Raw genomic sequence first — 57,671 nt, forward strand, 5'->3', positions numbered from 1 at the left:
GACTTGCATGTATTAGGCACGCCGCCAGCGTTCGTCCTGAGCCAAGATCAAACTCTCAATAAAGTTGACTTATGCTCACTTCTATAAGCTAGCATGTTTCATGTTTAAATTCATACTGGTTGTTTTGTTCAGTTTTCAAAGTTCAATGTGTCGTGTGAAGCGACAAATAAATTATAGCAAAGCGTTTTTTATTTGTCAACATCTTTTTTAACTCGTTTAGCGAGTCAACTTTTACTATGATACAGACTATCGAATGGAATGTCAACACTTTTTTCATTTTTTATTATGCACACTTTTATTTCATTTATTCATACTTTAACGCACACTGTCTAAAAGCGATAGTCTCTTGTGGGCTAGACATTCTCCCGTTCTATTGATGATGAGTGTTGGCATAAGCTCCGACAAAACACTACGCTTTCACCCTCTGGGTACAAGTGCAACATCTACTCAAGCAAAGAACGCTCTCATAGTGTTTTCTATGCTGCATGGTACGGCTTCAGCTAATTTTTATGAAGTGATCTTCTTCATAAAAATTAGCTGAAGCTCGTACTGTTCCCGCAAGAGTCTTCGTGTTTTGTCTCCGCTATATGTTGCTTCTACTTTTTGTGAGTGAGAACATGTTAAAATCACTTCACAGGTAGGGTGTTGCTATTTATATGCGATATGTTTTTCCTTCCGCTTAACACATCCGATCTCCGTGTTCAACGGACATAGAACCTTCGTTGTTTTCTCTCAAACATCAGAACGTGTAAATCTAGCGAAGGCAGAATACGGAGACTCCTATGGGAACAGCGCGAGCTGAAAATCCACTTTTCAACCGCTCTTGTTGAAAAGTTAGTTGAAGCCGTGCCCATGGAAAGCGTAGTATTCTGACGTAGCGATAAGATATCCACTAGCCATCAATCAGAATGAGTGAGCGCATTTCGTTGAGTAACTAACATGAGCCACCACTCACTCTCGCTTTTAGACTTCGTATATTCAATCGTTTTTTTCTTATTATATTTCTATAGAAAGAAACCCTGCTTCATATAGAAACAGGGCTAGTGTTCTTCTTATTTAGTTAGCAACAATATTTACAAGCTTACCTGGTACAACAATTACTTTACGAACTGTCTTACCTTCAATTCTTTCTTTAATTGTATCTAACTCTAATGCTTGCTGTTCAATTTCTTCTTTTGATGCATTTTTATCTACCATCATTTTTGCTCTAACTTTACCTAGTATTTGAATCACAATTTCTACTTCGTTTTCAACTAATTTAGATTCGTCGAAGGTTGGCCACTGTGCATACGCTAGCGTTTCATCATTTCCTAGCAGTTGCCATAACTCTTCCATCAAGTGTGGTGCAACTGGTGAAAGTAATTTTACAAATCCTTCTGCATATGTTCTCGGAATTTCATTTACTTTATATGCTTCATTAATAAATACCATCATTTGTGATATACCTGTATTAAATCGAAGGTCTTCAAAGTTCTGTGTTACTACTTTAACCATCTCATGGTACACTTTCTCCAATTCATCAGATCGTTCTGCATCAGTAATTTTTTCATTAAGCTGATTATCATCTGTTGTGAACAAACGCCATACACGATCTAAGAATCTTCTAGAACCATCTAAACCATTTGTACTCCAAGCAACAGATGCATCTAATGGTCCCATGAACATTTCATATAATCTTAGTGTATCCGCTCCGTGCGTTTCAATGATTTCATCTGGATTAACAACATTACCTTTTGATTTACTCATCTTCTCATTGTTTTCTCCTAGAATCATCCCTTGATTATACAATTTCATAAACGGTTCTTTTGTTGGTACAACACCAATATCATACAAGAACTTATGCCAGAAACGAGCATAAAGCAAGTGTAACACTGCGTGCTCTGCACCACCAATATATACATCGATTGGCAACCATTCTTTCAATGTATCAAAATCGGCTAACTTCTCTGAGTTGTTAGGATCAATATAACGCAAGAAGTACCAACAGCTACCTGCCCATTGTGGCATTGTATTGGTCTCTCGACGACCTTTCATTCCAGTTACAGGGTCTATTACGTTTACCCAATCATCAATATTTGCAAGCGGAGACTCACCAGTACCAGATGGTTTGATTTCATTTGTCTTAGGAAGGACTATTGGTAATTCTTCCTCTGGGGCAGCAGTCGTTGAACCATCTTCCCAATGAATAACCGGAATAGGTTCACCCCAATAACGTTGACGACTAAACAACCAATCTCTAAGTCGATACGTTACTTTTCGTTCTCCCACTTTATTTTCTTCTAACCAATCAACTGCTTTTGTGATTGCTTCTTCTTTATTTAGTCCATTCAAGAACCCAGAATTAATATGTGGACCGTCTCCAGTGAAGGCTTCTTCTTCAATATTTCCACCTTCTAATACAGGCGTAATCTCTAAGTCAAATTGTCGAGCAAACTCATAGTCTCGCTCATCATGTGCAGGTACTGCCATAATCGCACCTGAACCATATGTCATTAACACGTAATCCGCTACCCAAATCGGAAGTTTCTTTCCATTAATCGGATTAACTGCATATGCTCCAGTAAATACACCTGTTTTATCTTTTGCTAAATCTGTACGTTCCAGATCACTTTTCGTTTTTACTTTATCCAAGTAATCTGTCACACTTTGTGCTTGCTCTGTTGTTACAATTTGGTCTACTAATGGGTGCTCTGGTGCCAGCACTGCATAAGTAGCTCCAAACAATGTATCTGGTCTCGTAGTGAAAACAGTAAATGACTCATCATGTCCATCTACTTGGAAGTTTACTTCTGCCCCTTCTGAACGACCAATCCAATTACGCTGCATATCTTTAATACTTTCCGGCCAATCTAATTCATCTAAATCTTCCAATAAACGATCTGCATATGCCGTGATTTTTAACATCCATTGCTTCATAGGTTTTCTTTCAACCGGATGACCACCACGTTCACTCTTTCCATCAATTACTTCTTCGTTAGCTAGAACTGTTCCTAATGCTGGGCACCAGTTAACAGGCACTTCGTCTACATAAGCTAATCCTTTTTCATATAATTTCAAGAAAATCCATTGTGTCCACTTATAATAGTTCGGATCTGTTGTGTTTACCTCACGATCCCAATCATAAGAAAAGCCTAATTCTTGAATTTGTCGACGGAATGTATTGATATTTTTTTCCGTAAATTCAGCTGGATCATTACCAGTGTCCAATGCATATTGTTCTGCCGGAAGTCCAAATGCATCCCATCCAATTGGATGTAGCACTTCGTATCCTTGCATTCGTTTCATTCTCGATAAAATATCTGTTGCTGTATACCCCTCTGGGTGACCGACGTGTAGGCCAGCACCTGACGGATAAGGAAACATATCTAACGCATAGAATTTATCCTTACTAGACTTAGTATCTGTTGCAAATGTTTTATTTTCAACCCAAAAGTTTCGCCATTTTTTCTCAATATTTTTATGATCAAATGCCATAATTACATCCTCCTTCAAACAAAAAACAAATATCGAATATATGTTCTTGAACACAAAAAAATCTCCCTAATCCCAAAATGGGACGAGAGAGATTCCCGCGGTACCACCCAACGTTAGTGGGAAATAATCACTACTTCCACACTCACTTGACTCCTTAACGCGGATAACGACAAAAGCTACTTTATTCCGTTCACCTTTGTAACATCTGAGGCGAGTTCATAATAAGTTTAGCGATGACTTGCAGCTACCGTCACCTCTCTTAGCCTAAGCCTATTACTACTATTCCTCTTCATCGTCATATATTTAATATTTACTATTCGTATTATGTTATACTTTCTGATAGTTTATAGAAATGTCTGAAATTTGTCAAGAACCGTTCTTGGAAGAACCAAAAACGGTCTATACTATGCTCTTTGTTTTTCTTTATCTTTTTTTATTTGTTTACTTCTTAATTGTCCACAAGCAGCATCAATGTCTGTTCCATGTTCAACACGAACACCACATTTAATACCATTCTCTAATAACACTTGATAAAAATCTAGAATCGCTTGTTTCTCACTTCGATCATATTGATTGTGTTCATCTACTGGATTATATGGAATTAAATTCACATAGGACAGATGACGTTTGTCTTTTAACAAGGATACTAATTGTTTTGCTTCCTCTTTATGGTCATTCACACCTTTTAACAAAATGTATTCAAAGGTGATTCTTCGATTTGTTTTCTCTAAATAATAATCAATTGCTGGCATTAGTTTTTCTAACGGGAAAGCTTTATTAATTTTCATTATCTGTGTACGCAATTCATTGTTTGGTGCGTGTAAGGAAAGTGCCAAGTTCACTTGCAAATCTTCATCAGCGAAATCATAAATACGTTTCGCAAGACCACTTGTTGAAACAGTAATATGACGAGCACCAATAGAAAGGCCTTGTTGATTATTAACAATTCTCAAGAAATCCATTGTATTATCATAGTTATCAAAAGGTTCACCTATCCCCATAACAACAATATGACTTACACGCTCTTCTTTCCCTCTAGTATCGAGGTGTTTTTGCACATTGACAATCTGTTCAACAATTTCCCCAGCTGCAAGATCTCGATTTTTTCTTAACAAACCACTTGCACAGAAAGAACAACCGATATTACATCCGACCTGTGTTGTCACACAAACAGAGTATCCATAATTAAATTTCATTAGAACTGTTTCAATCAAATTACCATCCGATAATTTAAATAGAAATTTAATGGTACCATCTTTCGATTCTTGTTTTATTTCTTGTTCAAGTGTACCTAAATGAAAGTTTTCTTCTAATACTAGCTGACAATCTTTATTTAAATTGTACATTTCTTCAAATGTATCAACTCTCTTCTTATATAACCAATCCCAAACTTGTTTAGCTCGGAATTTCTTTTGGCCATGCTCGACTAACCACGTTTGCAACTGTTCAAATGTCATTGAATAGATGGAGCTTTTCAACCTAAATCCCTCATTTCCGTAATTGCTCTTTATTCCATCATAACATCATACTAAATATCTTTGACAATAACAAGTTCTTTTGCCTTCGTTATTTCTACATTTACTAATATTATAACCTGTTCACTTTAATGTGAAACAAATTCTCTGTTACCTACTATTTTTCACTCATCATATAGTCTATAAAAAGCATTTATTCCATACGATAGAGAACACCAAAAAAACTATTTTCCTATCGGTTTGTATACGTTGCCACACCTGACGAAACAACAATGAAAACGGATTACTTTTATATTTTTTTGAATTTTTTTTGAACATTGACTTGCATTGTTGATATTTACTTGCTATAATGACATTAGCTATTTTGTTCGATGACACCTTCAAGTATCGTAACGTAAAGTTTTCGTTTTGGGGCAAGAGCAAGAATAGTAATACAATTGTGTGAACAGTTCACACTAGGAGGAAAAGAATTATGGTACAAGGTACAGTAAAATGGTTTAACGCAGACAAAGGTTTTGGATTTATCGAAGTAGAAGGACAAGACGATGTATTCGTACACTTCTCTGCTATCCAAGGCGAAGGCTTTAAAACACTTGAAGAAGGCCAAAGCGTAACTTTCGATATCGAAGAAGGTAACCGTGGACCACAAGCAGCTAACGTAGTAAAAAACTAATTTAGCGCTTCTAAAAAAACACCTATGCTCTTAGCATAGGTGTTTTTTATACATTAAATATCATTAAATTAGCTCTCTTAAGACATTTACGTGATTGTATTTTTCATCTTTTGCTGCATATATCAAGCTAATATGAGACTTATATTTCTCGTTATAAAGTTGCAATTGTGCCAAAGCTTCTTTTTTCTCCAAATCCAGCTCTAATTCTTCTATATATAATTCCCGAAAACGGTCAAACTTCATTGGATCATGAGCAAACCATTTTCTTAGTGTTGGAGATGGCCCTATTTCCTTTAACCAGACATCAATTTGTGCCCTTTCTTTTGAAATCCCCCGAGGCCAAAGACGGTCCACCAAAATACGAAAACCATCTTCCTTCTGCACATCTTCATACACGCGTTTTATTTGCATACATTTATCCCCACCTATAAGCAGAATAGTAGACCGATTGTCATTTTTTAGCGTATCATTTCTTACAGGTCGAGTAAACAAGGAGTGATCATATGGGAAATGTATTTTCCAATGTTAAGTATTCAATTTTAGATTTAGCACCTATTTTACATGAACATGATGCAACATTATCTTTTCAAAATAGCGCAGATTTAGCACAGCATGTTGAAAAATTAGGCTATTACCGTTATTGGTTAGCAGAACACCATAATATGCCTGGTATTGCTAGTTCTGCTACTTCTGTTGTTATTAATCATATTGCTAGTCATACAGAGACAATTCGTGTCGGCGCCGGTGGAATCATGTTGCCAAATCATGCACCATTAGTCATCGCTGAACAGTTTGGTACACTTGATGCCTTACATCCAGGCAGAATTGATTTAGGGTTGGGACGCGCACCTGGTAGTAACCAAGCTACAGCAGTTGCATTAAGAAGAACATTAAACTCCAGCCCAGAAGACTTTCCTAATCAAGTAGAAGAATTAGAGTCTTATTTCAATGGTACGGAAAAAGTACAAGCTGTTCCTGGTCTTGGAGCAAATGTACCAATTTGGTTGCTCGGTTCTAGTGATTTCAGCGCTAAACTTGCAGCAGAAAAAGGATTACCATTTTCATTTGCAAGCCACTTTTCACCTGATTATACGTTACCTGCATTACGTCTTTATCGAGAAAGGTTCAAACCATCTAACACACTTGAAAAACCACACGTAATGGTCGGTGTTAATATTTACGCAGCAGAAACAACCGAAAAAGCAAAATGGTTAGCAACTTCACAGCAACAACAATTTTTATCTATGATACGAGGTGAACCATCTCAATTAATGCCTCCAATAGATGACATCGATGAAGTATGGTCTATTTACGAAAAGGCATCTGTTGAAAAATCAGTCAACAGTAAAACAACGATTATCGGCGATAAAGATGTAGTAAGAGAAAAATTAGCAGCATTTATCGAAGAAACAAATGCAGATGAAGTGATTATTAATTCACAAATTTACGATCACGAGGAAAGAAAAAATTCTTATCAAATTATCTCTGATATTGTGCATAACTAACCAGAAGACTCCTCCTATTTTACTAGGAGGAGTCTTCTTTTGTTTTTCATCTTTAAACATTATCTACAAGTTTAACATAATTCCAGTAATTCTTTGTTCTCCTATTCGATTCCTCCATAAATCACATTTCTAATTCTCGGTTGATGATAAAACTCAAAATTAGGAAACATCTGTTGCATATACACGGCAGATAGCTGTTCTTTCTGATCGATGAATACATATGTGCCAGCTAAGCCTGACCAGCCAAATTCACCGAGCGAACTGTTGCTGCCACCCTTTGTTTGATCAATCATCACTCTCACACCTAATCCGTAACCATACCCATTTTCATATCCCCATCCCAATTCCGGAAGTAATTCCGTTGGCAAATGATTTTGTGCCATTAATTGAATGGTATGCCTACTCAAAATCGTTGTCTGCTCAATCGTTCCACCTAAAGCTAATGAATGAGCAAATTTTTGATAATCAGATAATGTTGAATGAAGACCCGCTCCACCGCTCTCAAAGGGAAACATCGGTTCATGCTTACTATTCACTCTATCATTTTTCACTAAGTCCCCTGTTTCCATCCGGTCATACAATGTTGCAACGCGATGTTTTTTAGCTGTAGGTACTTGGAAAAAAGTATCGTGCATTCCTAAGGGATCAAAAATATTTGCTGCTAAATACTCACCGAATGTCATACCGCTTACTTGTTCAATAACAGCTCCTAATACATCATGACTAACTCCATATTTGTAATGGTTACCTGGATGGAATTCCAACGGATTTTGCGCTAATGCTTTTGTAAACAATCGTAATTTCGTTGTATCACTTGGTTCCTCCATATCACGAACCGCTTCCATCACTTGATTTGTCAATCTCTCTACTTCAGTTGTATCCCCACCATAAGTAAGTCCCGATGTCATCGTAAATAAATCTTTTATCACAATATCTCGTTTAGCTTTTACTAATTTCCCATCCTCTAACACTTGCATATCGCTAAATTCTGGTAAGTAAGTTGCTAATGGATCGGTTAATAATATTTTTCCTCGCTCCACTAACTGTAGTGTGGCCACACATGTAATCACTTTCGACATCGAATAAATTCTGTATATCGTTTTAGCATTGATCGACTTACCTTTAGAAATATCCGCTAGTCCTAAATAATTTTCATAGATTGATTGTTTGTCTTGCTGTACAGATAACGCAACCCCAGCTGGTCCATTATCAACAAAGGATTGCAGTAAATCATCTAAACGTTTTTTTAACATTCAATCACTCCTTTTTTGTTATCGCTTTCTTTATTGTATCATATTCTTTTTATTCGCTACATATTTGCAATTTTTTTGTTACAATATAGAAAACCCATCCAGAAATGGGCGTAATAGAAATCACTATACAAAAAGGAAGGGAAATGATGGAAACCAAACAAACAAAGCGCCCTCTTGTACTTGTAGCACTTGTATTATCCATGTTTATGGCTGCAGTCGAGGGGACTATTGTAGCAACAGCCATGCCTAATATCGTCGCTGACTTAGGTGGATTCTCTTTATACAGCTGGGTATTTTCAAGTTTTCTACTAATGCAAGCGGTGACCACAATGATTTATGGTAAACTTGCTGATTTATTTGGTAGAAAACCTATTTTTATTATTGGAGTTATTATTTTTCTAACCGGATCTATTCTTTGTGGTTTTGCTACTAACATGGGGCTACTAATAATCTTTCGACTCATTCAAGGGCTTGGTGCGGGAGCTATTCAACCTATTGTAACGACTATCGTCGGAGATATGTATACAGTAAAAGAAAGAGCAAAAGTACAAGGCTATCTAGCTAGTGTTTGGGGCGTGTCCTCTGTTATTGGTCCATTACTAGGTGGAGTCATGGTTCAATATATTAATTGGGCTTGGATCTTTTGGATGAATATCCCACTCGGTATATTAGGCTTAATTGGTGTCATTTTCTACTTTCATGAAAGCGTGGATACAGAGAAAAAGACAATTGATTACCTTGGATCCAGCTTATTTTTTATCGCTATCTCTTGTCTTATTATTGTATTTGTCCAAGCAGGAACTAATTGGGCTTGGTTATCAGTGGAAACACTCACTTTCTCGTTCATTTTTATTATTGGAATGATATATTTCTTATGGCATGAAAGTAAAATAAGCACGCCTATGATGCCTCTGTATTTGTGGAGAAATAAATTGATCGTTATCGCTAATATTGCTACATTTCTTTCTGGTGTCATTATTCTTGGTCTATCTAGCTTTTTACCAACTTATGTGCAAGGTGTAATGGGAGAATCGGCAATTGTTGCAGGATTTACTTTAAGCACCTTGTCTATCGGCTGGCCGATATCCGCCACGCTCGCAGGACACCTTGTCTTACGAATTGGCTTTCGTGCAACTGCTTTTGCTGGTGGTTTCGCGTTATTTCTCGGGACATTTTTATTCTTTTTATTAGATGCAGATAAAGGACCAATCTATGCTGGAATTAGTTCATTTATTGTCGGTATTGGAATGGGGCTTTCTTCTACCACATTTATTGTTGCGATTCAAAATGCTGTCTCTTGGCATGAACGTGGTGTTGCAACATCTTTAAATATGTTTATGCGCATCATCGGCAGTGCTGTTGGAACAGCTTTTCTCGGTGGATTATTAAATATCCAGTTAGATCATTTTTACGAACAAAAAGGAACAGACATTGCCGTTCAAAGTACGGATGTTTTGTTAGACGAGGGAATGCGACAAACAATTCCTACTGAAGTTTTAGCCACAATGAAAGATGGACTAACCTATGCATTACATACAGTAAACACCGGATTATTCCTAATTGGAACATTAACATTTATACTATTATGGTTTTTCCCTAAAGTGACAATAAAGAAGCAAGATTAGCTGATCATCAAAATATTTTGTGATAACAAGGCTCTATTCATACAAGATTAGTATAGCTCTCACACATCTATTGTTCTATATACTCTATATGTGTGAAAGCAAATATATTATGTAACCCCTTTCTTTGTTTGTGTTATACTAATAATAGGAGGTGTTCACCATGAGATTGAGTAATTTTATTTTACACAATGATATTTTATTAATTCACGCTACTATTAATAATTACGATTATATCTTCACAGTAAAGTGGGCAACCGTATCTGATAAAATGGGCGGGGAATGGGAATTGAAATCATATATTAATAATTCTACGGGAAAAAAAGATTTATCAGAGAATGTCTTACAACAATTTTTAGATCAGATTAATCCGCAGTGGGACTGGAAATCGGATCAAGAGCAATTAGATCAAGCACTAGAACAAGATGGTATCTCCTAAAATGACTCGAGAATATAAATATAGACAGAGTACTCCACAAAACAGCTGTATTCTGTCTATCTTGATTTATTTATCACGGTGCATGAACCCCCACTTCAAGATTCGAGTAAAAACGAGGAAGCTGACTACCTGATAAGTTTCGCTAACAGTCAGTGGGAGTCAAAAACTCCCACTGATTGAAGTCTCACTTTATAGATAAGCTGCAGTCGACTCTTTATACCAATTAATTCGCTCGTTAAGTCTGACAACTTCACCAATGACAATTAATGATGGATTGCTTACCTCATGTAGTCTGTTAATGATTGTCCCTAGATTTGCTACGATAGTCTTCTGCTTTGGTAATGTACCCCAATGTATAATAGAGACTGGTGTTTCTTCGCTCAGTCCAGCCTTCATTAACTTTTCTGCAATAATAGGAAATTTTCTAATCCCCATATAAAAACATAATGTATCTGCACCACCTGCGATATGACGCCATTGTTCGTCTGTCTTCTCTTCAGCATATGCCCCATTAATAAAGCTAACAGACCCACTTACTTGACGGTGTGTTAGGGGAATACCTGCATATGCCGCAGCACTAATGCCAGATGTAATACCTGGTACGACTTCATAAGTTATCTCGTTTTCTTCTAAAACAAGAGCTTCCTCACCACCACGACCAAATATAAATGGATCTCCTCCTTTTAGCCTTGTAACGACTTTGTCTTCTTGGGCATATTGAACAAGTTGCTCATTTATACTTTCCTGAATCGTGCCATGCTTACGTGGTTCTTTCCCACAAAAAATTAATTGTGCACCTGCTTTCGCATAATCCAATAGGGTGCTATTAACCAATCTATCATACAAAATAACATCCGCTTCTTCTATCGCGCGCATACCTTTTACGGTAATTAATTCTGCGTCACCTGGTCCGGCCCCAACTAAGTACACTTTCCCCATCTTGACCCCATCCTTCTACACAATTCTATTGTTTTCTCCATGAAATCTCTTTTTCTCTTAATAAAGCTTTTTTTGGTTTTTCACGATATCTAACTAAAATAAATGTCGCAACAATTGCTAGCGTTAATAATATCACTTGCTCAAACCTCTGGTGTACAACCATTTCCGTTAAAGCAAAAGCTATCACTAAAGAAACAATTGGTGATGTTACCCACACTTTAGCAATTTGATGAATAATTTTCTGTTTCCAAACATTCTTCCAATTATTACTCGCGTTAATTCCGACAATTGCCGAGGTTGTTACTTGTGTCATGGGAATAGGTATTCCTAATAATGATGCACCTAATACCAATCCACCTGTTGCACCTGATATAACTATACCATTTCCAATACTTAACGATGTGATTTTTTTGGCATTTGTCTCTAATACTCTCCCACCAAAAAAGATACTTCCAATTGCAACGACAAGTGCCATTAGCGGTAAACCTAGTCCCATTGATAAAATATCCGCTCCAACAAGTGGTCCTAAGGCATTAGCTACATTATTCATTCCTGCTGCAATTGCTTCTATTATACCAGTGATTAATAATAGAAAGGTTAACACTTTTAACGGCGGACGATATGTCATCTTCTTTTGTACTTTTTTACGTATCTTTTCAAAAATTAACGTAATCAAAAAAGCTACTACAGGTATGATTAACCAAAAAGATATAATAAAAAGCACCGTCTGCACATTCAACTGTTGGAAACTTAAGCCAACTCCTACTATCGCTCCAACAGTCACTTCGCTTGTTGATAAAGGGATACCTATATAGTTGGTGATTAATAAAGTGAAACCTGCAACGAGTAAAATAATACACGCAACATGTATATCAAATATTTGTTCCGGAATAATACCTTTCCCTAACGTATTTGTTACATGCTGGCCACCAAGTACTGCCCCTGCAAGTGCACCTAGTCCTGCAATAATTAGTGCATATTTCTTTCGTTTAATAACTTTCGTACCATACGTTATACTCATACTAGCCGCAGACCCACTTGCTCCTATATTAAAAGCAAAAAGACAAGCTGCTAAAATGGCTATTACCACTAACATGTATACACCAACCTTCTCCTTTGATCTCCTTTTCCGCTTTCAACTCTTATATTCCAATAAGAAAACTCGGATTAATATTTAAAAAAATATACACGTTTATATTTGCTCCTAATACGACTAAATATTTTACATAAATATAAGCGATAATCGATTGATTGTCAATAGATACCAAATATATATTTTTTCAAAAAATTCTTGTAATTATTTCCTCTATGTTATATGATAACCATATCGAATTTTTAAATGAATAGAATCTTATCAAGAGAGGTGTAGGGACTGGCCCGATGACACCTCAGCAACCAGCAATTACATTGTATGGTGCTAACTCCAGAAGGTATTTTACCGAAGATAAGAGAAAACAACCTTAATCACAAGGAGGTCTTCTACTTATCGAAGACCTCTTTTTTTATTTTTACTTTCGAAAGGATGAATGATTAATGAAACATATGGAAACAACCCTCGCCCAAATAGGTAACCGAAAAGATGCACATACTGGAGCTGTGGAGGCACCTGTTTATTTCTCTACAGCATATCAGCACCCATCCCTTGGAAGCTCTACTGGATATGATTATACACGAACAGCTAATCCAACTCGTGAAATTGTGGAAGAAGCAATCGCCACATTAGAACATGGAACAAAAGGATTTGCCTGTTCATCCGGTATGGCTGCTATTCAATTAGTTTTCTCTTTATTCCGTCAAGGGGATGAAATTGTTATTACAGAAGACATTTACGGCGGAAGTTATCGCTTGTTCCAACACTTTTACGAATCCTATAATATAAAACCAGTATATGCAGTTCCTGAGCAAATGGAGCAACATATTAACGAAAATACGAAAGCAATTTTTATTGAAACACCCACAAATCCACTATTATTAGAAATTGATATTGCACAAGTAGCGGCACTTGCTAAAAAACATGGATTATTACTAATCGTCGACAACACGTTTTATACACCTTACTTACAGCAACCATTAACAGAAGGAGCGGATATTGTTATTCATTCTGCAACAAAGTATTTAGGTGGACATAATGACGTACTAGCAGGACTTGTTGTTGCAAAAGGCGATGAGTTAAGTGAACGTTTAACCCATTTACATAACGCTATGGGTGCTGTTTTATCGCCTATGGATACTATGCTGTTAATAAGAGGGATGAAGACATTATCTCTAAGGCTAGAAAAACAACAAGAAAATGCTCAGCAATTAGCGACTTTCCTAGAGCAATTACCGCAAGTAGAAAAAGTTTTATACCCTGGCAAAGGTGGGATGATCAGTTTTTGTGTGACTGATAGTGCTTTGGTCGCTCCATTTTTAGCACAATTAAATGTAATCTCATTCGCGGAAAGTCTTGGCGGAGTAGAAAGTTTTATTACGTATCCTACAACCCAAACACATGCAGATATTCCAGAAGAAGAAAGGGAACGTCGAGGTATTAGTGATAAGCTGCTACGGTTTTCCGTTGGGGTCGAGCATATTGAAGATTTGAAACACGATATTAAACAAGCATTAGGAGGAGAACAAGCATGACACGCTCAAATGAAACAACTCTCGCACACGGTGGTAACCATCAAGGTTATACAGAAAAGCATACTGGTGCTGTAAATCCACCAATCTATGTATCTTCTACCTATCACCAGCAACAATTAAATCAATTTGGTGATTATGATTATAGCCGTTCCGGTAATCCAACTCGTGATCAATTAGAAGCAGCGATTGCGAAGCTTGAAAACGGAATAGCCGGTTTTGCCTTTTCTTCAGGAATGGCAGCTATCTCATCTGCACTATTATTGCTTAAGTCTGGTGATCATATCGTAATTACTAAAGATGTCTATGGGGGGACTTTTCGATTTGTGACACAATTATTAACACAATTCTCCATAGAGCATACGTTTGTCGATATGACACAGCAAGAAGAGATTGAAAAAGCAATTCAACCTAATACGAAAGTCATTTACATGGAGACTCCAGCAAATCCATTACTACAAATTACAGATATTGAACAAGTCGTTCAATTAGCAAAAGAACACGGTTGTTTAACGTTTCTCGATAATACATTTATGACACCTTTACACCAACAACCATTAGACCTTGGTGTAGATATTGTCCTACATAGCGCAACAAAATTTTTATCTGGTCATAGCGATATTGTTGCAGGACTAGCTGTTACAAAAAAAGAAGACCTAGCTACAAAATTGAAATTTGTCCAAAATACATATGGGGCTATTCTAGGTGCGAAAGATTGCTATCAATTATTACAAGGAATGAAAACGTTGGAGCCCAGATTTTCCAAAAGTGCTGCAACCGCTGAACAATTAGCTGCATTCTTTGATTCACATGACCAAATCGAACAAGTCTATTATCCTGGACTAGCAAGCCACCCTGGTGCAGAAATTCATGCTAAGCAATCTACAAGCTCTGGCGCCGTATTATCTTTTAAACTAAAAGAAACGGTAGATGCCAAACAATTTGTGGAAAAATTATCGATACCAGTATTTGCTGTTAGTTTAGGCGCTGTGGAATCCATTCTCTCCCACCCTGCTACGATGTCCCATGCAGCAATGCCTTCAACAGAACGAGAGGCACGAGGGATTAGTGATAGACTATTCCGACTATCTGTTGGTATCGAAAACGAAGAAGATTTACTACAAGATTTCCAACAAGCACTATCAAAATAACAGGAAGTTAGCGTCCTTGTATTTACTCAAGACTGGAAGTAGGAATGTTGCGGACTCATACACCGTGCTTTGTTTAGCGTGACCTTTATTTGGTGATTTTAGGAATGAAGGTCACCTATTTTTGTGATTATCAAAAAAATGAAACGAATCATAATTTTTTGACAGATATAATTCCAAGTTGTACCATAAACATGGTAATGTAGCTATTCTAGTAAAGGGGGATTAGTTTTTCTGTAAAAGGGAAAACGAACTACATATGACAGAGACATGGTATTTCATAGACACTGGGAAACAAACACCTGCTTACAACATGGCAGTCGATGAATGTTTATTAAATTGGCATAGCGAAGGAAAGATACCACCAACTATTCGCTTTTATGAATGGGAACCAGCTGGATTATCTGTCGGCTATTTTCAAAAAACGACAAATAAAATTGATTTGGATGCTGTACGCCGTAATGGTTATGGACTTGTCCGCAGGCTAACTGGAGGTCGCGCTGTATTGCATGACAAAGAACTAACATACAGTATTGTTGTTTCAGAAGAACATGCTAAAATGCCTAGTTCGATTAAAGAAGCGTACCTCGTTCTTTCTAAAGGACTGTTAGAAGGTTATCAAACGCTAGGCATTGACGCATCCTTCGCCATTCCAGAAGGTAAGCTAGAAACAACACAGTCTGCTGTTTGCTTTGAAGAGCCTTCATGGTATGAGCTTGTTGTCGATAATAAAAAGGCAGCTGGTAGTGCTCAGACGAGAAAAAAAGGGGTTATCTTACAGCATGGCTCGATTCCTTTAACCGTAGATGATAACCAACTTTACGATTTGTTTATCTATCGAAATGAAAAGGTTAAGGAGAGAGCTCGTAAAAGCTTTAAAGATAAAGCTATTTCGATTGAGGAAGCAGCTAACAGAACCGTTACGATGGCTGAGACAAAGCGTGCATTCAAAGAAGGATTTGCAAAAGGGTTAAACATTGAATTGCAGGAACTGACGTTTTCTCAGGAACAAGAACAAGAAGTTATTGCGTTAATGAAAAGCAAATATTTACAAGATGAATGGAATTTATCTAGATAGGAGCGAATACATAATGGCAAAAGAACAAGAACACCTAAGAAAACCTGAATGGCTAAAAATCAAAATCAATACAAACAAATCGTATAACCGACTTAAACATTTAATGCGAGATAAGCGTTTAAACACTGTCTGCGAGGAAGCAAAATGTCCGAATATTCATGAATGTTGGAGTGAACGAAAAACTGCAACCTTTATGATTCTCGGCGATACTTGTACTAGAGGCTGTCGATTCTGTGCCGTTAAAACAGGACTACCTAATGAACTAGATTGGGGCGAGCCGAAACGAGTAGCCGAATCTGTTGAAATCATGGGGTTAAAACATGTAGTTGTTACAGCTGTTGCTCGTGATGATTTAAATGATGGTGGTGCTGCTGTCTTTGCAGAAACAGTAAGACAAATTCGCGAAAGAGTTCCTGGCTGTACTATTGAAATATTACCTTCAGATATGAAAGGTGATTATGAAAGTCTCCATACGTTAATGGATAGCGCTCCAGATATTTTTAATCATAATATTGAAACAGTGAGAAGATTAACGAAAAAAGTTCGCGCAATCGCTATGTATGATCGCTCACTTGAACTATTGCGCCGAGTAAAAGAAATTGCCCCTGATACACCGACAAAATCAAGTATTATGGTTGGACTTGGTGAAACAAAAGAAGAGATCATCGAAGCAATGGATGACTTGCGCGCAAATAATGTAGATATTATAACGATCGGACAATATTTACAACCAACGAAAAAACACTTAAAAGTAGAGCGCTACTATCATCCTGATGAGTTTGATGAATTAAAACAAATAGCATTATCCAAAGGGTTTAAACACTGTGAAGCAGGTCCATTAGTTCGATCCTCTTATCATGCTGATGAACAAGTAAATCAAACTGCTGCGCAACGTCGTATTCAATACATGAAAGGCTATGAAGAAACAAGTGGCGAAGTGCTTAAAACTTCCCCTTTTAATTAACAATAAGGGAGACAAAAAATGAGCGATTTCAAAGCACTCTTTTTAGATATTGACGGCACTATTTTACGAAGGGATCATTCGATTCAAGATACAACTATTACCGCTGTGAAACAAGCACAGCAACAAGGGATAGAAGTTTTTCTAGCAACAGGTCGACCACTCCATGAAATCGAGAGAATCGCTCATACGTTAGGAATCGACTCTTTGATTGGATACAATGGCGCTTAAGCTACGTACAATAATCAGGTGCTAGTAGATGAACCAATATCAGAAGATGTGATTGATCATTTTTTGGGTGTTGCTCAGACTCATGAACACGAAATAATCCTTTATACCAATAAACTGAATCTAGTCACGTCTACTTCTAAGCAAGTAGTAAAGGATTTTATTGATTATTTTGATTTAAAGGATTATCAACCATTCGACGAAAAATATCGTGAGCAAATTCTAGGGGTGACCTTGATGAATCTTCATCAAGCAAATGCCCCTTCTCTCTATCATTTTGAACGAGAAAATATGTACTTATCCCAAGTAAACGTTCAAGGTCTAACACATTGCTATGACATGATTAGAGAAAATGTGAACAAAGGACAAGCAATCAAAAAAGTACTAGATGTATTGGATATTCCTGCTGAATCTGCTATTGCTTTTGGTGATGGTATGAACGATAAGCAAATGCTCCAATTTGTCGGTGAAAGCTTTGCGATGGGTAATGCTACTCCAGCGTTATTTCCATACGCTAAACATCGCACAACCTCTGTAGATGAATCTGGTATCTATAACGGCCTACAGAAACTTGGAATTATCAAGTAAGAATTCCATTTACTTTAATATGAATCACTTTGACACAAAAAAACCAGCTTCATTTAGAAGTTGGTTTTTTTGCGTTTCGTGAAAACAGACACCTTAAATGGATAGGGGAGCAACAAGCTATCATACATATAAGCAGGATAAAAGTGGACTAATTTGTCAAGCTTACATGTATTACATTAATTAATGAACTTTCCACATTCACTAATTAATAGGTTACATACAATATATCAGAGGGATTTATACCTCACACCTACTTTGTTAGCATTTTTAACAAAGTATTTTCAACAGCCTGTTCAAGTACCAATAGCGTCTGTATCCCCCATCACGTAGCACCTTCTTTTATCGTCAATCGTGAAGAGATGTCATATATGATAAACGCCTATTTTTCACTAAATTGGTCATTTACCCTAACTTATCTGATGAATACACATACATTGTATAGTGATAATACACAAGGAGGTTGATAGGAATGAGCTGTTACGGAGGCTACAACCCATGCTACGGTTATGGTAATGGATATGGTTACGGCGGTGGTTATGGAAATGGAAGTGGATTCGCTTTAATCGTTGTACTTTTCATTTTGTTAATTATCGTTGGTGCATCTTTTTATTGCTAATTAAGAATTCTTTGCTACAAACAATGGGGATATCCCCATTGTTTGTTAGCATAATGAATGTTTATCACGGAGTAAACATCTGTAATATCCCCACTTTCAGCATCGAGTGAAAACAAAGAAAATAAGTGGGGGATAAACAGACGCTAACGCCCTGATAAGTTTCGCTAACAATCTGTGGGAGTTCACTTATTGAAGTCTCACTTTATAAAGACGGTTCATTTAACATTCTTACATGATAAATACCACCTGCAACTTTATTTTTCTCTGCTTGGAAAGTAATCGTTATATATTCTTTACCTTCTATAACAGAGGCTGGAACCGGATATGTTTTTGTATATAATTCCCCAATATTCGGCTTATTAAAGTGTTCTTTCGCCAATACGTAATCATCGATTTTAATCTCAAATTCACGCTTCATCTTTTTACCATCTACTTCTAAAATAAAATCACTTTTGTTAAATGTAATAGCAACATACATTTCTTTTGTCGGATCGACTTTTAGCTGATAACTGAAATAACCGCCATCTCGTGCATCACGCCAACCACTGTGTACGTCATTACTATATCCAGAGTAAGAATTTTTTGATCGAAATTGATGATCTACTTCTGGCTGCTGTTCATGAGGCGTCACTTCATCGACAATTATTTTTTGTTGATGTGCTTTTCGTTTTCTTTCGCTGTCACCAAAATCATTAAATTCTTGTTCAGACATAATATCCCAATAGATCGTATAACGTTCATGATGAAGATCATAAAATGGTTTTAGCAGCATTTGTTTGTTACCTGGGTGACCTATTGCTGTCGTTTCAAACAGTAACTGCTCCTCATCTTTTACTGTTATCCATTCATGTAGTGGTCTATCTGTCACTAATGTAGGCACATCTATTAGTGGATGATTATTTAGTGACTGATGATCATCGACAATATCTGTTTCAGGGAAATTCTCTCTACCTAATGCACCAGCAAGTACTATTGGTCCATACATGATTACTTGTTTCTTTTTGTCATCTTTCGCATAGTATCGATGTAAATCTAACGGTAGTTGAACACTTATTTGATCGCCATTTTTTAATGGTGATTGAATAATAAGATAACCATTCTCCTCTATTGTATGGACTTGTTTACCATTCACTTGGACTACCGATTCCTCACTCAACCAATTCGGTTTTCTTATTGCTATTTCTTTCACTTCATCATCTATCTTTTCCATCGTAATGGTTGCATTTGCTTTATACGGAAAACTTGTCTCCTGTCTTACTATCAGAGAGTCATTATGATCAGACGCTTTAGCCGGTATGAATAAATGTACATACAATCTATCGGCAATTCGTTCGAAAATTCTTTGATTATATCTTGCTGGATTCTCCATACCTGTTCCTGTACAACACCAAAATGAATGATCACATGAATGATATACTTTAAAATGACCTGGTTCAGAAGACACAAAATATGTTTTCATTCCTGAATCAGGGTCTTGTGAAGCAAGAATATGATTATATAAAGCTCGTTCATAATAATCATAGTAACGAGATGACTCTTCCCATCGGAAAAGAATTTCTGTTAGCTTCAGCATATTATATGTGTTACAAGTTTCTGTCGTTAATATCCCTAACTCTTCTGCATTTTCTGGACCAAAATGCTCACGAATACTATTTCCACCGATTGCATATGTTCGAGTATAAACGACTTGATTCCAAAAATACGTAGCAATTTGTTTATACTTTTCTTTCTTCGTCACATTATACAATTTTGCTACACCTATTACCTTTGGAATTTGTGTATTGGCATGCTTCCCTTCTAGGCTATCTTGGTTATTCGCTAACGGTTCTAATACCACTTCATGGAAAAATAGTTCTGCTAGTTCTAAGTGGCGTTCATCTTTAGTAATCAAATAAAGCTCTGCAAACACATCATTCATGCCACCATGTTCACAAATCAACATTCGTTGAATTTGTTCGTTTGTTAAATTTTTTAATCCGTTATATGCCCAATCAGCCAATTTCTCAACAATCTTTAAGGCTAATTTTGAAGCTGTGATCTTATATACATCAATTAAACCAGCATATATTTTATGTAAGGAATACCATGGTACCCATGATCCACCTAAACTAAAGTTATCTACTTCAAATTCGCCAGAAAAAACTCTGTCAAAGCAATCGCGTGAGAATCCAGCAACAAAACCATACTGATCATATGACTGCACTTCCATTAACTCTGTTAACGCATAATCTATTTTGTCCATTAATGCTTTGTCACCTGTAGCGTCATACATTGTAGCCGCAGCGGATAACCAATGCCCAATTGAATGACCAGCAATACCTGTTCGTTCCCAACCACCATAACGTTCTTTTTTCGCTTTCTTGCCGCATCCCTCATAGCATGGTGCCATTAAGCGATCAATATCTAAATAAAGTAAGTATTCCTTACCTTTTTCTTGGGATTTCTTAAACATTCCATCTAATAAAGTAACCTGTTCCATCTCGAACACCCCCTAAACTATTTACACTTTTATTATGAACGATGTTGTAAGCGTTGTACATTCACTATTAGTGAAAATACATATCTTTTTTTTAGAAATTTGCTATAATTAATGTAAACCCTTTCTAATCGGAGTGATCATTTTGAAGCATCCTGTTATTCTTACAAGTAGTTCCTTCCCACTTATTCATGAAATGGGATTTATGACTGATAATAACGGAATAGAGAAACACCCTGAGCGGATTATGCCTGATATTAATGTGTTTGTTTATTGCTTGAAAGGCTATTTACATGTAATAGAAGATGATCAAAACTATCATCTAAAAGAAGGATCCTATCTTTTTCTTAGGAAAAATGTACATCATTGGGGGGAACATTTTTACCAACCAGGTTCTAAGTGGTTTTTTATTCATTTTTTTAGTCAGGACATATCTACTGAAAAAGATGAGTATAATACATACGGTAAGACATCTCTTGTACATGCTGATGCATATGATAAGAAACTTACATTACCGAAATATGGCGAGGTGGCTCATCATGACTACACGAAGCTTCAGTTGCAACAAATACTAGAAGTATTTGAGTCTTCCCACCCTACAAGCTCCATTCTAGCTAGTATGCAAACACACCAATTCTTCCTAGAATTATATGTAGAAAAACTTGAAAACTATGCAAATATGAAAACAAATCGAATGGTAACAAAACTAATTCATTTTATGGATAAAGAAGATAACCATAAGTTAACCAGTAATGAGATTTCAGAGGAGATGGGGATGAATTATGCATACCTATCTACAATATTTAAGCAGCAAACCGGCAAAACGATTACGCAATATCGCAATGAACAAATCGTAGAAAAAGCGATTCATTTTTTTCGTAATCAAAATTATAACGTTTCAGAAGTAAGTGATAAATTAGGCTTCTCTAATCCATTCTATTTCAGTAGAGTATTCAAAAAAGTGACAGGTTTGTCTCCTTCAGACTATTTAAAACGAATATACCGAGGAAAAAGGTAATAAATGATACTTCACTAGCAGGAGTAAACACTGCTCCATGTTGGCTAGCAGCAGAATGCTAAGACACCTAGCCTATATAAAGATCTCGTTTTAGACTACAAAAAAGAGGCGTTGCACAATCTGCTGATCGTGCAACACCCTTTTTGTTTTACTTCCCTTTTGTTCCTTGGCCTTTACTATGAAGAGAGAAAAGGTTTGTGTCGATAGAGAATTGAATCGACTGGCGTTCTCTTTCTCGTTTTAATGCTAATTGTATAAGCTGATCTGTTAATTGTTCGAAGTCTTTTCCGCTTGGTTCCCACAAATAGAAAGATAACGAACCAGGAATCGTATTAATTTCGTTAACAAATACGTCACCTTCAGGATTTAATAAAAAGTCAATTCGTGAAACACCACTTGCATTTAATAAACGGAATGTTCGCTCCGCCAATTCTTTCACTTTTTCCGTTTGTTCCTCATTAATATTAGCAGGTATAATACGGTTAACACTTTCCATCCCTTTTGTATCGCCTGTTTTACCACCGCTTTGATATTTATCTGCATAAGACAAAATCTCGTCCGTTGATAATACTTGCTCACAAACAGAGCTTTCTACTTCTTCATAATCACCTATTACGGAGCAATTTATTTCTGTCAAATCTGTTACCATTTTTTCAATAACAACTTTGAAACTATACGAAATCGCTAGTTCAATCGCTTCTTCTAACTCCGCTTCATTAGCAGCCTTTGAAATTCCGACACTTGAACCAAGGTTTGCTGGCTTCACGATTACTGGATAACCAACTTTTTCAGCTAGTTGCTTAATTTCCTCTTGATTATCATGCCATTGGTTGGAATAAAACCATTGATAATCAACAATTGGCACACCAGAATCTCGTAAAATTTGTTTCATCATTACCTTATCCATACCTGATGCCGACGAAGCAACATCACAACCAACGTATGGAAGACCTAACAATTCTAAATAACCTTGTAAGGATCCATCTTCACCATTAGTACCATGAATGACAGGGAACACAACATCAATAGTTGTAATCACACCTTTAGAGAAAAGAGAGCGTTCTTTTTTCTTTAAGACGATGTTTCCTTCGCTTTCTTGCTCTAATACTACCTTATCAGCATCTTTAAAGAGTTGATCCAAGTTTTTATAATTATCGATATTTGTTAATACATCACCTGTATACCACTCTTTTGTTTTACTTATATAAATGGGTACTGGATCATATTTTGCTCGATCAATAGCATTAAATGCCTGAAGTGCTGAGATAACAGACACTTCATGTTCTACAGATACACCACCAAAAATTACGGCTACTTTTGTTTTCACAGAGTATTCCTCCCAATCAATTACTCATTATATGTGTCAGGTAAATCATTTTCCAATAGAATAATAGCATCTTGACGGTTCAATGCTTGAATTTGTGATATCGCATGATTTAGATCTTTCGCGATAAACAATTGTTCTTCTGGATAGCCTTTCCCGCGAAGTCCATCTTGAATAGGTTTTGTTTGTTTTTCTCCCACAACAATGACATAGTCACATGCATCTGCGGCATATTCACCAAACGCCTTATTATATTGATATTCCTTGTCACCTAATTCTACCATACCTGGTGTCACAAGGACTTTATAACCCTCCATAGAAGAAAGCACTTCTAAAGCCATTCTTGAACCAGTTGGGTTAGAGTTAAAACTATCATCAATGACCGTTAAATTGCCAAACCCTTTTTTAATTTCCATTCGGTGCTTAACTGCTTGAATCTTCTTCACACCTTGCTGTACTTTTGAAAGTGGTACACCCATTTCCCATGCTACACTAATCGCAGCCAAGATATTATAGACATTATGTTTTCCTAATAATTTCGTTTCAAAGTCTGCATCTAGTGTACCTTGTTTATTCGTCACTCTAAATGTTGTCCCTTTATTATGGAAACGAATATCTGAAGCTACATAATCTGCTTCTGTATCATCAATGGCAAAATAAACTTTACGACACGGATTTTTCGGTGTATAAGACATGATGTTTTTGTCATCACGGTTAAGAAAAGCTATACCATCTGCTGGTAATGTTTCCACAATTTCAAATTTTGTCTTTTGAATATTTTCAATTGTTTTAAATGTTTCTAAATGTTGTTCACCAATCGCTGTTAAAATCGCGTATTTATGACTAACTAATTCACAAATTTCTTGAATGTTACCTGGTTCTTTTGCTCCCATCTCAGCAATAAATACATCATGGTACGGTTTTAATGAATTACGAATTGTAATTGTCACACCAATTTTTGTATTAAAACTGTTTGGTGTCTTTAATGTATTGAAATGGGAAGATAGAATAGTATCTAAAATAAACTTCGTACTTGTCTTACCAAAACTACCAGTTATCCCAATTGTGTCTGTGTTTGTAGCACTATCAATAATGCGTTTAGCATCCTTATAATAGTGTTCTTTAATTCCACTCTCGATCGGTCTATTAATGAAGTTCGCCAACAAGACAATCGCATAGGTAAAGATAGATCCTCCAACAATAACTAACGCAGCGAACGCTAATGGGTAGTCATTCCAAATAAAGTGTAAGCTTGTAGCTAATAGGAATAAGTAAATAATCGTAACTGTTACAATTAATCGTTTCACACGTGCAGTAACAACAAGTTTCTTCTTCTCTTGCTTATTTCTCGGAATGAACAGCCCTAATAATAAAATGACAAATATGAGCCAATTCCAATTTAGAAATAGAAGGAAAGCTAAAACAAGTGCTACCCATTCATGGATAGGTACAGCCTTCATCCAATGCTCTGTCACCCATCTCCATAGTCGATTATTAAAATAACTGTTTAACTGTAGCATATGGATCGCTTGTTTCACACGGTAAAAAGCATATACCATCCATAGTACACTAACAATTGAAAATATTATTTGCATCATCAAACTGCTCCTTTATCTTCTTCTAAAAAAGTATCTGCTATAACAGCAACTCTGCGCTTCTGTTCTAAAAAGACATAATGTCCAGCATTCTCAATTACCGCTAAACCAGCATTAGGGATTAACTTTTCCATTATTTTCGCATCAGAAACAGGTGTTGCTGTATCGTTTGCACCCCAAATTAATAAAGTAGGTGCTTTTATATTTGGCATATGGTGTTGCAAATCCTCATTTACCACTTTACTTAATGTTTGCTGCATCACTCTAGATGCATTCTGATAATCAGAAGAACCTGCTTTTCCACGGTATTTCGCCATAATATCATCTTTGTATTTATTGATAATTGGTAAGCTTAAAAGCTTCTTCAATGTTTTGTACGTATAAACTTTCACATAATAATCTACTTTACGCTTTGGCTTCACTCCAGCACTACCAATTAGGATAATTTTATGTACATTGTCCTGGTGCCTATCAGCATATTTAAGTGAAACTCTTCCACCAAACGAATGTCCAACCAAAATCGGGTTATCGATATTTAACTTTACTAAAAATTGCTCAAAAAAGTCTGTATATTGCCCTACATCCCAAGCCTCTGGTGGTTCATCACTCTGACCAAATCCGGGAAAATCGAGCGAAGTAACTTGAAAATGCTCACTTAAACGATTTTGCAAGTCTTCAAATAAATCGAGGCTCGTTCCCCAACCATGAAGCATAACGATAGGACGACCCTCACCGGTTTGTTGATAATGAATTTTTAATTGATCTATTTCTATAAACACGAATGAACGCTCCCTTATTAGTCTCAGCTTATATCTTTCGTACATTATTATCATTTATATGACGCTCAAAAAAATTTAGAAAGAAAAATTTCACACCCTTAATAATATCACAAAAATTGAAAGAGGGATAGACTTTATACACCTGTCTATCCCTCTTACGGTTTATCTACTTATTGTTTTCTCGACTGTTCTTCTTCCGTTATTCCAGCCATATAAGAGTTAAGCACTTGCTGATACGTCTCTTCTATTCCTTGCTCATAGTCCTTATCCACAGTATTTCTACTTTCTACATTACTCGTTTTTTTCTTTTGCTCCATCCAATCACCTCAAATATAGCTTGAGCTGAATTGATTTTTGTATGCAAATCAATTTATTTTCTACCTCGTTCATCTTTAAATGTCGTTAATTGCTGTAATTCATGATGACACTTCTTGTCTTCGTACATTAACGAATCTGCTTGATGTAATAACTGATCCAATGTTTTACCATCATCCGGGTAAAAGCTTAATCCAATACTGGCAGTTAGTGTAACTTTCGTTTTATTTATCAAAATAGGCTGATGAATCATTTCTAACAATTGCTCGCATAATTGTTGTATGTCCCGCTCTTCCGCCACCGCAACAAACTCATCACCAGCAAGTCGGTAAAATGTTACCCTCTTATTTTGCTCAAACCTGATTAACCTCTTGGCAAAAACTTTTAATAACAAGTCTCCACCACTATGCCCAAGTGTATCATTCACCTGCTTGAACTTGTCTAAATCAATAAAGATTATAACAAATTTTTCATCCGAGTCAGCATTAGTTAGACGTTTACGAACATCTGTGTGAAAAGAATAACGATTTGGTAACTCTGTCAGCCCATCGTAATGAGCTAGTCGATACAATTTTGATTCTGATTCGATTAACTGACTTGTTCTTGCAGTCAAAAGTTCATTTTTCTTTTTCGCATCTGTAAACATCGTTTGTAATTGCCTAGCTACCTGTTCAATGTTTTTCCCAAGCATTGAAAACTCTACAATGGGCGTTGCATTCCAATAGAAACCTTCCTGACGTTTCATCTTTTCTGGTAAATCACTTGTCAACCTTGTTAATCGTTCCAACGAGCTGGATAGAACACGGTTCACAATGATAGCGAAGATTAATGCGAGAACTAGCATAAGTAAAGCGAACATACAGTAATCTCGAATATTTTTCATTACACCCATTACATCCTCTGCAATGGGATAAACCACATAGGTTCGATTATTTAAAAAGGTAGTTTCTCCAACATAATAACCACGATACCAACTTGCTAGCCTATCGTCCGTTGAACTCAGAAAAATATAATTGTTCGGATTAACTTCCTTTACATATTGATTAGTGACCAAGAAAGGAACAATCTTATGTTCTACTTGTCCATCCGTATCAAACCATATTTGATCATCTTCGTCCAATATTACCATACGCTGATGTAATGAACTTACCGTATCATCCAAAACAGCGGAAGCTTCCACTTTTTCTGCTTCACTACTATGCGATAATAGTTCCATTTCTTTTAATTGCAAGTATTCTTCTACTTGCTGAAACTGTGTATAGTAGCCTTGATAAATATTATCTTCCCCTGCTTTCGCATCCAATCCAATAATAACCATTAACGGCAGCACCGCAGAGAAGACTAGAAGGTGTGAAATTACCTGACCAAAATGCAAGCGTGGCTGATTCCAGAACCATTTTTGCAACTTAGGAAAAAATGGTAAATATTCAAAACACATATCTGCAATTAGAGCTGAAAACAACGTCCCAAGTATTACTTTAATAAGTACAAAGCTACTAAGAATTCTTAAATTCTCTGTAAGATCAACCCAAAAGAAGCTAATCAAATAATAAACAAAAAAGAGAATAAAGCTATATACAAAGCTCCACTTAAACAAAGTTTTGCCCTTCTTCTCGTATAAGAATCCCATAAATAATACAGCTAAGGTATTTATAAATACTAAAACACTCTCAATGTGTACTATATATACAAATGCGTTAACACTTATTGTTAACAACAATGCAAATTTCAAACCGAATTGCCTTATAGATACTAAATATAGTATTTGAGCAAAACCAAAAGTTATGCTAAAAACAATTGGTATCGAAAAAATATGCAGTAATGTAGTAAAAATGAAAAATAGTAGAAAGAACCACATTTTAATTTTTTTGTTACGCATATTTTTAACTCCTCATCCATAAATTCTGTCGCTAGTGAAAAGAGACCGAGATAAAAGAGTAATTAAATAGGAAAACTTTGAACATTCAAGCATGATGACAAATATCGCTTATTGTTGTTCGGATTTCATTCTTCCTAATTAATTAAGTCCCGGCCTCTATCATTTACATGCAAATAAAAGACCTATACATCCCCAAAGTATAAGTCTCCTGTTACGACATTATTCAAAAAACCTAGCAATCTATCTATGGTCATCCTAGTTAGAACGGTCGTTTTGCATTTTATCTGAACATAATTGAATTATATGTAATGTAGTACATTTATATCATATAATTTTAGCATAACTTTCCTAAAATATAAATCCCTTTTCCCACCTTTTAAGTTTTACACGTAGATACCCTCAAACTAAAACCATTATCTATACATAGCTTCTACAGAACTAAAATAGTAGAAAAACGCGGACATTTAATGGTATGATGACAATTGAAACTCATAGAATAAGGCTGTTCAGACGTTTATCCCATACTTAACTTTTTATTCTAACTCGAAACTTGAAGTAGGGAGTCTACGTTTACATGGTGATGAAAGATTTAGAGAACTATTTCATTTACATAGGAGGTTTTAAAGAATGATGAAAGAAATTCAAGCAACTGAATTAGCAGATAAGTTAAAAAACGGTGAAAACATTGCTATTATTGATGTTCGAGAAGATGATGAAGTAGCAGAAGGAATGATTCCAGGAGCTAAGCATATTCGCTTAGGTGAAATACCTGATCGATTAGAGGAATTTGATCGCAATGAACATTACTATATTGTTTGTCGTTCTGGTGCAAGAAGTGGACGAGCTACTGAATTTTTAGAAGGAAATGGCATTGAAGCAACTAATATGGTTGGCGGTATGCTTGCTTGGGAAGACGAAATCGAAACACCAAGTGATAAATAAAAAAAGACATTAACCAGCAAGATAGTATCCACAATAAAAAGGATTGCCTGCACACTTAGATACCTAATTGTGCAGACAATCCTTTTTTATGTCATTTTCGTAGTCTAAAAACGAGAGTAGATGTTGCTCCCTGTTGGATACTCCGTGAAATGCGCTCACTCATTCTACTTCTAGTGAGTGGTAGGAAAGAACTACGTCAGAATACTCCACTTTCACCCTCGGGGTGAAAGCGTAGTGTTTTGTCGGAGCTTATGCCAACAGTCATCATCAATAGAATGGAAGAAAGTCTAGCCCCCAAGAGACTCTCGTTTTTAGACAGTGTAAGAATGTTTATTTTCTTCAACGGTTCTTTTTTTATTATTTTACGATTAAAACAGGGCATTCTACTCGTTTTGCTAGTTTATGACTAACACTTCCGAGTATCATCGTTTGTAGTTGATTCAATCCACGGCTACCTACTACGAGAATATCATATTCATTTCGGTTAGCAAATTCTACAATAGCAGGTCCTGGTTCACCGTGAACTACGTGTGTTTCATATTCAAGCCCAGCCGCTTCCAATACGTCTATTACGGGCTGGATTCTTTCTTGTCTTACTTTTTTTACTTCATATTTATCTACACCATGTAAAACATTTTCCTTTGATGTTTTACTATCAACTACATAAACAACATCAATTGTACCTTGGTCGATTTGAGCTATTTTCACTGCATGAGATGCTGCTCTAATAGAATGATCTGACCCATCTGCTGCCAGTAAAATCTTTTGGTACATCTCGCCACCCCATTTTGTCCGATTTAATGGTCTGATGCCTTAGATAAGCCGCCAATTTTATTCTTCAATTGATTACTTTCGGGATTCATACCTTTATATGTTACTTTAACATTATTTTGCTCGAATTTCGACTCAATTTTGTCTAAAGCACCAATTGCAGAATCATCCCAAAGGTGTGCCATTGTTAAATCAATTTCTACTTCTTCTAATTGTTCCGTAAAATCAAATTTTGCCACTAGGTCGTTAACAGATGCGAAGAAAATCTGCCCTTCCACTTTGTAAACTTTCTTCTTATCTTTTACTTCCACTTTCTCCGTAACATCCACTTTAGAAATTTTAGCAGCAAAGAAAATTGCACTTAGAAGTACACCTGTTAACACACCAATTGATAAGTTATGTGTGATAACTACTGTTACAACGGTTACTACCATTACGAGTGCATCTGTTCTAGGGATTTTCAACAAATTCTTGACAGATCCCCAATCAAATGTACTGATGGACACCATGATCATTACCCCTGCAAGGGCAGCTAGTGGAATCTTATCTACTACATTCCCTAATACTACAATTAAAAACATTAAGAAGGCACCTGCTACCAATGTAGATAATCGACCTCTACCACCTGATTTTACATTAATAACAGATTGTCCAATCATCGCACATCCTGCCATTCCACCAAAGAAACCAGCAACAATATTAGCAATACCTTGACCACGGCTTTCTCTATTTTTATCACTTTCTGTATCGGTCATATCATCGATGATATTAGAAGTTAATAAAGACTCTAACAAACCAACAAGTGCTAATGATAAAGAATACGGGAAGATAATCGTTAATGTCTCCCAAGTAAATGGGATATCCGGAATTAAAAAGGATGGTAAATCAGAACTTAAATTTCCTAAACTACCTACTGAACGAATGTCAAACCCGAAGAACACAACGATAATTGTAACAACAATTATTGCAACTAATGTAGACGGTACAGCTTTTGTTATCATAGGGAAAATATAAATAATTGCTAGTGTTAAGGCGACTAAAGCATACATTACCCAACTTTCACCCTTAAAATGATCGAACTGTGCGGTAAAGATGAGAATAGCTAGTGCGTTAACAAACCCTATCATGACAGAACGTGGCACGAACTTGATAACAACTGCTAGTTTAAATACTCCAAATAATATTTGTAGTACCCCTGTTAAGATAGTAGCGGCAAGTAAATACTGTAAACCGTGTTCCGCAACTAATGTTACCATTAACAAAGCCATTGCTCCGGTTGCTGCAGAAATCATTCCAGGTCTGCCCCCTACAAAAGCAATCACCATTGCAATACAAAAGGATGCATACAACCCTACCATCGGATCAACACCTGCAATAATCGAAAAGGCTATTGCCTCCGGTATTAACGCAAGGGCTACTACTATTCCGGCTAGAATGTCTCCTTTAACATTTCCAAACCATTCTTTTTTTAATCTTTCTATGTCCATAAGACACCTCTTTCTTCTATAAATAGTTCTCTGATTCCCTCAGAGATAATCCGAAATGAACAAAATGTATCATATCACATTTCACAAAACAGACAAAATTATAGGTAAGCGGAAACATATAGATAATACTTTAATATTCTACTTTATACTCACTCACTCTATCATTTTTAAACATAGAAGAAATATGTACAAAAAACGAACATGAAAGCAGACTTCCTATCGCAAACTTCCATGTTCAACTAGTATTCCTTATTATTTACTTTTTTATCACGTTGCTAACGCCCTAATAAGTTTTATTACTAATCAGCGGAAGTTAAAATTCCTCTCACTTTATGAAAATAAGTTCTGCCATGTTTCTGGTCCAACAATCCCATCGACTTGTAAATGATGACGACTCTGATAGTCTCTTACTTTCCTTTTTGTTTCAGGTCCAAAAATGCCGTCTACTTTGGCACCTACTCTTCGCTGAATAATACGAACGGTGCTTCCTCTACTACCTGCCCTTATAATTCCTGGGTAGCTAGCTACTAATGCTGTTTGCTGATTCAACCTTTTTCTTGTAATCGGTCCAACGATTCCGTCTACTGCTATTTGTTCAGAGCGTTGAAAGCTCTTTACCGCTGACTCTGTTTCTTGACCAAACTTGCCATCCGCACCGAATCGTGGTAATGAAAAGCCTAATTTCATTAGCTCTCTCTGCAAGTTCGCTACTGAATCACCATTTTTTCCATCCTGTAACGTACTACTCGATTCAAACTGGTTTATATATGCAATAGGTTCAACCGTTGATAATTGCGTATTTGCGCGATATCCATATGGCGGTGATGTTTCTACATTGTTCCTCACTTCAAAATGCAAATGCGAACCAGTCACTTGACCAGTACTTCCTTGATAACCGATCACTTGATGTTGGTTAACTGTCTGACCTCTTGTTACCGTAACGGAGTCAAGATGGGCATACAATTGTGCTCGATTTTTCCGGTCTCGCATTAATACTACATTGCCATAACCACCTAAGCCTGTACCACTTCTACCCATACCCGCATAAATCACTGTTCCAGATGTAAAAGCGTTAATTTCTGCACGATGTGATTTTACTAAGTCAACGCCGGCATGAAATGCTCTTGTACCTCTAATCGGATGAACCCTATATCCATATGGACTTGTTATCCGATAACCGCGGAATTCTGCCATTTATTATCCCTCCTTATAACTCTTCTTCCCTATTGAATGTTTGTTTGACAATTTGATGACTAAATACAGCCATACCTGTCGCAATAACACCATCTGCAATCGCTCGAACATTCCAACCATAGACATTACATGCTGCTAGGACACCAACGACTAATAAAATCCATATTATCAGCCAATCAGGAATAAATGGTGTTCTTTTACACGCATACCCAATAAACCAGAGCGCTGGAACCATGAAATAATAATCTTCTGTGATGAAATATAAGAACTCACCTATCATCACGAACACCTCCTCTGATTTTTTCCTATGAGTCACTAAGCAGCTGTTCATTCCATTCGAACATTGCATAATAAGGGACTCATATTACTATATGCATCCTCCTTCCTAGTCGTATTGGCATTCGCCATAGGCTATTCTTTTTTCATCAGTAATCAAATTATTTCCTCATTTTATCACGGTGCATGAGTCCGTAAGCCCCCCCACTTCAAGGTTCAAGTGAAAACAAAGAAGCGAAGATAGGGGATAAACGGACGCTAACGCCCTGATAAGTTTCGCTAACAATCAGCGGGAGTAAAAAACTCCCACTGATTGAAGTCTCACTTTATAATCAACGATATTACAAAAAAGGTGTCAGCTATAACCGAGTTTTGGCGTTAAGAGATCAGACTTATTGATTAAGGCACTAACTTTCATTGATTGAATTCTCCCTTAACTAGATAGAAAAATCCGAACAATTAACTTGAGCAAGCTTATCTCACCTGCCAAGTTAATTTGTTCGGATTCCACTTTCTTCCTTTAATTTTATTATGCCTCAATTGGATTAGCGATCGTTTGTGTTTCTTTTCTATTTGCCTGCTTTCTATCCTTCAATGGCTTTTTATATTTTTTTATTGTGAATCCTGTCATACCATAAATGATGCTGATAATTGGGGTAATTAATGCCAAGAAACAAAATGGTAAATACGTACCTGCTGATACACCAAGCGCTGCAGTAACGTACAGTCCTGCCCCTGTCCATGGAATAAGTGGTGCACTTTGCGTTCCGGCATCTTCCAACACACGAGATAAATTCTCAGGTTTTACGTTTAACCTTTCAAATATTGGTCTCATTAATGTACCGCTCATCACATTTGCAAAGTAAACAGAACCACCAATTGCAAGTGTGATATAACTCACAATAATAGTAACGAATGTCAACATGCCCGTACTTTTGATCTTAGAGGCAAAAGAAGCAACTAACACTTCTAGAGCACCTGATTCAGCTAACATTCCTCCTAGTCCAAGTGCAAACAAGAATAGTGCTACCAAACCTAGCATACTTGTTACGCCACCACGTTGAAGTAAATCATCAACCATCCCTATTCCAGATTCGAACTGATATCCATTATATAATGTTGAAATCACATCAGTAATGGTAATACCTTGATACAATACTGCTATAATTCCGCCAGTCATCGCAGCAAGAAAGATCGATGGAATCGCCGGCTTTTTCATTACAAGTAATGTGATTAGAATAGCAATAGGTATCAATGAAATGATACCTATATGGAATGTTGTATCCAAATAGGTTGTTAACTGACTTACTGTTCCTTCATTAATAACAGAAACTTCATAGTTAAGTCCGATTACAGTGAAGATAATAGCAGTAATGAGGTAAGATGGTACAGTTGTCCATAGCATATGCTTAATATGTGTAAACAACTCCGTACCTGAAACGGTAGCTGTTAAATTCGTTGTATCAGATAGCGGTGATAATTTGTCTCCAAAGAAGGCGCCACTAATGATAGCACCAGCTGTTAAACCAACAGGGATTCCTAACGAGGTACCAACCCCCATCATCGCAACACCTGCTGTTCCAACAGCTCCCCAAGAAGTACCCGTAGCAACCGCTACAAGTGAACAGAACAATAATGTCGTTACAAGGAAAAATTGAGGTGAAACTGTTTCGATACCATAATAAATCAAAGTTGGTACTGTCCCTGCTGCAATCCATGCACCAATTAAAACACCGACGGTTAAAACAATCAGCCCAGGCTGTAACGCCTTACTCATTGACCTGATCATCGACTTTTCAACTTGCTTATATGATAAACCTAATCCCATCATAAAAGGAATCATCGCAAGCATACTAATAAACATCAGAATTTGAATGGGTGCATCAAATGCTAAAATTCCAATCGAAATAGTAGCCACTGCAGTCATGAACATACATAAAGCATAATAAAATGCTGGTTTTTTCATTGTTGTATTACTCCTATCCTTATCGGTGTCCAACCAATCACTCCTTAATATACACTTTATAAAGTGAGACTTCGATCAGTGGGAGTTAGCGTCCGTTTTCCCACTTAGATCCGTGTTACAACTCGGACGTTGAAGTAGGGGTTTTGGCGGACGTTTACACCATGATAAACGTAATATTCTTAATTACGTTTCAATAAAATGATACTATACTTTAGTATTTTTACAAAATCGACTGTGCATGAATATACTTGCACGTATGATAATGAATTAATATTGTAAGCGATTAATGAGATAAAAATCATGGATATGCACGAATATAATCGAAAATGCTACAAATTCGGTAAGTTAGTAGAGGGAATATATATTAAAAATGAAAATGCTATTCAATTAAAACAAGATTCGTCCATAATAAAAAATCTAATTACCATATAAAGTGAGACTTCAATCAGTGGGGGTTTTACGGACCTACGCACCGTGATAAACTCTACGATACTATCATCCATTTTTTTCATCTATCCTTTTCATCATTTTCTAATATTAGAAACTTTCTACAATCACTGTAACTACTTTACTCACTACTAGATTCACTAAAGCAAATTACTTTCTTTCCTTTATACTTTTATGTAAGAATAAAAAGAGGGATAAGAGAGGTGTTAATAATGAAAATTGAAATATGGTCAGATTTTGTATGCCCATTTTGCTATATTGGTAAAACTAGATTAGAACAGGCAATTGAACGTTTCCCAGAGAAATTAGATGTTGATATAGAATATAAAAGTTTTGAACTCGACCCAAACGCACCAAAATATTCAGGTGTAAGCATTAATGAGTCATTAGCTAAAAAGTATAATATGTCAATCGAGCAAGCTAAAGCAGCGAATGAACAAATCGGTGAGCAAGCTAAAGCAGTTGGCTTAGACTTCGTTTTTGACACAATGAAGCCTGGTAACACATTTGATGCGCATCGTATTAGTAAATATGCTGCCACAGTAGGACGCGAAGCTGAATTTGTTAACACGATGTTGTACAACTATTTCACGTTATCTAAAGATGTAAGTGACAAAGATACATTACTTGCCATTACAAATGAACTTGGCTTTGACCAGGAAAAAGTTCAAGCTATCTTAAATGATGAGACTATTCACGCAGACTTAGTTAGACAAGATGAGGCAGAAGCTCAACAATTAGGCATTACAGGTGTGCCGTTTTTTGTTATCAATAAAAAATACGCTATTTCAGGAGCTCAACCTATCGAAACATTTATGCAAGCATTAGAAAAAGTTGCCGAAGAAGAAAACAATCAGTTGCAACACTTAAACTTCGAACAAGGAAGTTTTTGTGACGGAGATAATTGTAATTAAGCAACGAGAAAGAGGAACCGGACTTGTCCAGTTCCTTCTTTTTTATAGGGGCAAAACTCACTTCCATTGCTGCAAGCTCCAAATTAGTTTCTTTGTCACTACTTGAATATTGAATATTAAAGTAGGAGGATTTCCTATTCATCTACCGCATTCAATGCCGCACATTAGCGGATATACTCTCCACCTGGATACAATGTAACCGAATATGCTCTTTTACTTTGTGGTGCCGTCCTTCCAGATGACGGCACTGAAAGATCAACTTGTTCACTCGCATAAACATAAGCAGAACTTTGATCATATACAATAATTTGATTTTCCCCTGTCCCAACCAAATCACCAAAGACAACATAGCCATCTTGAGGAAAGGTTGTTACGACATTGTTGTAACCATCATAGATTGTTGGGTAGACATTCCCCCCTCTTCGGTAGGCTAATATGTAATCCAACTCATTGTTCCCCCAGTTACTTAGTGTATCAATAACGGTAAGCCATCCTGCTGTTTTTCTGTTTTCCTTCCACACTTCATTACCATTCGCATCTAACAAAAAGATGCTGTCTCTACCATCCGCATGACTTGTTCCACGTATAATTCTGTCTAACCCAGCAATTTGTAAGCCAGTTAAATCCTCTCGAAAGTTACCTAAACAAATATGCTGTGACTCAATCGATCCGTCATATCTCCATATTTCGCTCCCTTGCCAATCATATAACACCGTTACACTTCCACCTATGACAATTTGTGGCTCTTTAGCTTCTAGTTGTACTTTTCCGATCCAAATACAATCTGCATGTTCGTCTAGGCCTTGACAGGACCATAATAATTGACCATCCGCACTCAGAAAATCGTACCCTGCCATTATTTCATCTTTCCCATCACCATTAAAATCGAACACCCATGGAAAATGACCTATATTACCTTTATGTGTCCATAGTAATTCCCATTCCTTGTTCATTACCCACATTTGCTCATATCGGTCTTTTAAAATAATATCTTGAGGGAAGATATTGCCTGATACATTAGCAATGACAATGCAGTCATGTGCATGCTTATTAGGTAAAGCGAATTTCTTTTTCACTTCACCTGTTTTACCATTTATAATATAAAAGAACTTATCCATTACACAAAGTACTTCATTATTACCATCACCGTCGATATCATAAATCTGAACTGGATAATCACTACCTGGCCCACCCGGCTGCTCACTTGGCGTGCCTAGCTGCCAGAGTAATTCACCATCCAAATTGAATGCTGTCATCGCTTCAACTTGATGTGGTTCATATCGATCATCAATCCCACCGTTGGGTTGTACCATTAGTAGATCTATCCTACCATCCCCAGTCAAATCACCAAGAAACATCTTACAGTTTTCTCCAGACTTTCTGAGGTCTAGTTGCTTTACGAGAATCGGTTCTACATAATTTGTTGATATCTTCATCCTTTAGACACCCCTTGTTTTAAGCTTCTGTTTCTTGCAATTGACTTTGCCTTATCTCTAATCTACGGAACGTACGATACGTAATATACATAATGACTAAACTTGTCAAACTAGCTCCTAAGAAAAAGATAAATACAGGTAGGTGAAAGTATAAATAATATAATGTTAAACAAGCGGCAATTAAATATAACGTTCTAATGGGCGAATAAATAGCTAACAGCATCGCATTTTTAAAATAGGTGAACAATTTATTCTCATAATGAACATACATAGGGAAGATATAAATGACCGTAATCCCATAAACAATCAATGCAATGATTAACAACACTTTACTTACTTGTTGTAACCACAAGCTATCTAGCTGTAAAAATTGAAAGTTGATATATAGCATATAACCTATCAATAATAGGATCAGACTTAAACCATTGGCACGAACAAATTCCTTTTTATATGTTTGCCAAAACACTTGAAATGTCTTAATCCCATCATTCCCCATCGACCATTTTCTAAAGACCGTAAACATAGCAACCGTACTTGGCCCTATCCCAAAAATGATGCATCCTAAAAATGTAAAACAAATCCAAAGGAAATTAACATATAATAATAGAAAAATCGTTTCACCAAAATAATAAAATTTACTAAGAAAGCCGTCACCTAGCATTACTACCCACCACTTTCTATAACTATTTTTTAATGGCATGTTTAACGGTTAAATTAGCGTAAGCTGCAACCATTGGCGCCATCTGTCTAAACCCAATTTTCCCATCAGCTAATACTGCCCCATAGCTAGTTCCAGTATCCATCCAATCTAAAATGGGTAAATCATTAATGAAAAATTGCACATATTCTTCATATTTAACTAACTTTAGATGATAGGGTGATATAGCATCACTGGCAGGAGGCAGCGGGTCTGCTGCCTGTGTCACCAAGTGAAATCCATGACTTTTTCTCAAATTACAGGTGCGGAATGCACGTTCATCAGGATGTTTATGTCGGAAATAAGATAAATGTAGAGCATTAATTGCACCAGAATGATATTCAGGATAATAGCCCGTTCGCTGTGGCAATGACGGATTAAATAAGTCTTCTCCCTTTCTACCTTTAGCAGCAAAGAAGAACATACATAATCCTGGTTCGTTCAACGGGTAAAAATCCCACTCTATCATTACTCTATCCGGTATATCTACCGGGCACCAGAGCAGCCAATGTGCATGGTCACCATGTTGCTCTGGGTCCAACTTATTCTCTAGCAACAATTTATCCTCCCATGTTTTAGTGTTCACTTCTCCCTCTCTAACCCAATCTTTAACCGCATCTTCACCAGTTAACTTATTTTCATATATCATATCGCCTGCTTCAAAAGTTACTTTACTCATTCACGAAACCTCCTACATCATTCTTATCCTTTTACAGATCCTAACATAACGCCTTTAGCAAAATGCTTTTGTAAAAATGGATAGAATAATAATATTGGTACTGTTGCAACGACAATAACAGCTAATTTAATCGATTCTTCTGGTGGTTCATGCAACTGTGCTTCCTGCAAATCACCGAGTCCCATATTCGCAACCATTACTAATTGCTGTAACAACAATTGAATAGGCCATTTCGTCGTATCTGTTAAATAAAGTAGTGCTTGGAAAAAATCATTCCAATAGAATACAGCGTAAAACAATGTAAACGTTGCGATAACTGGTTTAGATAAAGGAAGCATGACACGCCAAAAGGTTTGGAACTCTGTACACCCATCCATTTTTGATGCATCCTCCAACTCTTTCGGAAGCTCTTGAAAGAAAGTCTTCACAATAATCAAATTAAATGGATTAATCGCAACTGGTAAGATTAAAGCCCAGATGGAATCAAGTAATCCTAAGTTTTTGACAAGTAAATAAGTTGGAATCATTCCTCCACCGAACAACATCGAAAACAAGACAAGGTTTAAAATCAAATTACGTCCTACCATTGTTTTTCTTGATAGTGGGTATGCCATTGTCAATGTTAATAGCATACTAACGGTTGTACCTAATACGGTAATCAGCACTGAAACACCTAAACTTCGTATTACTGCATTTGTCGAAAAAATATAATCATATGCTGCCGTTGTAAATTCATACGGTATGATAAAAAAAGATCTCGTAGCAAGCTCTGACTCTGTCGCAAATGAACCAGCGATAATATATAAAAATGGCACAACGGTAATTAAGGCAACAATTGCTAAAAATATATGGTTGAATACATCAAATACTCTACCTGGACCAGTATTATGCATGCGGTGCATAAATTATCCCTCCTCGTTTATCACATTAGAATAATCCACCTTGCCCTAGTTTCTTCGCTAAACGATCTGCACCAACAATAAGTACTATACCTACTATCGATTTAAACAATCCGACTGCCGTACTGTAACTAAATGCTCCTTCCGTAATACCGACAAAATAGACGTACGTATCGAATACATCTGCCACACTACGATTGAGCGAATTGGACATTAAATAGATTTGCTGGAAGCCTGTATCAAGAAAGTTCCCTAATCTTAAGATTAATAAAATAACAATCGTACTACGTATCGCAGGTAAAGTTACATGCCACAACCTCCGAAAACGTCCGGCCCCATCAACAATAGCAGCCTCATATTGCTCTTGGTCTACACTTGCTAGTGCTGCAAGGAAGATAACCGTCCCCCAACCTGTTTCTTTCCAAATAATCTGCCCCATTATCATCGGTCGAAACCATTCAGGACTTGATAGGAAATTAATCTCAGTACCAATAATTTTTGCTAAGATATCGTTGACTACCCCACCACTCGTCGTTAAGAATACGTAACTAATACTCGCAATAATTACCCATGACATAAAATGTGGGACGTAAACAAATGTTTGAAGCGCTCGCTTGTATATGCTAATTCTAATCTCATTCAAAAGCAGCGCTAAAATAATCGGAGCAGGAAAGAAAAAAATCAAATCATATAAGGCTAAAATAAACGTATTTCGTAATAAACGTAGAAAATCGGGATTACTAAAGAAATATTGAAAATGTTCAAATCCAACCCAATTACTCTCAAGCACTCCTAAAAAAGGTGAATAATCTTGAAAAGCAATTATAATCCCCCACATTGGAACATACTTAAAGATGATAAAAAAGAGCAATCCTGGGAGTAACATTAAATACAACCATTTTTCTTTCATCATTTGGTTCCATTTACTTTTCTTCTTATTATTTTCCTTTAGTTCCACTTCATTACTTTGTACGTGTTCCATCTAATCCCCCCCTTAGGACACATTTAGTTACTTCAACTAAAACAGCAGATGTTTAGTTACATATTTTAGTTGAAGCAAGGATGAGACATTTTACAAAAAGGAAGAGGGGAAACACATACGGTTTCCCAATCTTCCATGGAAATGATATCTCAGCCTTGAGCATTATTCTTGTGCTTCTTGGTGCAACTGATTAATTTCTTCCAGGTATTCTTCCCCACCTGAACTCCGCCAAAGTTCCACCGCTTCCTCAAGTCCACTTTCATCAATTTGGCCGACAATGTACTGTATACGGGCATCTTCTATGATTGTATCTAGCTGCTGACCACGTCTCGCATAAACATCTGAGATATATGCTTCAGCAGGATTTGGTACAACAATTTCTTCATTTTCGACCATTAACTGATTCTCTAATTCTCGCAAAGGATCACCAGCTGGAGATAAACTTTTCGCTTCAGGGATATACATAAGCAATTGATTTAATCCATCCAATTCAGATAACAATCCAGGATTATCATCTGTAAAGTTAACTAGCTCGCCATCCTCTACATCATAATGCTCACCTTCAATACCGTTCTCAGCTAATATTTGTGCTTCTTCATCATTTAACTTATCAAGAAAATCTAATACTTCTTTTAATTCATCTTCATCTTTTACAGATGTTTTAGAAATCGCAAGCATACCATTGTAACCAGTTGTTGGTAAATTAAGTAGCCCATATGGTCCTTCGACTGCTTTGATAACTGTAATCGGCTCCTCATTATCAGGGTCAGCTTCGATAATCTTATCTTGAATACGGTGTCCTTCATCAAGTACGTTAACTTGAACACCGGCCTCTCCAGCAATAACAGGGTCAGACCATTGTGCCGTATCCATTACTGCAAAATCTTCATTTACTAAACCTTCATCATATAATTTTTTAAAGAAATTCAATGCATCCAAATAGTTATCATCTAAGAAAGATGGATATAATTCGCCATTTTCATCTTCTCCCCAACCATTTGGCACACCAAACCACGTTTGCATAACATCCCATGGTCCTTCATATTTAGATACAACGATCCCATACGTATCATCTGCTCCGCTACCATTTGGATCATCTTCTTTAAATGCTTTTAACATATCGTAAAATTCGTCAATAGTCGTTGGTTCTTCTAATCCTAGATTCTCTAACCAATCTTTACGGATAATCACACCATTTCGCCCTAAATCACGCGAACGGTAAATACCATAGACTTCTCCATTAATCGAACTATTATTTAAAATAATTTCATTTGCCTGACTAAGATTTGGGTAATCATCTAGATACGGACCTAATTCCCAAAAAGCGCCATCTTCTACCGCACTAATAAAACTAGGTGTTCTACCTGGTATCATCATGACATGTGGTAAATCCCCTGAAGATAACGTAATATTGAATCGGTCATCTAAATTACTATTAGGTGCCCACTCAATATTGAGATCTTTATTTGTGTAATCTTCTAATGCTTGCCAAACAGGACTGTCTTTCGTTGGTGGATCTGTTGTAAATGTTGGTGCAAAAACACGTAATGACATTCGCTCTCCATCACTTGAATCTCCTTCCGTTTCACCTACATCTTCATTACTTGCCGAATCATTATTGTTGCTACATGCTGCTAGAATCATTGCCGTTAATAAAAATAGTGCCATCAAATAGAACCGAAAACTTTTCCTTTTCATTTTGCCCCTCCTTCATATTCACTATCAAATTAACTACATTTCTGACACGTAACAACTACATCTGTGCCATTGAACTAAATATAAAACGCTTACATTTTTATCGCAATATTCAATTTTTGTCACCGAATAATCATCTGTTATGAATCCCATCAACTCACTATTTCAGGTGATTTAATTAATACTTTTTTTCCTCTTAACACTTTTTTGCAACCCTTGACTAGGCGGATAATCTTGCAATAATTCCAGACATACGATCATATTCAATGCCCATTGCGAAATAGTGTTAGTCGTCACCCAAGGTATTTCTTTTAACGCTTTCCAGCTGGTAACTGTTTGCTCTTTAATTGGTAATGGCGTGAAACTATAGGAATCATCAAGGAGTAATTCCCACGTTTTTTCTGCTAATGTTCTGTCCCTTCTTTTATTCGCTGCATAAGCAACCATTGCTGCTGAAAACATCGGCCAAGAAAATAGTCCATCATGAAGTTTGCCATTCGTTTTTTTCTGTTTTTCTTCGTTTGTCAGTACGTAATACGCACCAAATTCTGCTATCATTTCTTTCCATTCTTGATCATCTAAGAGATCGGCTAGCTCCATCCAAACTTGAGGCGCTCCAAATGCAATAATCATATGGTAGCCACCATGGTTCCCATCTCCCATATGGTGTAAGCGAGACGTTTTCGGATCATAACCATAAGTTGGACCTGATAATAATCGGTATGGCATCTGTTTTAAATCTTCTATTCCTGCCTGTATTTTTGTTAAATATTGGACATCCTCTGTCCGTTCCCATTCACATAACCAATTGGAGCTAAAACTAGCCCAATCTGGCCCTACTCTTGTATGTGTTGGATACTGATCATTTGGATAAAATTCTCGCATCGGATCTAAACGTACCGTTGCTTCATCCACATCTTTCACATCCGTTAATAATTCTCCTGTTCGTTCATCTGCCGTTAAATAGTAATACCATTTGTGCAAGCTTGCCATACTGATACGCGCTTCCTTACATCCACACCCCCAATGGATGACATTATGTCGAGAACCTAACCCTTCATATTCACCTAAATGATACACATCTACTTCACTCGTGTGCCTTGTCATTGCTTCAGCCATGGTAAATACGTCTCGATCACCGGTTCTGAAAAACATGTACCATAACCAAATATTCGGAGCCAGCTCTGTGTTCTGCCATGCATAGCCACCTACATCATAACGCCATTGATGTCGAACCTCATCATACGTATGCATCACATCACCATAGTGCCAAAACCCATACCATTTGCGCTGTTCTATTTCCTGTTGATAAAACGTGAAGGCTTTTTGTAATTGTTCTTCGACAAATGAAGCAAATCCTGTTGTATGGTCTGGTAAACTCCAAAGACCAGCCGCTTTTGTCTCATAATAATATGCTGGATCACAGATTAAACGCAGCGCATTTTGCCAATCATTTGCTTTTTCGTGTAGTTCTTCTGTAGATGGTGTCTCCCCGTAAAAAGACAAAAACAGTTCATTCGTATTCGCAATACCAACTGGTGTTGCTCTCATTTCAGGAAATCCCTCATACGCACTCATAACGTGTGTATCATTACTATAATGTCTTAAATCCATCGCTTCAGCATCTGGTGACCAAAGCCAAATAGTGAGCGTTGATTTCTCCTTATTCAAATCATTTACTTCTAATGAACTCGGAAACTTTTGCCAAAAATTTTTCTGGCCAATTGCGATACCACCTGTTATTCCGCCTGCATATAACAATCCATTAGAGCGCTCACCATGTAATACTTCTATCCAAGCATTATCTCGCTCTCGCCTTTTAACTATTTTGTAATGATCAGCACTATCTTGTACTAATTTAACATGATTCCATGTTGCATTGTCTTCAACATGTTTCTTTAACGTTGGCTGTGTATCCAAATCTACAATCTCATGGTGGATTTGTTTTGCATACATTCCGTTCGCATTATGATACCTTCTCGTTAGTAGCAATTGCCCCGGCTCACTATACACACCTTGCTCACCTGCTAATTGAACATGTCGATTCCATGCCTCACCCGTAAAACTTGTAGCTACTTTCCAGCCAACACCTTTTATAAAAAACTGATTCGGATCGTTATCATGAATAAGCGTATGAACGACTTTCACCTCAGCTAAATCAGCATACATATACACTCTAACGATAAATGGTAGAAAACGCGCACCTTCCTTCGTATAATGAGCACCTTCTACTTTCACGACAGTACGGATAGGTCCTTTATTTTCTATTTCCACTTGTTCTATCTTCCCAGTTGCTTTTGTTTGTTGAATAGTAGTTACCTCTTCTCCGTCTTTTCGTTCTTCAATAATTGTTTCTAAACGTGATTGATATGTTTGACTTTTTTGTTGTACAGTAAGTATTGCTTCTCCTTGCTTTGCAATCGCACAAGTGATCCTGTCATTGCTAAGCTCTATATGGGAGCCTGATTCATAAATGTCTAAGTCAGTTTGTTGTGTGCTTGATGGTTGTTCTGTAGAAAGGGTTAAGTGCTCTTCTTGATATAAATTTGCCGAATGTGCTGTCCATTTCACACTGCCATCTGGCCAATAAGCAAGTGGCCACGTCTGCAAAGGGATAAACTTTTGCTCTCGACTAACAAGTGATAGGACTTGATTTTTGTTCAGCTTACCTTTTGGCCACGGGACACCCCATGTAATATTTGTTTTGTCTGACAGCTGATTACTTAACCAATTGAGCTTTACTTTCATGTTATCTATCTCCTTTTTCAATCTAAAAATGTTACAACATAAAGCGAAACTTATTAGGGAGTTAGCGCCCTTTTATTCCCCACTTGGCTTCTTTGTGTTAACTCGAATTTTGAAGCGAGCTATTACGGACTCATGCACCGTGATAAACAATCAAGTTAAAAATCCGAACATGACTTTTACTTAGCATTGCTTGACTATGTTGTGTCAACTTGTTCGGATCCGTCGTTCTATTATTCAATTAAATGGTACAGCCTACTCTAGAATTAGCTGGAGTTCTCTAGCTATTATTTTAGCAATCTCATTGGCACCTTTTTCCGTAAAATGCGTGTAATCATCTACATTCGCAGAAATCATATAGTAATTGGTAGCTTCATCAATGCCAACTGCTGTTAAATGAGCAATCGAATGCCTCATTAAATCAATCACTATACAATCCTCTTCTTCTCCGACTTCTTTCATTGCATTACAATAATCACCGAAGTCAGCTAAAAATTCTCCTGACACATAATGTAAACGTGCAACAGGTGTCAATAGTATAGGTGTAGCTTGATTAGCTCTAGCAACTGCAAGATATTGTTTTAAATAGCCCTTATAATCTTGATAAGCTTCCGTATATCTTTCTGGTTTTTCCTTTGTCGAATCATTATGCCCCATTTGGATAAGCAGATAATCTCCCTCTTGCAATTCTTTCTCTATTTCTATTAGTCTACCCTCTTCAATAAATGTTCTGGAGCTCCTACCACCTATCGCATGATTGTACACCTCGCAATCATCTAAATAATTTCCGAGAAATTGTCCCCATCCAGCCTGTGGTGCTTGATCTTTCTCATAATGTTGACAGGTTGAATCACTAGCTAAAAATAGTCTTGGCATTTTATCCACCCTTTACTTTTAATTTTCTCTTTTGTACCATACATATTTTTACTGGCCCAATTAAACCAGACGGTAACAACTGTTTATCCATCGTATTAGCACTATTATTGGTAACACGAATAATGATCGTGTTCTTTCCTTGTCTTAACGAAGCGCTAGTAAATCTCACTTGATAAGGGGCCCACATTTTTAATTTGGATTCGCTTTCGTTAAGTGAAACTTCTGCTATTTGATGAACTTCCCCTAGATCAATAGTTACTTCCTCCACATCTTTTCCTTGATAATCAAAGGTGAACACATAACTAATCGTTCCGGAAAAGTATTGTAATGATTGAACTTCACTCCAATCATAAAGCTCCTCTTCCTTCCAATAGAGCGACCCGTCATCGACCGGCTGTAATACAGGGATGGTTTCCTCTACTTTCACCTCTTGTATGTTACCTTCTGCCTCTATCTCTGTACCTTTAGGTTGGCACACCCATATAATAGATTCACGATATGGTAACGTCAGCAAATATTCTCCTGTTTCATTTTGCACGACAGGTTTACGAGATCCTGTCCACGGATTCCATTCCTCTAGTTGACATTCGTCCATAATAGATACATTTGTTTGGCAAGACTCTTCTCCTTCATTCGTGAATAAATAAAAAAACGTATTCTCTTTTTTCACTTTAGAGACACGAATATTTTTCTGTTCATTCGAAAACCGTATAGAACGATGAAGTGAAAATTGTGCTGCTATAGCATTATGATTAGTAGGTGATAAATAAATAGCATCAAGCTCCTTTATCGAAGGTTGATTCGTTGTTATCACATATACTTTCCCACCATTTTCAATAAACAATGATAATTGCTCTTTCACTCTCTCATCAAATTGAGTTATATCTAACTCATCGATTACAACTATTTGATATGATTGTTGTCCTACTCGCAAACTATTCCCTAATATATGGACATTACCTTCGACAAATAGTGCTTCGTGGACATAATTAAATTCCAACTGATGCTCATAAAAATATTGAGCCATCTTCCATGGTAATTGATTGTTTAGCGCAATAACGGCTACGTCGGCTTGATTAACACTATTTGTCATTAACCAGCTCAATCTTTTGATATAGGTGCTAAAATAATGATAATAAGGCCACCATACGTTATGTGGTCCAACATCTGGCGGACGTTCATGACTCCTTTCTTTTCCATCAATAGAATAATAGAATGCATGAGGGCAGAATAAATTCACTCCTCTAACTGCCAACCAATCCGTATACCATTTCATGTCTGCAGCAGATAAATTCCATGTATTATCCACACCACATACACCTAAATACTCATTAATATTACGACGTCTACCGTAATGTCTAGCCGCATCTGCTCCACATTTGCCTGCGGTAGAATGCTCACCTGTAATACCTTTATTATCTTCAGGCGCTACCCATCGCCAAACAACATCTTGGCCAGGTAAAGTAAAAGGCTTTAACAAGCCAATATCATCACTTTTCGCTGGGTGACCTGTTAGATAAAGATTATTCTCTTCACACCATTTGGCAATCGGATGATAGTAAGCCTCCAACATCTGCTGATTAACTGCCTCTTCATATAGCTGGCGAATCATCAATGTCTTTTCACCAATATCGATAAATAAACCTAGTAAGTCCTCTTCTTCAAGACCTGCTTGATATAATGCTTGCTCAAAATGATTAGTCCAAGCTATTCCTCCAGGTTTAGCATTTCTGCCGATTATATCTGGCTCATCGGTAAACATAGCGAAGACTGTATTACCAAAAAACTTGCCAATCACTTCTCGATATCGTTCATGTGTAAGCTCGATAAATGTTTGGACTGCATCCGGATTCAGTAAATCTGCTGAACGCGGAGCATCTTTCTCCCCATCATCTTGACCTGTATGAATGCCACGAATGGTACCATATGTGTATTTTTCGACTAGCATGATTAAACGACAGTTTTCCATCGTATCATCATTTGTTTGTGCTAGTTGTTCTTTTGAGATTTTTACTACTTGTTCGTCATATGAGAGTTCTGTTATCTTTAATGGAAGGATTCTATTGATCTTTCCTTCACCTTCTTCTACTATATAAATAGCTACTAGTCGATCATCCGTTTCCAATCTCATCTGTACATCTTCATCTAACCGGCTACATTCCGTATGATATAGCGCTCTACTAGCATACTGTTTATTTTTTGCTACTACTTTTCCATTTGCTGCACCTGATGGGTACATTGCTTCATCATACAAAATAACGCGCATACCTCGATTAGCAGCTTCTTCTACCGCAAATCGAACATACTCCATAAATGGTTCCGATAAATAGGATGTCTCCTTTGGAATTCCCATTCTTGGATGTAAGACAAATCCTTCAACACCTTGCTCTTGAAAGGAAGCTATTTGTTCTTTTAACTTCATCTTATCAAGATTATCATTCCAAAACCAAAACGGTATTGGGGAAAATTCCGAACCTGGATTAATAAATTGTTGAAATACATCACCCATGATTGATTCCTCCTATGAACTATGTTTCGTTTTACGATATTGACTTGGAGGCACACCTACATGCTTTTTAAAAATACGATTAAAATAGCTATGCCTGTAACCTACTTCCTCTGAAATTTCATTAATCTTCTTATTTGTTTGTAACAATAATTCTTTTGCTTTATCAATTCGAATCGTCGTTAAGTAGTCAATAAAATTCACACCATGAAACTTTTTAAATGCTTTACTTAATGTATATGGCGTAACATCTACATATTCAGCACAACTCTCAAGCGATATATCCTCCATATAGTATTGGTCGATATATTGTACAACTTGATCAACAAATACTTTCATCTCCATATTCATATGATCTTCTAAATACATAATATACGGCTCAATTACTTGAGAAATTAGCCATTTTATTACCCATTCAGGCTCACGCAATTGTGAAAGCTCCGCATACATATTCCTACCTTTGTATAATACAACTGGATCGACACCTGAAAGTAACACTTCATGCTGAATCGTACTATACAGCTGCATCATTCCTGATTGAACACTTACCTCTTTCGTACTACTGGCTAAAAGTTGATCAAAAAAATCTCTAAGTAATTGTTCAGACTCACTTATTTTCCCTCTCCTTAGACTTTGAACGATTTCCTTCTCTGTTTCAAACGGATAAAATGTTCGAATGCCGTTCACTTCACTCTCCGCTTCATGCAACATAAGAATTTGATTTTGATTGTGAAAATCTCTATATCTCCTTGCTCTAGCTATTTCTTCAAACAAAGCATATATATCCTTTATTCTAGGTGTTGTTGAACTGATTGTAACGGTAACATAGCTCGCTAATACTTGATTAATAGCTACCGTAATGTCTTCTGCTAATTGACGCAGAAGATGAGATAAATCATCTAATTTATTCGGCACAATTAAGAAAATAGTTGCTGTTAAGTCATATTGATTAAGTACCGTATGTTGGTCGACATATTTCTTCGCCAAATCATCTGCAATATTAGCCATCGCAAAAGCCTTTAAACTATCATCTTGGTACGCTCTTTCATTGTCATCACTTCCCGTGATTTGCACATCTAACAAAACAAATGAGTGATTATCTATTTTCCAGCGATAACTTTCCATTCTTTTCTTCAATGCACCCTCATCAAAATCATATAAAAAACCTTTCGTTAATTGGATTAAAAAATTTTGCCTAATCTGTGGTAATTGATAGGTCATTCTTTTTTCCAATTGCTTACTCTCTGTTGTTAATGAATCAATGCGATCACGAATCTGCTTAAACTCATCTTTTTTCATTTTTGACGATTCATTGTTTTCTGTAAAACTACTCGTTAGTTTACGAACGGGTGTATATAACCGGTTAGAAGCAAACATCGTAAGTAAAAAAGCAAGACCAAATACTGTTAAACTGGCGATTAAAATTACTTTTGATATCGTAATAATTGGTGAAGTAATAGCTGATATAGGGGCTGCTGAAATATATGTCCATGTTGATCCTACGCGATTTAATGTACCATACGAAACAGAATACGTTTTATTGTCCCAATCCATTTGAAAGGCACGCTCTGCATTTTCTTGATTGGTAAATTTGGATAGTAATTGGTGACTAAATGAATTTTCTGCTGTTCTTTCTGTAGTAAGAATTAACTCATTTGCTTCATTTACTAGTAGCGTAACACCATTGCTGTACGGTGTTAATGTTTCTAAAGCACTAACCAAACTAGAGCGGTCAAGCTCTACAATAATTGCACCAAATGGATTATTAATAACACCCGGAATTTGATGCGTTAATACGAGGTTTTTAGTGTAGTCTGTATGAAGAAAAAAATGCTCACCTTGTTCCCATGACATGTTGTTAGAGTGATCTACCAACATATGATAAGCATGTTGTTCATCTTCATTGTCGATATAATGTATGTAAGGTGTAAAAAGTGCTGGACCATTCTCCGATTCAATATACAAATCAACACCTTTGATTAATGGCTGACTGCCTTCCAGAATCATCAGCTTCTGTATAATCTCTCGTGTCTTTTGAAATTCATAAATAAAATCTGTTGTAATCAGTTGATGGTTGAACGACGGATCAAACGCCCAGTGTGTGAGTGATTCTTCTAAGTGATTAAACTGTGCATCAATATTATCTGCCCGCTCTTCAATCTCCTCTACATGCACTTTACGCAATTCTTTTTCCGTTGAACTTAGACCAAACGTATAAATGGCAATACCTGATATAATTCCTGGAATAGCAGTAATAAATAGAATCAATAAAAAACTTTTCCGAAAATAATTGCTCTGCCAACGATAATATAACCAATTACGCACCTTTTCGACTGTATCACTGATTTTCATCTCTATTCACCTCACCGCTTTATCATACCACAATTGTAAGCGATTGCACAATTAGGTGAGGGAATCATTTAATCACCTCCTTAACGGAATGTAATCCTACTATATAGCCATATTGCCTTGCTCGCAATCATACATTTTTGCTTGATCAAAATAGTACGATTTCTGCGAATTTGCACTTTTATGCTTCATTATCACTTTTTTGCTTTACTAAAAAAATGAAGATTCGCTGTTACCACAACAAATCTTCATTAGCATCTAAATACATTGGTGATATATCCATAAATAAATATAAGGAACCATCTAATGGATAAGAGAAAGTCCGAATTCTTTCTCCTGTTTCAATATCATTATATAACTCAGAAAGAATACCTGATTTTTCTACCTTCATTTGCACGACATTTTCGATAAAATAAGGTCGCCAACTCCAATTTTTCCCCTTAACGGTTTCATCTATGAGCCATTCTTTGTTCATACAGATAAAGTTAGCACTCTTTTGGAAACCATCTTCATCTGTAACGTATACTCGAAAAAACATTTGCTCTAGTTCATTCACTAAACTATCAATTTGTTCATCAAGGCTTTTACTACGCTTAATTTGTTTCCATTGTTCTTGGATTCGTTCCGTTAATGTAGCAGATAATTCAAATTGTGTAGTTAGTTTTGACCGCTCCACTTCAATAAACTGCTGAATATTATGGCGGAATCTTTGTTTAAATAAATCTTTCTCCACTAAACTGTCGGATGTTTCTGCAAAGAAATTTCCTTGATAAAACCGACCATTATTACGCCATGCATAATGGAAGTGATAGTTGGAGGAAATACCATCGAACAGTAATTCCGCTCCTAATTTCCTTGCAAGCAATGATAACGAATAAATAATGCCATGAAATGCATTAGAAATTGACTCGTTTTGCAATGCTTGTAAATCTAGTTTTAAAATATCTGGTTCCATCAGGCTTATCCTATCTAAATTACTTGTTCCTGTTCCGAGGTCATCAATTGCTACTTTAACTCCAAGCGTTTTCAAATATTTAAACATATGTGTTAACAGTTCCAGATCACCACGAAACTCTTGCTCTGTTATTTCAATCACGATTTTAGAAAGGTCAAGACCCATATCTTGATACTTAAGTAAATGATTTAAAAACTGATCTTCCTTATCATGTGCCAAATAATTCGCATGAACATTTAAATATAAATGCTGATTCATACCTTGCTCCATATAATGACGCAAAGCTAAATCATGAATTTTTTGATCAATTTCCATTTTGAAATCATCTGGCACATTTTCATCATGGAAAAATGCTCCTAAATGCTTTGCCTCTCCATCTATTTCAATTCTCCCTAGTACTTCGTATCCTGTCACTTCATGACTATCCGCACTAAAAATCGCTTGAAAATATGGTTTTACTTTATCTGCATGCATCATTATATCTAGTGGATCCATCTTGACTACCCCTCTCTTACCATTCATTGTAACTGGATGAAATTGTTTAAGCAACAGCAAAGGCTAAGCAACTTAAACTAGTTGATTACTAAACTTTACTTTTTCAATCTAAAAGCGCTTCGGAAATTAAACGTATGAAGCGAAACTTCAAGTAGGTATCAACGTCCAGCATAAAGCAAAAAAATAGCCTGAATCCGATTGGAATTCAGACTATTGATTGATCTCATTAGAATTTAGCTTGGTAATTATCTAATTCCCATTCTGTTACTGCGATACGATAGCTGTCCCATTCATCTTTTTTCAATGACAGATATTCATTTAACGCAAATTCACCGAGAACTTTTTCACCAATTTCACCTGCTGCAAGTGCTTGAATCGCCTCACCTAATGTTGTCGGTAAGTTTTCAATACCACGTTCTGTACGGACTTCTTCGTTCATACTGAAAATGTCATCCACTGTTTCTTCAGGTGCTTGTAGTGATTTTTCCACACCATCGATACCTGCTGCTGCAATACTAGCAAATGCATAGTATGGATTTGCAGTTGGATCAGGACAACGAATTTCAACACGAGTACCTGCTCCGCGAGTAGCCGGAATACGGACTAATGCCGAACGATTTGATGAAGACCAAGCAATGTAACAAGGTGCTTCATATCCAGGTACTAAACGCTTATACGAGTTTACTAGTGGATTCGTGAACGCGACAAATGAAGGAACATGGTTTAATAATCCAGCAATAAAGGAATAAGCAGTTTTTGATAATTGACGAGAGTCTGATTCATCAAAGAAAGCATTTTTACCTTCTTTCTCATCAAATAGAGACATATTAACGTGCATACCGTTACCATTCTCTCCGAATACTGGTTTTGGCATGAATGTTGCACGTAGTCCGAATTGTTGTGCTACTGTTTTAACAACCCATTTAAATGTTGTCGCATTATCTGCAGTAGTGATTGCATCAGCGAATTTAAAGTTAATTTCGTGTTGTCCTTGAGCAACTTCATGATGAGATGCTTCAATCGTAAAGCCCATTTTTTTCAATGTCTTGTAGATTTCTAAACGAACACGTTCACCTAAATCATATGGTGCTGGCTCAAAGTATCCACCTTTGTCATGAACTTGTTGTGTTGGTTGACCTTTCTCATCTGTTTCAAATAAGAAAAATTCTAATTCCGGTCCTACATTAATAGAGAATCCTTTTTCTTTTGCTTCACCTACGGTCTTTTTTAAAATGTTTCGTGGGTCACCCTCGAATAAAGTTCCATCAGGGTTTGTAACGCTACATAAGAAGCGTGCTTCAGAATAACCTTCTTCTTCTGTCCATGGCAAAACGGCAAATGTATTTAAATCAGGTAATAAATATAAATCTGATTGATTAATAGGTGTGAAACCTGTAATAGAAGAACCATCAAACATTGTTTCTCCTTCTACAACATCAGCCAATTGTTCGACTGTAACTGTTACTTGCTTTAATTGTCCTTCGATATCGATGAACTGTAAGTGTAATAACTCTACATTTTTCGATTTAATTTCTTCTTTAATTGTTTCTAGTTGTGTTTCCGTGTCCACTGTTTTCTCCGGAGCAATTGTTGCCATTTTTCATTTCCCCTTTTTCATGTAACTTTTATTTACATCTATTGTTACTGACCATCCTACAATAACCACTTTTTAAACGTCATGATTTTTGTAAGAAAATCTGACAAACTTTTTTGTGAAATTTCAGTTTATTCACGTTTCTTGATTAAGCATAACGATTGATTTGTCAGTACATTACTAACAACTTCTATCTTTATGTAACAAAAAATTTTCTTCCACTTTTTTTGGTAGTTTCACAAAAAAACTCGACATCTTGTCATGCCGAGTTTTTCTTTCTATTCATTTCTGAAGTATGTTTGTAATGCTTGCCATTCTGCTTCCGTAAGTGTGACACCTTTCCCCATCTTTTCGTGATCTGGCGACCAGTCACGAATATCATATTTGGGTTCACGGTCATTCCAGCTAATCAAATTAACTTCTTTTGTCCACCCTTTAGATGATTCAGATAAGGTCGCGATTTGTTGTATGATTTCAAACTTAATTCCAGCCAAAGCCCATTCCTCCTACTATTAATACATTCATTGTAGCGGAACGAATACAGGCATTCAAGTTAAGAAAGTTTATATTTTTCTACTAAATTACTTAAATCTTGGTTTAGTCTTGTTAATTTTTCTGCTGAAGTGGCCACATTACCAATAGCGTTAATTTGCTCATCTAGCGAAGCCGTTATTTCTTCGACAGATCCAGCCGCTTCTTCTGATACGCTCGAAATACTTTCGACGTTTTCACTCATTTTTTCTGCTTCTGTTGTAATTCCATCTATTTCTGATTTCACTACACTAATAGCAGATACAATATCTTTGATGGCTTTTTGCATATCTGCAAATGTTTCACCTGTTTCACGCACATCATTATTTAATCCTTCAGATGTTTTATGATTCTCTTCGACTGCAACTACGGTTTTATCAGTTTCTGATACAATTTTTGAAACGACTGTTTGCACTTCATGTGTAGCGTCTTTCGATTGTTCTGCAAGCTTGCGAATTTCCTCTGCTACAACCGCAAATCCCTTACCATATTCACCAGCCCGGGCTGCTTCAATACTAGCATTTAACGCTAGTAAGTTCGTTTCTTCTGCAATATGTTCAATGGTATCCATTACAGCAGTAATTCCTTGTACATTTTGTTGCAGGAGACGAATATCTTCTGAAATAGCATTGGCTCTTTCCACTGCCTTTTTATTCGATCCTTGCAGTTTCGTTACGATTTCAATACCTTGATAGGATAATTGTTCTGTATCAGCTGAAATGTTATCTACTTTATCTGCTTGATTTTTCATTTGTACAATTGCTTGCGTTAAATTTTCGACACGATAATGAACATCTTCTAAATCACTGGATTGTTCTTGTGTTCCTTTCGAGATTTCATTCATTGCATCCCCTATTTCTTCACTACTTGCTGACGTTTCTTCCGATATGGCAGATAAATCTGTCGCTGCATCTAATAATTGTTCACTAGATCCTTTTACATTTGTCACAAGCTTTCGTAATTCTGTCGTCATCGTATTAAAGGATCCAGCTAAAACACCCATTTCATCTTTCGATTCTGCTAATTTAGACTCCGCAAAATCTCCATTTGATATATTTATAGCTTGATGTGTTACATCTCGTAGCAATTTTAATTTTTTTCTACTTAGTAGATAAAAAACAACGGAACTTAACACAATAATAGCTACCGTAATACTAACAATGACATTTCGCAACACATATAGCTCTTGATAGAATTCATCCTCAAATACAGCAACACCAATCGTCCAATCCCACGGTTCAAAATGCCTCATATAAGCAATTTTGTCTTTAAAACTTCCATCAGGTTGTCTATCATTATATGTGACAAAACGATTTTCTTTTTGCTCTTTTGCCCCTGCATCTATCATACGTTGACGATTATTTCTATTTAAGTCATCTGCAGGCTCTCCACCTATTTTACTTGGGTGTAATTGTAAAACTAATTCAGGATCGTAAGCTAGTACATATCCATTATCTTTATAAACAAAATTGGTTTGTGTATAATCATATTCATTATTTTCATTCGTTGGTCCATTCAACAGCTTTCTTGCTTTCTCTTTAGCTGCATTTTCTGTCATGTAACCTGCGTCGACATCCTCTTGTAACAGTTCTAAAACAGTATATGCACCATCCGTAATTTTCTGCAATTCTCCACTTCCGGATTCCAACAGTTCTGCCTTTGCTAACTGATAACTAACTACCCCTATCACAATACCCGTCACAGAGATCATAATTGCAATTAGCGCCATCAGTTTAACCGATATACTCTGTCTTTTTTTCAATGTGATTGCTCCCTTCACCAAGTACTATTTATATCGGCTAAATTCTACAAAAATCAACATTAAGCATAAAAAAACTCGGCAGAGCCGAGTTTTTACGTTATCTTTTTCTATTCAAGAAAATAAACAATAGTAACACAAGGACAATAAACACACTAAGCATGGAGAACATGCCACTAAATCCTGTATAATTAATCACAATTCCTAATAAGAAGGAACCAAGCGCAATTCCTGTATCATATAGCGTATAGAAGGTTGCTGTAGCATGCCCGTTTCGATGTGGCTGTACACGCGTCACCGCAACGGAAAGGAAAATCGGTAGCAATGTTCCATACCCTACTCCCAGAATCGCTGCAGCTATTAAGAATAATATCGCATTATCAGCAAAGCTTAACATTAACATACCTACCGCAAAAAGTACCATACACGGAATAACGACTAATTTCTCGCCACGATGGTCATATAATTTCCCTAAAAACGGTCGAGAGGCTAACATCGTTATAGCAAAGACGACAAAGAAATAACCCGATACATGGTCAAGCCCTCTAGCATTGGCAAATACAGAAAGGAATGAAACAATACTAGAATAGGCAAATGCAACTAATAGCCCAATAAAGGAAATCGATACTGCTTCTTTTTCCAATAGTTCTTTCCAATTAAACGAATGCTTACCTTCTACTTTATCTTCTGGTACTTCTTCAACGCGAACTAAAAAGCTAGATAAAGCACTTAACACAGCTAGTGCTGTTAAAATAATAAATAGGTTTTGATAACTAGTAAATTGGATGACAGTCAAACCTAGAAACGGACCAAAAACAACTGCCAAATTCATCGCCATTGTAAAATAGCCAAGCCCTTCTCCACGTCTTTTGGCTGGAACAATATCCGCAGCAATAGCTGATGTTACCGTCGTTACAATTGCAAAGGAAAAACCGTGGATAAATCGTAATATTAATAAGCCACTATAAGATTCAATGAATAAGTAAAAAATCATCGTAATCGCATATAACACACTACTGATTAATAACATGTTTCGCTTACCAAATTTACTTAAAATAGTGCCTGAAAAAGGTCTTAGAATAATAGCAGCAAGCAACATCATTGTAACAATTAAGCCACCCTGTGCTTCACTACCATTCCATTCATTGACAACGAATAACGGTAATGTCGTTAATAGTGTATAAAAACTGGTGAAAACAAATAAGTTAACAATACCAACACTCATAAAATCCTTTGTAAAAATTTTTTCTTCTGACAAAATACTCATCTCTTTTCTGTTGATAATTTCTCTAAAAGTTGTTGTAGTGTTTCTCGCTCTTCTGCTGATAAATCAGCTAAAAACCATGCTTCTGTTTCTTTTACTAAACGCAAGATTTCCGGATAGGTTGTTCTCGCCTTTTCTGTTAATGTCACGACTCGTTCACGCTTGTCTTGCCCGACTTTTCTTTCAACCCAACCACTCTTCTCCA

At 36.5% G+C, this 57,671-nt stretch carries 45 protein-coding genes, 1 rRNA gene, 1 pseudogene, 1 riboswitch and 1 other annotated feature (1 of these 49 running past the window's edge); of the genes and pseudogenes, 13 read left to right on the plus strand and 34 right to left on the minus strand.

Annotated features, from left to right (window positions below; all coding sequences use genetic code 11):
- The 3 genes from SH601_RS15665 to rlmN form a co-directional block, all read right to left on the minus strand.
- Window positions 1-63, minus strand: a 16S ribosomal RNA gene (locus tag SH601_RS15665); the annotation flags it as partial.
- A 993-nt stretch (window positions 64-1,056) separates the two neighbouring features.
- Entirely contained in the window at window positions 1,057-3,474 is a 2,418-nt protein-coding gene (gene leuS, locus SH601_RS15670; RefSeq protein WP_319959275.1) for a leucine--tRNA ligase, read from the minus strand.
- 75 nt (window positions 3,475-3,549) lie between these two features.
- Window positions 3,550-3,776 (minus strand) — a binding site (T-box leader).
- 102 nt (window positions 3,777-3,878) lie between these two features.
- Window positions 3,879-4,952 (minus strand): dual-specificity RNA methyltransferase RlmN, encoded by a 1,074-nt coding sequence (gene rlmN, locus SH601_RS15675; protein WP_319959276.1) that lies wholly within the window; start codon window positions 4,950-4,952, stop codon window positions 3,879-3,881.
- A 469-nt stretch (window positions 4,953-5,421) separates the two neighbouring features.
- Between rlmN and SH601_RS15680 the strand changes: the two genes are divergently transcribed.
- A complete protein-coding gene (locus tag SH601_RS15680; RefSeq protein WP_018934369.1) occupies window positions 5,422-5,622 on the plus strand; it encodes a cold-shock protein in 201 nt (66 codons plus the stop codon).
- Window positions 5,623-5,685: 63 nt separating this feature from the next.
- Here SH601_RS15680 and SH601_RS15685 read toward each other — a convergent pair whose 3' ends face one another.
- On the minus strand, window positions 5,686-6,033 hold the full coding sequence (locus SH601_RS15685) for a DUF488 domain-containing protein (protein ID WP_319959277.1): 348 nt from the start codon (window positions 6,031-6,033) through the stop codon (window positions 5,686-5,688).
- A gap of 92 nt (window positions 6,034-6,125) precedes the next feature.
- Here SH601_RS15685 and SH601_RS15690 point away from each other — a divergent pair, with 92 nt between their 5' ends.
- Window positions 6,126-7,127 carry an LLM class flavin-dependent oxidoreductase gene (locus SH601_RS15690; protein WP_319959278.1) on the plus strand — a complete coding sequence of 334 codons (1,002 nt, stop codon included), beginning with the start codon at window positions 6,126-6,128 and terminating at the stop codon, window positions 7,125-7,127.
- A gap of 101 nt (window positions 7,128-7,228) precedes the next feature.
- Here the strand turns inward: SH601_RS15690 and SH601_RS15695 are convergent, their stop codons facing one another.
- Window positions 7,229-8,380: a serine hydrolase domain-containing protein gene (locus SH601_RS15695; RefSeq protein ID WP_319959279.1), complete on the minus strand. Its 1,152-nt coding sequence runs from the start codon at window positions 8,378-8,380 to the stop codon at window positions 7,229-7,231.
- A gap of 146 nt (window positions 8,381-8,526) precedes the next feature.
- On the opposite strand from SH601_RS15695, the gene SH601_RS15700 reads away from it, so the two are divergent.
- Window positions 8,527-10,005 carry an MDR family MFS transporter gene (locus SH601_RS15700; protein WP_319959280.1) on the plus strand — a complete coding sequence of 493 codons (1,479 nt, stop codon included), beginning with the start codon at window positions 8,527-8,529 and terminating at the stop codon, window positions 10,003-10,005.
- Between the two features lie 160 nt (window positions 10,006-10,165).
- Entirely contained in the window at window positions 10,166-10,441 is a 276-nt protein-coding gene (locus SH601_RS15705) for a hypothetical protein (protein ID WP_319959281.1), read from the plus strand.
- Window positions 10,442-10,630: 189 nt separating this feature from the next.
- Here SH601_RS15705 and cobA read toward each other — a convergent pair whose 3' ends face one another.
- A complete protein-coding gene (gene cobA / locus SH601_RS15710) occupies window positions 10,631-11,380 on the minus strand; it encodes a uroporphyrinogen-III C-methyltransferase (protein ID WP_319959282.1) in 750 nt (249 codons plus the stop codon).
- Between the two features lie 25 nt (window positions 11,381-11,405).
- Complete coding sequence (locus tag SH601_RS15715; RefSeq protein WP_319959283.1) at window positions 11,406-12,476, minus strand: inorganic phosphate transporter; 1,071 nt, start codon at window positions 12,474-12,476, stop codon at window positions 11,406-11,408.
- A gap of 252 nt (window positions 12,477-12,728) precedes the next feature.
- Window positions 12,729-12,831: riboswitch (SAM riboswitch) on the plus strand.
- 82 nt (window positions 12,832-12,913) lie between these two features.
- Here SH601_RS15715 and SH601_RS15720 point away from each other — a divergent pair.
- The 6 genes and pseudogenes from SH601_RS15720 (at window position 12,914) to SH601_RS15745 (ending at window position 18,621) form a co-directional block, all read left to right on the plus strand.
- Window positions 12,914-14,005, plus strand: coding sequence for a methionine biosynthesis PLP-dependent protein (locus SH601_RS15720; protein WP_319959284.1), 1,092 nt, complete (start codon window positions 12,914-12,916; stop codon window positions 14,003-14,005).
- Window positions 14,002-15,153, plus strand: coding sequence for an aminotransferase class V-fold PLP-dependent enzyme (locus SH601_RS15725; protein WP_319959285.1), 1,152 nt, complete (start codon window positions 14,002-14,004; stop codon window positions 15,151-15,153). Before SH601_RS15720 ends, SH601_RS15725 begins: the two co-directional genes overlap by 4 nt.
- 256 nt (window positions 15,154-15,409) lie before the next feature.
- On the plus strand, window positions 15,410-16,228 hold the full coding sequence (locus SH601_RS15730; RefSeq protein WP_319959286.1) for a lipoate--protein ligase family protein: 819 nt from the start codon (window positions 15,410-15,412) through the stop codon (window positions 16,226-16,228).
- A complete protein-coding gene (gene lipA / locus SH601_RS15735; protein WP_319959287.1) occupies window positions 16,206-17,192 on the plus strand; it encodes a lipoyl synthase in 987 nt (328 codons plus the stop codon). Before SH601_RS15730 ends, lipA begins: the two co-directional genes overlap by 23 nt.
- Before the next feature lie 18 nt (window positions 17,193-17,210).
- Window positions 17,211-18,005, plus strand: a pseudogene (locus tag SH601_RS15740) (Cof-type HAD-IIB family hydrolase).
- A 469-nt stretch (window positions 18,006-18,474) separates the two neighbouring features.
- Entirely contained in the window at window positions 18,475-18,621 is a 147-nt protein-coding gene (locus tag SH601_RS15745) for a YjcZ family sporulation protein (protein WP_319959288.1), read from the plus strand.
- Between the two features lie 202 nt (window positions 18,622-18,823).
- Here SH601_RS15745 and SH601_RS15750 read toward each other — a convergent pair whose 3' ends face one another.
- On the minus strand, window positions 18,824-21,100 hold the full coding sequence (locus tag SH601_RS15750; protein WP_319959289.1) for a beta-L-arabinofuranosidase domain-containing protein: 2,277 nt from the start codon (window positions 21,098-21,100) through the stop codon (window positions 18,824-18,826).
- A 142-nt stretch (window positions 21,101-21,242) separates the two neighbouring features.
- Between SH601_RS15750 and SH601_RS15755 the strand changes: the two genes are divergently transcribed.
- Complete coding sequence (locus SH601_RS15755; protein WP_319959290.1) at window positions 21,243-22,115, plus strand: AraC family transcriptional regulator; 873 nt, start codon at window positions 21,243-21,245, stop codon at window positions 22,113-22,115.
- A 148-nt stretch (window positions 22,116-22,263) separates the two neighbouring features.
- Here SH601_RS15755 and SH601_RS15760 read toward each other — a convergent pair whose 3' ends face one another.
- The 5 genes from SH601_RS15760 to SH601_RS15780 all read right to left on the minus strand — a co-directional run bounded on the left by SH601_RS15760 (window position 22,264) and on the right by SH601_RS15780 (window position 28,007).
- A complete protein-coding gene (locus SH601_RS15760) occupies window positions 22,264-23,442 on the minus strand; it encodes a D-alanine--D-alanine ligase family protein (RefSeq protein ID WP_319959291.1) in 1,179 nt (392 codons plus the stop codon).
- A 20-nt stretch (window positions 23,443-23,462) separates the two neighbouring features.
- Entirely contained in the window at window positions 23,463-25,034 is a 1,572-nt protein-coding gene (locus SH601_RS15765) for a UDP-N-acetylmuramoyl-tripeptide--D-alanyl-D-alanine ligase (protein ID WP_319959292.1), read from the minus strand.
- 2 nt (window positions 25,035-25,036) lie between these two features.
- The gene (locus SH601_RS15770) at window positions 25,037-25,813 is read right to left on the minus strand and encodes an alpha/beta fold hydrolase (protein ID WP_319959293.1); all 777 of its coding nucleotides are present in this window, start codon (window positions 25,811-25,813) and stop codon (window positions 25,037-25,039) included.
- A 170-nt stretch (window positions 25,814-25,983) separates the two neighbouring features.
- Window positions 25,984-26,130, minus strand: a complete 147-nt coding sequence (locus tag SH601_RS15775) for a hypothetical protein (RefSeq protein ID WP_319959294.1) — start codon at window positions 26,128-26,130, stop codon at window positions 25,984-25,986.
- 53 nt (window positions 26,131-26,183) lie between these two features.
- Window positions 26,184-28,007 (minus strand): GGDEF domain-containing protein, encoded by a 1,824-nt coding sequence (locus SH601_RS15780; RefSeq protein WP_319959295.1) that lies wholly within the window; start codon window positions 28,005-28,007, stop codon window positions 26,184-26,186.
- A 630-nt stretch (window positions 28,008-28,637) separates the two neighbouring features.
- Here SH601_RS15780 and SH601_RS15785 point away from each other — a divergent pair.
- Window positions 28,638-28,949 carry a rhodanese-like domain-containing protein gene (locus SH601_RS15785; protein WP_319959330.1) on the plus strand — a complete coding sequence of 104 codons (312 nt, stop codon included), beginning with the start codon at window positions 28,638-28,640 and terminating at the stop codon, window positions 28,947-28,949.
- Window positions 28,950-29,306: 357 nt separating this feature from the next.
- Here the strand turns inward: SH601_RS15785 and SH601_RS15790 are convergent, their stop codons facing one another.
- The 5 genes from SH601_RS15790 to nhaC form a co-directional block, all read right to left on the minus strand.
- On the minus strand, window positions 29,307-29,723 hold the full coding sequence (locus tag SH601_RS15790) for a universal stress protein (protein ID WP_319959296.1): 417 nt from the start codon (window positions 29,721-29,723) through the stop codon (window positions 29,307-29,309).
- A 23-nt stretch (window positions 29,724-29,746) separates the two neighbouring features.
- Window positions 29,747-31,207, minus strand: a complete 1,461-nt coding sequence (locus SH601_RS15795; protein ID WP_319959297.1) for a SulP family inorganic anion transporter — start codon at window positions 31,205-31,207, stop codon at window positions 29,747-29,749.
- A 330-nt stretch (window positions 31,208-31,537) separates the two neighbouring features.
- Window positions 31,538-32,401, minus strand: coding sequence for a peptidoglycan-binding protein (locus tag SH601_RS15800; RefSeq protein WP_319959298.1), 864 nt, complete (start codon window positions 32,399-32,401; stop codon window positions 31,538-31,540).
- Between the two features lie 13 nt (window positions 32,402-32,414).
- Entirely contained in the window at window positions 32,415-32,681 is a 267-nt protein-coding gene (locus SH601_RS15805; protein ID WP_319959299.1) for a phage holin family protein, read from the minus strand.
- Window positions 32,682-33,206: 525 nt separating this feature from the next.
- Window positions 33,207-34,643, minus strand: a complete 1,437-nt coding sequence (nhaC, locus tag SH601_RS15810; RefSeq protein WP_319959300.1) for a Na+/H+ antiporter NhaC — start codon at window positions 34,641-34,643, stop codon at window positions 33,207-33,209.
- Window positions 34,644-35,302: 659 nt separating this feature from the next.
- Here nhaC and SH601_RS15815 point away from each other — a divergent pair.
- Window positions 35,303-36,004 carry a DsbA family oxidoreductase gene (locus SH601_RS15815; RefSeq protein ID WP_319959301.1) on the plus strand — a complete coding sequence of 234 codons (702 nt, stop codon included), beginning with the start codon at window positions 35,303-35,305 and terminating at the stop codon, window positions 36,002-36,004.
- Between the two features lie 164 nt (window positions 36,005-36,168).
- Here the strand turns inward: SH601_RS15815 and SH601_RS15820 are convergent, their stop codons facing one another.
- The 16 genes from SH601_RS15820 to SH601_RS15895 all read right to left on the minus strand — a co-directional run.
- Window positions 36,169-37,440 (minus strand): hypothetical protein, encoded by a 1,272-nt coding sequence (locus SH601_RS15820; protein WP_319959302.1) that lies wholly within the window; start codon window positions 37,438-37,440, stop codon window positions 36,169-36,171.
- 19 nt (window positions 37,441-37,459) lie between these two features.
- The gene (locus tag SH601_RS15825; protein WP_319959303.1) at window positions 37,460-38,101 is read right to left on the minus strand and encodes a YesL family protein; all 642 of its coding nucleotides are present in this window, start codon (window positions 38,099-38,101) and stop codon (window positions 37,460-37,462) included.
- A 22-nt stretch (window positions 38,102-38,123) separates the two neighbouring features.
- The gene (locus SH601_RS15830; RefSeq protein WP_319959304.1) at window positions 38,124-38,816 is read right to left on the minus strand and encodes a DUF1961 family protein; all 693 of its coding nucleotides are present in this window, start codon (window positions 38,814-38,816) and stop codon (window positions 38,124-38,126) included.
- 23 nt (window positions 38,817-38,839) lie between these two features.
- Window positions 38,840-39,718 (minus strand): carbohydrate ABC transporter permease, encoded by an 879-nt coding sequence (locus SH601_RS15835; protein WP_319959306.1) that lies wholly within the window; start codon window positions 39,716-39,718, stop codon window positions 38,840-38,842.
- A 25-nt stretch (window positions 39,719-39,743) separates the two neighbouring features.
- A complete protein-coding gene (locus SH601_RS15840) occupies window positions 39,744-40,697 on the minus strand; it encodes an ABC transporter permease (RefSeq protein WP_319959307.1) in 954 nt (317 codons plus the stop codon).
- A gap of 162 nt (window positions 40,698-40,859) precedes the next feature.
- Window positions 40,860-42,395, minus strand: coding sequence for an extracellular solute-binding protein (locus tag SH601_RS15845; protein ID WP_319959308.1), 1,536 nt, complete (start codon window positions 42,393-42,395; stop codon window positions 40,860-40,862).
- 171 nt (window positions 42,396-42,566) lie between these two features.
- On the minus strand, window positions 42,567-45,140 hold the full coding sequence (locus tag SH601_RS15850; RefSeq protein ID WP_319959309.1) for an exo-rhamnogalacturonan lyase family protein: 2,574 nt from the start codon (window positions 45,138-45,140) through the stop codon (window positions 42,567-42,569).
- 252 nt (window positions 45,141-45,392) lie between these two features.
- A complete protein-coding gene (locus SH601_RS15855) occupies window positions 45,393-46,013 on the minus strand; it encodes a rhamnogalacturonan acetylesterase (RefSeq protein ID WP_319959310.1) in 621 nt (206 codons plus the stop codon).
- A 1-nt stretch (window position 46,014) separates the two neighbouring features.
- Window positions 46,015-48,522, minus strand: a complete 2,508-nt coding sequence (locus SH601_RS15860) for a glycosylhydrolase-like jelly roll fold domain-containing protein (RefSeq protein WP_319959311.1) — start codon at window positions 48,520-48,522, stop codon at window positions 46,015-46,017.
- A 12-nt stretch (window positions 48,523-48,534) separates the two neighbouring features.
- The gene (locus SH601_RS15865; RefSeq protein WP_319959312.1) at window positions 48,535-50,871 is read right to left on the minus strand and encodes an AraC family transcriptional regulator; all 2,337 of its coding nucleotides are present in this window, start codon (window positions 50,869-50,871) and stop codon (window positions 48,535-48,537) included.
- A gap of 229 nt (window positions 50,872-51,100) precedes the next feature.
- Complete coding sequence (locus tag SH601_RS15870; RefSeq protein ID WP_319959313.1) at window positions 51,101-52,318, minus strand: EAL domain-containing protein; 1,218 nt, start codon at window positions 52,316-52,318, stop codon at window positions 51,101-51,103.
- Between the two features lie 226 nt (window positions 52,319-52,544).
- Complete coding sequence (glnA, locus tag SH601_RS15875) at window positions 52,545-53,915, minus strand: type I glutamate--ammonia ligase (RefSeq protein ID WP_319959314.1); 1,371 nt, start codon at window positions 53,913-53,915, stop codon at window positions 52,545-52,547.
- A 275-nt stretch (window positions 53,916-54,190) separates the two neighbouring features.
- Entirely contained in the window at window positions 54,191-54,406 is a 216-nt protein-coding gene (locus tag SH601_RS15880) for a YdbC family protein (protein WP_319959315.1), read from the minus strand.
- Window positions 54,407-54,465: 59 nt separating this feature from the next.
- Window positions 54,466-56,205, minus strand: coding sequence for a methyl-accepting chemotaxis protein (locus tag SH601_RS15885; protein WP_319959316.1), 1,740 nt, complete (start codon window positions 56,203-56,205; stop codon window positions 54,466-54,468).
- A 97-nt stretch (window positions 56,206-56,302) separates the two neighbouring features.
- A complete protein-coding gene (locus tag SH601_RS15890) occupies window positions 56,303-57,460 on the minus strand; it encodes an MFS transporter (protein ID WP_319959317.1) in 1,158 nt (385 codons plus the stop codon).
- 5 nt (window positions 57,461-57,465) lie between these two features.
- Window positions 57,466-57,671 carry the end of a MarR family winged helix-turn-helix transcriptional regulator gene (locus SH601_RS15895; protein ID WP_319959318.1) on the minus strand. Its footprint extends 208 nt past the window's final position, so the window shows 206 of its 414 coding nt (coding positions 209-414); the start codon falls outside the window, past its right edge; it ends in the stop codon at window positions 57,466-57,468.

Source organism: Gracilibacillus pellucidus (assembly GCF_033949965.1).
GTDB lineage: Bacteria > Bacillota > Bacilli > Bacillales > Amphibacillaceae > Gracilibacillus > Gracilibacillus pellucidus.

Bases quoted from the DNA above. Each gene is read 5' to 3' on its own strand.
- leuS (WP_319959275.1), bottom strand. From the start codon at position 3,474: ATGGCATTTGATCATAAAAATATTGAGAAAAAATGGCGAAACTTTTGG.
- SH601_RS15680 (WP_018934369.1), top strand. From the start codon at position 5,422: ATGGTACAAGGTACAGTAAAATGGTTTAACGCAGACAAAGGTTTTGGA.
- SH601_RS15685 (WP_319959277.1), bottom strand. From the start codon at position 6,033: ATGCAAATAAAACGCGTGTATGAAGATGTGCAGAAGGAAGATGGTTTT.
- SH601_RS15690 (WP_319959278.1), top strand. From the start codon at position 6,126: ATGGGAAATGTATTTTCCAATGTTAAGTATTCAATTTTAGATTTAGCA.
- SH601_RS15695 (WP_319959279.1), bottom strand. From the start codon at position 8,380: ATGTTAAAAAAACGTTTAGATGATTTACTGCAATCCTTTGTTGATAAT.
- SH601_RS15700 (WP_319959280.1), top strand. From the start codon at position 8,527: ATGGAAACCAAACAAACAAAGCGCCCTCTTGTACTTGTAGCACTTGTA.
- SH601_RS15705 (WP_319959281.1), top strand. From the start codon at position 10,166: ATGAGATTGAGTAATTTTATTTTACACAATGATATTTTATTAATTCAC.
- cobA (WP_319959282.1), bottom strand. From the start codon at position 11,380: ATGGGGAAAGTGTACTTAGTTGGGGCCGGACCAGGTGACGCAGAATTA.
- SH601_RS15715 (WP_319959283.1), bottom strand. From the start codon at position 12,476: ATGTTAGTGGTAATAGCCATTTTAGCAGCTTGTCTTTTTGCTTTTAAT.
- SH601_RS15720 (WP_319959284.1), top strand. From the start codon at position 12,914: ATGAAACATATGGAAACAACCCTCGCCCAAATAGGTAACCGAAAAGAT.
- SH601_RS15725 (WP_319959285.1), top strand. From the start codon at position 14,002: ATGACACGCTCAAATGAAACAACTCTCGCACACGGTGGTAACCATCAA.
- SH601_RS15730 (WP_319959286.1), top strand. From the start codon at position 15,410: ATGACAGAGACATGGTATTTCATAGACACTGGGAAACAAACACCTGCT.
- lipA (WP_319959287.1), top strand. From the start codon at position 16,206: ATGAATGGAATTTATCTAGATAGGAGCGAATACATAATGGCAAAAGAA.
- SH601_RS15745 (WP_319959288.1), top strand. From the start codon at position 18,475: ATGAGCTGTTACGGAGGCTACAACCCATGCTACGGTTATGGTAATGGA.
- SH601_RS15750 (WP_319959289.1), bottom strand. From the start codon at position 21,100: ATGGAACAGGTTACTTTATTAGATGGAATGTTTAAGAAATCCCAAGAA.
- SH601_RS15765 (WP_319959292.1), bottom strand. From the start codon at position 25,034: ATGCAAATAATATTTTCAATTGTTAGTGTACTATGGATGGTATATGCT.
- SH601_RS15775 (WP_319959294.1), bottom strand. From the start codon at position 26,130: ATGGAGCAAAAGAAAAAAACGAGTAATGTAGAAAGTAGAAATACTGTG.
- SH601_RS15780 (WP_319959295.1), bottom strand. From the start codon at position 28,007: ATGCGTAACAAAAAAATTAAAATGTGGTTCTTTCTACTATTTTTCATT.
- SH601_RS15785 (WP_319959330.1), top strand. From the start codon at position 28,638: ATGAAAGAAATTCAAGCAACTGAATTAGCAGATAAGTTAAAAAACGGT.
- SH601_RS15790 (WP_319959296.1), bottom strand. From the start codon at position 29,723: ATGTACCAAAAGATTTTACTGGCAGCAGATGGGTCAGATCATTCTATT.
- SH601_RS15795 (WP_319959297.1), bottom strand. From the start codon at position 31,207: ATGGACATAGAAAGATTAAAAAAAGAATGGTTTGGAAATGTTAAAGGA.
- SH601_RS15800 (WP_319959298.1), bottom strand. From the start codon at position 32,401: ATGGCAGAATTCCGCGGTTATCGGATAACAAGTCCATATGGATATAGG.
- SH601_RS15805 (WP_319959299.1), bottom strand. From the start codon at position 32,681: ATGATAGGTGAGTTCTTATATTTCATCACAGAAGATTATTATTTCATG.
- nhaC (WP_319959300.1), bottom strand. From the start codon at position 34,643: ATGAAAAAACCAGCATTTTATTATGCTTTATGTATGTTCATGACTGCA.
- SH601_RS15815 (WP_319959301.1), top strand. From the start codon at position 35,303: ATGAAAATTGAAATATGGTCAGATTTTGTATGCCCATTTTGCTATATT.
- SH601_RS15820 (WP_319959302.1), bottom strand. From the start codon at position 37,440: ATGAAGATATCAACAAATTATGTAGAACCGATTCTCGTAAAGCAACTA.
- SH601_RS15825 (WP_319959303.1), bottom strand. From the start codon at position 38,101: ATGCTAGGTGACGGCTTTCTTAGTAAATTTTATTATTTTGGTGAAACG.
- SH601_RS15830 (WP_319959304.1), bottom strand. From the start codon at position 38,816: ATGAGTAAAGTAACTTTTGAAGCAGGCGATATGATATATGAAAATAAG.
- SH601_RS15835 (WP_319959306.1), bottom strand. From the start codon at position 39,718: ATGCACCGCATGCATAATACTGGTCCAGGTAGAGTATTTGATGTATTC.
- SH601_RS15840 (WP_319959307.1), bottom strand. From the start codon at position 40,697: ATGGAACACGTACAAAGTAATGAAGTGGAACTAAAGGAAAATAATAAG.
- SH601_RS15845 (WP_319959308.1), bottom strand. From the start codon at position 42,395: ATGAAAAGGAAAAGTTTTCGGTTCTATTTGATGGCACTATTTTTATTA.
- SH601_RS15850 (WP_319959309.1), bottom strand. From the start codon at position 45,140: ATGAAAGTAAAGCTCAATTGGTTAAGTAATCAGCTGTCAGACAAAACA.
- SH601_RS15855 (WP_319959310.1), bottom strand. From the start codon at position 46,013: ATGCCAAGACTATTTTTAGCTAGTGATTCAACCTGTCAACATTATGAG.
- SH601_RS15860 (WP_319959311.1), bottom strand. From the start codon at position 48,522: ATGGGTGATGTATTTCAACAATTTATTAATCCAGGTTCGGAATTTTCC.
- SH601_RS15865 (WP_319959312.1), bottom strand. From the start codon at position 50,871: ATGAAAATCAGTGATACAGTCGAAAAGGTGCGTAATTGGTTATATTAT.
- SH601_RS15870 (WP_319959313.1), bottom strand. From the start codon at position 52,318: ATGGATCCACTAGATATAATGATGCATGCAGATAAAGTAAAACCATAT.
- glnA (WP_319959314.1), bottom strand. From the start codon at position 53,915: ATGGCAACAATTGCTCCGGAGAAAACAGTGGACACGGAAACACAACTA.